Origin of the sequence: Bacteroides sp. 2_2_4 (assembly GCF_000157055.1) — a bacterium.
Taxonomy (GTDB): Bacteria; Bacteroidota; Bacteroidia; order Bacteroidales; family Bacteroidaceae; genus Bacteroides; species Bacteroides ovatus.
Window position 1 is genome coordinate 215,865 of sequence record NZ_EQ973357.1, and the last position, 57,671, is coordinate 273,535.

Below are 57,671 nucleotides of genomic sequence, written 5' to 3' on the forward strand. Positions count from 1 at the left end.
ACTTAGTGTCCTTGCTTTATAATATTCACTTCTGTTATTAGTGAATGTTTAGCTAATAATCAGCAAGTTAGATATTCCAGTTTAAAATTAATATTCACTTATATTAGTTTCACTATAAAACAGAACGTTATGTCACTTAAATATTCAAGTACAACAGCAGATTATCTGCAATGGAGCGAAGCGATGAACTTAATAAGAAAATTGGCAAGGGATAGTAATTATAAGATGTCACTTCTTATTGCTTTAGGTTGCTTCACAGGTCTAAGAATTTCTGATATTCTTGCTTTGAGGTGGAATCAGATACTAGATGCAGAAGAGTTTACCATTACAGAGATTAAGACAGGGAAGCAAAGGACAATTAGGATTAACATGCAGCTACAACAACATATCAGAGATTGTTATGAGCATATAAATCCAGTTGGCATAAATGCTCCTGTATTGATAAGTCAGAAGGGGACAGTGTATACAGTTCAGAGAATCAATGTCATGTTGAAGGAGATTAAGAAGAAGTACAGGTTACATATAGGCAATTTCAGTTGCCATTCTCTTAGGAAGACCTTTGGCAGACAGGTCTACAACATGAATAACGATAATTCGGAGCTTGCACTTGTCAAGCTCATGGAGCTATTCAATCATTCCAGTGTATCAATTACTAAGAGATACTTGGGATTAAGGCAAGAGGAACTACTTAATACCTATGATTGTCTTAGCTTCTGATAATTAGGTTGGTATGGAAGCTCAGAATTTCTACTTATATGGGGATTTGGCAAGTTTCATACCAACCTTGAATTATTGAGTAGAGACAGCTCTCAATGATTAATGAACAATAGTTCTTGCAAATATAAACATCTTTCGTAACTTTGTGGCAGTTTCAGCCTTTAGCGTTAAGGTTGACTTGTATTTATTACGAAAGGTGTTATTGATATTATCTTCTATTGACAAATTCTCGCAAGATTTGGAAGTAGTATGAAGATGATAGCAATAGCACCCATATCTGTTTGATTATGTTTCCCTTTATGGGATTTCATAGCTCTAAATAGGTGTGGGGTTGCTGTTGCTTTATCCATACTACAGGCAATGCGAGAAGCCAGTCAATAGGATGAAGTTAATAGTTCCCTGCACCTTCTTTATTTAATAATGCCTACCGTAGGGGAACAGGTTGGCAGAATTAAATTTATATCAATTATGAGAACATTGAGATTTATTGGAACGACCTTGTTAATGGTTGTGTTGTGTTTGAACTTTACCGCTTGTGGTGATGATGACGATGATGATACTCCTACTTCCGAGAAACTTGTAGGTCAGTGGATATTGGTTTATGAAGAAGGATATGAGAAGAATCCTGCATATCCCGAATATGATGAAGAGTGGTCGAGAGTCCCCGAAGGAGAATGTTATGATTATGGACATTTGACATTTAGAGCAGACGGAACATTCACTGAATATGAATTAGATAACTCTGTTATTGGTAATGGTAAATGGACATTAAGTAATGGTCTTCTATCTTTACGCTATGGTTCAGATACAGATGTGTATGATTTGAAAGTTACAGAGTTGACTTCTACCAAGTTGGTACTTGAATGTTATGAAGAGAAGTCAGATGGTGACAAGGAATATTCTAAAATGACATATCAGAGGAAATAACTACTATGAGAATCAGACTATTCACTATATTATTAACCTTCACTCTCTGTATTAGTAATGTGTACAGTGTTAATCCCGAAAGACAGAGAGGTATGAGGTACGCAGTAGAAGGACATTTCGCAGTCGGTGCATCAAGCGTAGAGAGTGCCATGAACTTTGGTTTCACAGCTTCCATAGGCTATCAACTTAATTCAAACATCTTCCTTGGTATAGGTGGAGGGTATATCAATTATCCGCAATACGCAGACGGCTATGTAGATAACGCCTTCCCTATTTATGCAGATGCCAAGTACAACTTCAATGACAAGAAGGTTTCACCGTTTGTACAGTTGAAAGCAGGATATGATGTTTCATGTAATAATGGCTTCTACACCAATCCAACCGTGGGAACAAGCTTTGCATTGGGACGTAATATGTTTCTTAATGTAGGACTTGGATATATCATAGACATAAACGAGGGGTATACAGGTTCAACCAAAGAGAACAAGACATGTGGTTCTGTCAATCTCAAGATTGGGTTTGAGTTTTAACAACAAAGAGAGGTCGTAGGTTTATTAACTTACTACCTCTCTTTACCTTCTAATTGCTGCCTTATTAATTACCTCCTTCTCTTCTTAACTAATTTATGCTTATCCTTCTTAGCTGAATTTGAGAATAGTTGTTCTAACATTTCCCTTGTAATAGGTAAATATGTAACCTCTGTTAATCTAGTCTCTCTAATCTCTTGTGGTAAATAATGAATTGTGTTAGTCTTCTTGGGTGTTACTTGCATATTTGTGTAGCAATAAATAGGTTGGTAATTGATTTATCTACAGTAAAGATACTAAGAAGCAGTGGAAGAATATAATACATGGAGCGAAGTTTTAAATATAGCATAGCAGGTACACATATATAAAAAATTCTGCATTTGGGTATAATAAGAAACAGTGATTTAATTCTTGATATGAGGAATTATTGCTAACTTTGCAGAGTAAGTTCAATGTTGACCTATTGTTGACCTCTGAACTTACATAGAGATAATTAATGTGTTGACAATCTGCCTTATACAAGGTTAGTATTAGAGTCTCATAATCTGGAGGTCCCTGGTTCAAGCCCAGGCTGGTCCACTGAAAAATTCCTGTAAGTGCTTCACTTGCAGGAATTTTTCCTTTTTATAGCCATCCTCCAACTAGAATAAAAGATAACTAATTGTTCCCAAACAGGTAAAAACAACAGCAACGGACAAAGCAGAAATGGCGAAGAATAAGCAATAGGGGAATAACACCTATAATATTAAGCTATAGAGTACCCAATATTAAATAATTCCAAAATGTTTCAGCGCTTTACAAAGCCCGTCATTCTCCACCGTATCAGTAACAAAATTGGCTGAAGCCTTGACTATCTCCGATGCATTTCCCATAGCCACTCCGATTCCGGCAACTTTCAACATAGGAATATCATTACCACCATCGCCGCAAGCCATTATTTCCGTCATTCCGATCCCATAATAATCAGCAAATACCGAAAGGCCGGTTGCTTTACTTATTCCTGCCACATTTACGTCAGCAAATAAAGGATGCCAGCGCGACAAGGAAAGATTAGGCAGAAACGACATCACTTTTTGTTCCATCTCATCATCGATATAAAAACAAAGCTGACAACACTCTTTCTTTTCAAACAGGTTTTCAATGTCTACAACGGTCGGGATAGGGTGTTCCACGATTTTAGCAATCTGTTCGACAGTCGGAGTCAGACGATTAACAAACACACCTTCATCCAATTCAATAGCGACTGCAAAATCAAAGGTCTTTGCTATTTCCATGGCTTTCTTAAAATCATCTTTCGGAATAAGGTGCTTTCTTATCACGGTGCCATCCCGCAAAACACAGTCGGCACCATTCAATGCAATAATTCCGTCATACGGAACATCAGCTATTTCATGAAGGTCGCCTGCCGCTCTACCGGTAGCAATGACTATTCGAATTCCACCGTCATGAATCTTCCTAAGGGCATCAACAGAGGATGGCAACACTTTATGAGTTTCAAAACTTACCAATGTTCCATCCACATCGAGCATGATCGCTTTTATCATAACATTTATATCTTTATTCATTCTTCGACAATTTAGAGAAGCAAATCGACTATCCTTGACTGATAAGTCAGAGCAGTCAATTAAACAGTGACAAAGTTACTGAAAAAATTCCCATAACAAATACAAACCTCCAACACATAAAATAAAAAAGGCAAAAGGAAACGAGATCCTTTTGCCCTATACCTATTGATACCAACTGAAAATTGATAGTAAACGTTTAGCGGAAGTCCTTTAATTCTTCCTGCAATTTCTGACGGGTAAAGAATATGCGGCTCTTTACAGTACCTAACGGAAGATTCAGCTTTTCTGCAATCTCACGGTACTTGAATCCTGAAACATGCATAGCAAACGGAACTCTGTATTCTTTCGGCAGAGCATTGACTACGCGATGCATTTCTTTTAAATCGTAAGCTCTTTCCGTACTTTCAAAACCTGAATCTTGTGGCAGGTTAAGGTGATAGAGGTTTTCAGTCTGATCGACAAATGTCTGATCGCGCACTATTTTGCGGTAATTATTAATAAAGATGTTCCGCATTATAGTATACATCCATCCTTTGAAATTTGTGTCGGGGGTATATTTATCTTCGTTATCCAATGCTTTTAATGAGGTTTCCTGTAACAAATCGTTTGCTTCTTCACGATCGGTTGTCAGTTTATATGCAAAACGGAGTAATTCATCCTGTACTCCTATCAGATCTTTCCTGAAGCTTAAACTTTTCATATACGTTATTTTTAAATTGTGAGTATTCGTTATCATCATTTCGATGTTGCAAGTTTACGCGTTTTCAACAAATGTGGCAGGTGAAGAACAAACATTGTTTAGGGGAAAATCTATCAGTTGATAGAATTTAGGTCATTTCTGATAGTATTCAGGTGGTTTTGAGACTGTCCTTATAGCGAAAATCCCATTTTGAAGTCACACCTGACTCAAAATGGGATAACACAAACAAAACAAACAATATTAGCGATTTTCACAAACAGCTGTCTTTTTCATCTTTAAAAATTCATAAGACTTAATTTAGAATCTGTTACTAAAACATTCTAATTATGGGAACAAAAGTATTATTTTCCGGCAAAAAGGAACGTAGAAATTAAGAATAGTTATAAATAATAGTTGTTTTATGTATAAAAAATTGTGCCTGACTATAAAGAATTGTATTTAATATTTGCTGCCAAAAGAGGCATAAATGCTTCATTTGACGATATTTTATAATATCAGTATTCCAAAGCGATGTAAATTCTCCTACTTCTTTTTTTCACTAAGAATTAATTTCTATATTTGGAGAATATACAACCAAATTCAGATTTACTATCTATGACTGATACCATCTCTTACCAATATGCAGCTCCTTCCGCACTGCAACGGTCAGCCGATCAGGACGAACTGTTTCTTGCCAAATACAGCGAAATAGAAAAGAAAGAAGCACCCTGTTTCTTTTGGGGAAAGTTGACACAACCCTACATGACAGCACGCTGCCTCATCGCATTATCCAATGTTGTGCAGTCCAGTTTTAATCTGACACCGTCACAGCTTTCCATGCTGAAAGATCCGATTGTAACCGCAGGAAATGACCGCCTGCGTTTTGAAGGATTCTCTAATTGTGCAGGTGTATATGCCAGAGTCGACGTGCTTCCTGACGGACACGACGGAGAATTTCTGGAAAACGGGACAACAAACGTAGATTTTAATCCCGGAATGATTTCTGCCTTAGGAGGAATAGGCAGACAGGAGAATATGGTAATGTCGGTCGGTTCCAAAGAGGTGGGACTTTATCATAAAGGTGAGAAAGTGATAGAACGAAAAGTACCTCTTCCCGTGAAATGGATAAAAGGGCTGACTACAGTACAGATTTATCAATCCGTTGCGGAACAGCTCTACTCCTTCAATCGCATACAAACCTTGCAACTCTTCCAGACTCTTCCGAAAAGTAGTGTGAAATGCGACTATTATTTAGTGATGCGCGGTCAAAAACCCGCCTTTTCACCGGTGAAAAGCATGAATGCCGTCTGCATTGGAGGACTTCATCGCTTACGTCTACTCGAGCCCTTGCTTCCATTTGCCGATGAGCTGAAAGTCTTTGCGCATCCCACCATGCAATCTACCATTTGGCAACTTTATTTCGGTCCGGTACGCTTCAGCCTTTCTCTTTCCCGCGAATGTTGGAGAGGATTTTCCGGAGAAGGCGCCGCACTGGAATCTCTGCTCGAAGATGTCCCCGAAAGATGGATAGAAGCAATGGATAAATACAGTTATGCCAACCAACAGTTCAACCCCACTCTTTTTGCCATAGAGGAACATATTGACCTGGAGAAGGTAGATTCCCTCGCGGCACGGCTGGCAGCCATGGGGTTATTAGGATTCGATTTGGATGAAAACAGCTTCTTCTACCGTCGCCTGCCTTTCAAAACCGAACGTATTTTAAGTCTCAATCCTCGAATGATAGCTGCAGAAAAACTACTGGAAGAAGAAAAAGTAGAAATCATATCGAATGACGAGAAACGGACAGAAGCACGCGTGGCAGGAAGCGGAGGTGTCAGACATACGGTCATTCTCGACAGAGAAAGTGAGAAGGAGCGTTGCACTTGCACCTGGTTCAGCAGCAATCAAGGAGAACGGGGAGCTTGCAAACATATTCTGGCAGTAAAGAAACTAGTACAATGGAAGAACTAAAAAAAGAACTCGAGAAATTATCCAAGGCTTATGTGGATACTCCGGAGAATGAAGAGAAGATATTAATCCCTTTTGTCAAGAGATTACTGGAGTTACCAATGAAAGAAAGGCGGAAGCTGCTGCCGGTTATCCGGGATTTACAATGGATAAAAAGTAAGTTTGCCGGTTTCAGTAGTGAGACAACCTGCAGTGCGGCACGGGCACATTTTCTATCCGCTGTTCAGTTTGTCTGCGCCAACAAACGAGAGATGGATATGGCATATCATGTAAAGTTTGATATGCTTTGCAAACTACTCCCACTTTACTGCCCCACCTGGCTGATGGATTTTATCAATGATGACAAAACTTGGTTTAATTTCAATCTCAATTACGAACAGCTGATGCAGCTCATGGATATGGGATACCTCAAAGAAATTGCTCCAAGCCGCATTGCACATGTACTCCCCTGGATTACCCGCATCAGAAATAAGGAACCTAAAGGAAACGATACTTTCAACAGTGAGTTATTACTCAAGCGTGACATCACCCTGAAAGAACATATCTGGACGATTTTCGAATACGAATCGTCCATCGGCTATCAAGATAATTGCGCCAAAGAGGCTTATAAAAAAGGAGTTACCGCACGGGATGAAAGTATCAGTGCCGCTCTCTACCGCTTTTCGCTGGACGGCCATCTGGATAGAGAACGCCTATTAAAAGCCACACTCGCCACCTTCCACCGGAGTTTCAAAAAAGATATGGCAGGATGGTTTGCCGGATTCTTCGAAACTCTGCAACCAACTACCGGAGAACTGTTATCCTTGCAAGAAGAGATGATGCAAATATTCACCTCTTCCTATACCAAACCGGTGAACGTGATGTTGCAACAGTTGAAAAATATTGCATCCGAAGAAGGATTCCGTTATCAGGAATTCATCGAACGTGCAACCACCCTTTTCTTCTCCAGCCCCAAAAACTCGCTGCTTACCATTTACGCCCTCTTTGAAAAGATCGTCGCACAACATCCCGAGATGAAAGAGCCCTGCTGCATCACTCTCTGCCAACTCTTCTTGAAGAAAGACGAAAGCCTTCAAAAGAAAGCCGCTAATTTTATATCAAAATATGGAGACGTCTCTTCATCCAATCTCCAGGAAACACTGCAATCTTATCAACCGGAGATGTTTCAAAGCGTGCATGCGATACTCTCTTCTTTCAAACCGCAGCCTACAGAAGAACCCCATGAGCCCGATGCAAGTGTGGGAGAAACGGTACACATCTGCAGGGAAGACAACCCTATTCCCTTCCCCGCCAACAAAGAAGATTTCCTGTTCCAGCTTAGTCGTTTGTTCGACATGGAGGAAAGTTGGGAGATAGAAACAACCATCGCCGCCATCATTGCTTTCCATCCCCAATTGGACAAAGAAGATCTCAACCGGATGGAACCTGTTTTCCAGCGGGCTGCCACTATCGTTGCCAATAGCTGGGAGCCATACGAAGATCTTCTCGCTACCTTCCTACTGGAATATCAACGCTTATGGGCACAGAAAGATACCTCCAACACAGGATTTTTGAGAAATATGTTCACCCGACTGGAAGAAAGGCTGAAAGGAATAGATGAAAACAGAGGAGCTTATGACGAGCGCTCTTTCAAACGACTTGCCGACTGGAAACCCGGCTACAGCAACGCAACCTGTTTCACGCCCATCAAACATTTATGGCTAAATGTGATCCGTAAAATAAAAGGAGGCAATGCCTTCCCCCTACTTTCTACTCCCACCCATACCCCGGCATACGTACAGGCTACCGAACTGGTACGCCGGCTTGCCGTATATCAGAAAGCAGAAACGAAACCCTGTCCATGGGATTTCCAGCTAGCTATTGCCCGATGTGCTATGGAAGACAAAGAAGAAGCCATCGCCACCGCCCGGCAACTGTTGCAAGATGAATACCTGCATCTCTTTCTGTTCCTGTTGGATGAAAACACGCTACCCGAACCGCCCTACAATCATCCAACCGCCTGGATGGCCGCCGGACTGGTAAAAGCACCGGAGACGGAATTCGAAGCATTCAAATCTTTCGCCTGTAACACATTACCACACAACTATCTGACAGGAGACTACGAGTGGAAAGAGGTGAAACCCAAAGAGAAATCATACGAAACTGACAGGCGTCTGCTCCAACTCGAGTTCTACAAATGGCATACATATACTGAATACAACAGCCACCAGTTATGGCAGGAACATCTGATTATCAACAGTAAATATAACATGGATGATTCCCGTTACATGGAACCTCTGCTATGCTGTTTCCCCAACCGCCCGGAACCATTGATAGCCCAAATTATCACTTGCTACATGACTTTCGGCACTCCGCAGGAAGACAGCAAACGCACCCTCGCCTGTGCCTTGCGCATGCTGTTGTCTTTCCACTGCCCGCTCAAAGAGATGAGTTTGTTCCTACTAAGTGGTTCGCTGCTTTTTGTAGACAAAACAGTCCGTTCCTATGCAGCCGAATTATGGGTAGAAGGAATATCCACAGGAAGAATAAACAATCACCGGGTAGGAGAAATCCTGGCCCGCCTCATCCAGATGGAACTTGCTCCGCTAAAACGCTTCACCACACAAGTGTACGAAAGCATGTACAAACGAAGTACTTTCCACAACCAGCAACTGGAAGCACTGCTCACAGAATTTATAGGCGGATTGCCAGACAAACCCGTTACCGGACTCAAACAACTGCTCGAACTTTATCTGGAGCTATTGACCATCAACCACAGCAAGGTTACAGACAAACAACTCCTGCAACGCCTGCAAGAATGGGGCACAAACAGCAACCTGAAAAAAGTGACGACTTCACTCAACAACCTATAACAAATTCATGATTATGACCATAGAAGAACGCCTCAACGAGATAGTAGAAAAAGGACAAGGCGACGCCATCATCCCTTTTCTGCAAGGACTAACGCAGGAAGAACGAAAAACGCTTGTTCCCTGCCTTAACAAATTGGAAGAACACTACAATAAATTCGTGCAACTTAACGAGAACACATACGGTACACGCGGAACTCCCGAACAGCATCGTATCATCAATCTTACCGCCCTCGTCATCTATTCGCTAAAAGAATTCCGCAAACACGAATGGGGAATCTATACGGAACAACTGAATGAATTGATCCCATGGTACATTCCTTCCTGGATCGACAGTTTCTTCAAAGAGGGTGAAAGCAAGGAATTCGGCGGTTTCTATGGAATGAATTACGAAACTCTGATGGATTGGATAGAACAGGGAGTACTCACCCTAACACCCTCTCCGCAAACCATCGCCGGTTATCTGGTGAACTACATGAACAATACCGATTTCCTGCAAAAGCGGGCAATCACACTCAAAGAACATATCTGGTATCTGTTCCAATACGATTGCGGACAAAACTGGACGGATAATCGTACAAGCGGACAGCCTTATTTCTCTTTCAGATACTTCGTAGAACACGGTCAACTAGATCGTATGCGTGTATTAAAAGAATCTCTGCTTGCCGTCAACCGGAATCTGAACAAAAACCTAAGTAGTTGGTTTGCAGGCATGTTTACCGCACTTAACCCCAGCACAGAAGAACAACTGACACTACAACCGGAAATATTTGCCGTTCTGTCCGCCCCTCACAGCCGTCCGGTAAATATCATACTCGGACTGCTGAAGAACTTATGCACTCACCCACAATTCCAGGTTGAAGAGTTTCTAAGTCAGACTTCCGTGCTTTTTGCTTCGGACGTGAAAGCGATTCACCAAAACACACTGGCAATACTCCATAAGCTGGCAAAAGAAAGAAAAGAACATCGCGACACTATCTGTTGTGCAGCCGCACAAGGACTGATGAGCCGGGAAGAATCCACCCAAAGTAAGATAGTCAAACTTATTCAGACGTATGGAGAGACGGCATCTACTACATTAAAAGAGGTACTTTCCATATATACGGAAACCATGTTGGCTAATACTAAAAAGGAGCTGAAAGCGTATTTGGAGAATAATGAGCCGGAAGATTCCGCCTCTTTCACGTATGAGCCAATACTCCCTATCATCCGTGAAGACAACCGGATACAGGAAATCACTTCCACTGAAGACCTGATATTTCTAGCCAGCCAAGTGCTCGACGTGAACGAGATCTATCACTTCGACCTGTTACTCGGAGCCTTAGTGAAATGGGACCGGCAACAGGAAGCAAAACAAATCTCTCAATGGACCCCTATTCTCCAACGTGCCTACAAATTGCTGATGAGCGGAGGAAGTTCCCGAAATGGTATATTAGACCAGTTAATGGCCACCTTCCTCCTTGACTATGCCAAACTGCTGATTAAACGTTTCCCTGAAGAAGCCCAAGAGTTAAACAACTTACATCTGAAAATGGTACAAAAAGACGAACTTCAAAAAGGCAAATGGGGGTATCGTAATCTACAAAAACTCACCATTCGTGAAAAGACGAACAAAAAAATAAAGTTCCCCGTTCATAAGCAACTGTTATGCCGGACATTAGACCTTCTGGAAAGCAAGGAGAAACCTTTGCCCCTATTGTCCACTCCCACTCATACACCGATGTTTATCGCTCCGGAAACCCTGATAGAAAGGTTAAAACAATATCAGCAGGCAAATGCCGAACCGGACGATATGGATATGCAAACAGCACTTTCACGAGTGGCACTGGAAAGTTCGTCGCAAGAGCTTCCTCTGCTCCTCCGAAGTTTGAAAGGAGAATACCGGCACCTGCTCACTTTTTTGCTGGGAGAAAAAGACGTACTTCCCCAAGCACCTTTCAATCATCCTTCCTGGTGGATGATGGCAGGATTAATGAAATCACCGGAAACAATCTATGCTGAATTTAAAGATTTCTCCTATAATAAAAGTCCACGTGAATTTCTGACCGGAAACTTTAAATGGAGAACCTATCAGTATACTGACTCGTACACGGATTATAACAAGAAAACGGTAGAATGGATTTGTTCAACTCTTACTTTCGATATTCCGGAAAGCGAGAACTCTCATGTCATCAATAAAGACAAATATAATGAAAGAGTCAGTTACTATTCATACGATCCGCATCCGTTACTGGTTGAAATGTACCCACAGATAGAACGTTTTGACGACATACAGAACGACTTGCCACGTTTGGCATGGTTAACTCCCAATATACCGGAGCCACTATTGGTATGGTGCATCCGCAGCGCCATATACGACCCGACGTTAAATGAGGTAAGGGAAGCAGGTATCACCCAAGCTGCCATTGAAGCGCTTCATCAGTTAAGGCATACATGGCACGAAGTGTCTTATCTGCTGGAAGCCACTTGCATGCTGGTAGCCGATAAAACTTCCCGTTCCTATGCTGCCGAAATCTGGATAGAGCGTGTAGGTCAAGGCTGCATAGACAGTGGACGCATAGGCAGCATCTTAAGTTCGCATCAACATACCGGCTGGGGACCGCTGAAAAGACTCACTGATCTGATACAGCAACAAATGATAAACGTCAGTCCGCTGCATAACCGGGAATTGGAGAAACTAATCGTGGCAATGTTGGCCGGACTTCCAGAAAAGCCTGTCAAAGACTTAAAGAAATTACTGGAAATATATGCGGAGCTGTTATCCATCAACCATAGCAAAGCCGAAGACGAACATGTTTTGCACCTGCTTGACGCATGGAAAGGAGTGGCCAATCTGAAGAAAGCAGCAGCTAATATCCAACGGTAAGAGAGGTAGCTTATTGGAGCTAAAGCCAAAAAGAAGTATCTTTGGCACACTAAATACAAAAGGTTGAATGATTATTCTAAAATATAGTTTAGCTATTTTCTGTTTACTGCTGACAGGATGCTCCTTCTTTTCCAGTCATAAGGAAAAGGAGAGCACTCCCCTCATGGAATACGAACAAACGACGGAGGATATACAACCACGCGAAGAATGTTCCACCGTTTCACCACCGGAGCGAAGCGAAATGGCTCTCTACATGGACTCATTAGGACTCGTCAATATAGCTGACCTGGATAGCAGTCTCGTTGTAAAACTGATGTATACACAGGCTGATAATTTCACAGGCGAAGTGCTTTACGACAACTTAACGGAAGCCTACCTGCATCCGGATGCGGCATACGCTCTGATAGAAGCACAAAAAGCCTTAAAGAGACTATACCCGTCTTATAGTCTTATCATTTACGATGCGGCACGTCCAATGTCGGTACAGAAAAAGATGTGGAACGTAGTGAAAGGAACGTCCAAATATAAATATGTCTCCAACCCCAACCGTGGAGGCGGGTTACACAACTACGGACTGGCAGTAGACGTCAGTATCCAAGACTCTCTGGGACAGCCCCTGCCGATGGGAACCAAAGTAGACCACTTAGGCATGGAAGCACACATCACAGACGAGATCGGATTGGTACATAATGGAAAAATGAGTGAAACAGAGCGTCAGAACCGGTTACTGCTACGAAAAGTGATGAAAGAGACCGGATTCCGTGCATTACCCAGCGAATGGTGGCATTTCAATTTTTGCAGCCGGGACGTAGCCAAACAGAAGTATAAGTTAATACCATAACCGACACTCAACAACCCCATAATCAGAGCTCGACGATTCATTGTAATATCCTATAACACAATAACACCATGATGCAAATCTCTCCTGAAACCCAACTTTTTATTCGCGAACATTCATCGGACGATGTACGTGTGCTGGCTTTACAAGCTAAAAAGTACCCGGATATAGATATGCCGACCGCCATCACCCAAATTGCAGGAAGGAAGGTAGCAGCCGAAAAGATTCCCTCATGGTGGGAGATCGAAAAGATATGGTATCCGAAACATCTGTCGCTGGAACAATGCTCTTCAGAAATCACCGCCCGCTACAAAGCACGTCTTTTGCAGGGAGATTCTCTGACCGACCTCACCGGCGGATTCGGCATTGACTGTTCTTTTCTTGCCACCGGATTCAAATCCGCCACTTACGTAGAACGTCAGGAGGAACTCTGCGAAATAGCAGCACATAACTTTCCCGTACTGAATCTAAACCATATAAACATAAAAAACGAAGATGGAGTAACCTACCTGCAAGTAATGTCCCCCGTAGACTGCCTTTTCCTCGATCCTGCGCGCCGCAATGAGCACGGCGGAAAAACGGTTGCCATCTCCGACTGCGAACCAAACGTAGCCGAACTGGAAGAGCTTTTACTTCAAAAGGCCAACCGGGTAATGATAAAACTCTCCCCCATGCTCGATCTTTCATTAGCACTGAAAGAACTGAAACAGACACAGGAAGTTCACATTCTGTCCGTCAACAACGAATGCAAGGAACTACTAATTCTACTCGGACAAACATCACCGGCAGAAATCTCCATTCATTGTGTGAACCTTTTCACAAAAGGAACTCAAAAAGAACAACACTTTGTATTCACCCGCGAACAGGAACAATGCAGCGAATGCACATATACGGATTCTTTAGAAACCTATCTTTACGAACCGAATGCCTCCCTTCTGAAAGCCGGTGCTTTCCGTAGCATTGCAGCAGCTTACCCTGTCCGCAAACTGCATCCCAATAGCCATCTTTATACTTCCGATACTTTCATTGAAAACTTCCCCGGAAGAATATTCCGTATTGTCAACCAGTGCAGTTTCAATAAAAAAGAAGTAAAGGAGAATCTGGCAGACCTGAAAAAAGCAAATGTAACTGTCCGTAACTTCCCCGCCACAGTAGCCGAACTCCGCAAACGAATCCATTTGGCTGAAGGAGGAGATACCTACTTATTTGCCAGTACATTAAATAATGGGCAAAAAGTTCTGATTCGCTGTGAGAAAGTCTGAACTATTTTCTATTTTTGCAAAAAAGAAACACAATCTAAACTAATCCAGATGAATCAAACACTCATAAAAGCCATTCTATTACTAATCGCATTCACCTTGTCCTGTCACACTCCACTTTTCTCACAGAGAGATTTTGAGCGACACGAGTTCTCTTTTCACGCGGGCTACGGTGTTATGTTCCATCACCCTCCTACACTCACGTTAAGTACCCATAGTTACCAACGTACACTCGCACAAGGCGTAAGCTGGGATGGACAATATAATTTCCGCCCTCTCAAACGTTTTGTCTTTGGAGGAATCTACTCCGGATTTTCTTCCAAAGGAAGTCATCCGGAAGGGAAGGACCATTTATGGGTTCATTTCATTGGTACTCAAATCGGAATGTGTAATGCCAACACCAAACATTGGCAAATCCGCGTAACAACTGGTCCCGGTGGAGTCATTCTACGGAACAACAGTGAGGTGTTCGGCAAAACACGGAAAGTGAAAGCCTTCACTATTGGTCTCCTGACCAATGCCAATCTTACCTATAAACTGAATCCCAATCTGGGAGTCAGTCTAGGAGTACAATATATGTATAGCGAACTGCTTAGAATGAGAACCCACTATCACGGAGAAAGGGTTATTGTAAAACTCGATGGCAATGATGATACCAACCTCACACGAATAAATTTCACTACGGGATTATCCTATTACTTCTAACATTCACTAAAAAAAGCACTATGAAGAAATATATACTCATTCTTTTTTCCATCATCAGCTTTTGGAGCTGTACGGAAGATGAATCGATTGACATCACAGTTTTACCTTCTGCCACCACTACAGGTGCCAACACCTTTGGCTGTCTGATGGACGGATGGATTTATGTGGGAGGACGATACCTGAATTGGGGGCACTCGTATGTCTGGACGTATGATTCATTCCACTACTATCCGGAGGAGGACAAACTATCCGTCAATGTTTCCGTCAAACCTGACATCAACATACACTTCATCATTTTATCTCCCCAGGAAGGCAAAGAAGCAACTCTCACCGATATACGGTTCAGAGGAGAAGAACTGGAAGACGGAACAGCTTTTATAAGCCATTTCGACCCAGAATTGAATATTATCAGTGCAACCTTCGGCAACGGCAAACGTCTGACTAACGGACGTTTTGATATCCATTATACAACACAACAGCAATAATAACGGCGGTGACAGTAATAACTATTCAGATTTACTTTCTTCTCCCGCCTTATTGGAAGGATTGTTACTTTTCTGATATTCTTTGGGAGTGGTTGTCTCATTTCCATCCCGTACAGCCATATAGTGCGGCGACATAATTTCAATGCCGGCTTCATTAAATTTATCCTGAATATTCTGATGCAAATCCGAATAAATCTGTGCCATTTTATCTGCCTGTTTGATATAAGCATTAATTTGATAGACCGGATACCAGTCGCTCAAAGAAGTCTCTAACACAAACGGACGCGGATCATCCACCACTCCGGGAGTATTCAACGCAGCATCAATCAGTATCTGATTAACTTGTCGCCAGGGAATATCATAACCGATAGATACTTCCGAGTGAATAATCAGTCCATATTCACGTGCCGAAGTACTGTAGTTTACCGTATGAGACGACATGATAAATGAATTGGGAACAGTCACAACCTCATTTTTAGGAGTCCGAATACGTGTCACTAGAGGAGTCTTTTCAATGATATCTCCGGTGGTATCATTCAATTTGATCCGGTCACCCATCTTAAACGGACGCATATAAGTGATAACCAATCCAGCGATGATATTACCAATAACCGTACTTGATCCGAGCGAAACAATCAATCCGACAAATACCGAAATACCTTGGAACACTCCGGAATCGGAACCTGGGAGATAAGGATAAATCATCGCAATCATAAATGCATAGAGCAGGAAACGAGCGATATGGAAAGTCGGCATCGCCCAGTCCGGGTAGAAGCCGTTGATTTTGAGCCGTCCTGCTTCCACCTCACGTGCCAGATACAAGACGAGACGTACCAAGTATTTCACGGCATACCAGATAACGATGATAGTAAACAATTTGGGCACATAGTCGATAATACCCACAAAGATACCGCGAATCGGATTCCATATATATCCTAACAGTTGGTATGCCAGTCCTTCCGTCTGGGGGAAGATGATGAAAATCAACGGTACGGTAAACAGTAGTTGCAATCCCATCAATATATACCGCCCGATACTGGACAGGAATACCAACAGGTTCGCCTGTTTCTGCGCATCCAGCAATTCATACCCCTGGATGGATACCGGTTTTATCTTTGTATCTTTCAGGCGCAGGATACGCGCTTTCAGTTTACGGAACAACCAGTTGGTCAAGCGGAACAGGAAATACTGTCCTACAATTACCAACACAAAATAGAGCACACGCTTTGCCATTCGCCAAAGTCCGTGCTCCGCTTTCATCTCATGCAGTTTGGCGACAACGTTCTGCTGTCTTTCTTTAGCCAGCGAATCACGAGAGACTCCTTCCCACAAGGCGTCCTGATCGGTAAGAGAAAGCAGTACTTTGCTGCCGTACATCAAATCGGAAACAATGTCCGAATGGTCAATAGCAACAGAATCGGGTTTCAGATTAAAACGTCTTCCTATTTCTTCGATCGCTGCACCGGTCATCTGTGCACGTTGCTGGGGAGTATATCCGCCACGTTTGGTGAAAAGGTAAAATAAGGTATCACCGTCCGCCACTACCGGCATGCCCTTAGTGAACTGCCGCAGGGAGTCGATACGCTGTCGCTGCTGTGCATATTTTACGGAGTCGGCGGTAGCCATCTGGAGCTTCATCTGCTCCATTTCCATCCGCATATTCGCCTCGTTGAGCCGGGCTTCTTCCAATGATTTCCGCATATTCACCAGATGGATAGAATCCGAATCCCGCTTCAAAGGAACATGTCCGCCCGTTATTGTATCTCCGGCAAATATCTTCTTAACCGCCTGTTCCAACTGTGCTTGCGCTCCGATTGCCAGGAAAGAAAAGAACAACACCAGTAACGACCGTTTTATTTTATTTATTTCCATACCTTATATTCCTTGATTATAATTAAGGTTAATCTAACATTTCATTAAAAACAGAGCAAACATACGGATTGTTTTTGACATTACCATTTCCAAATTGATTATCTTTGCCACTAAAAGAGAAAAAAGCATGAATATATTATTACTTATCGGGGGATTAATCCTCATTCTTCTAGGAGCTAACGGATTAACAGACGGTGCCGCCTCGGTAGCCAAGCGTTTTCGCATCCCTCCCATCGTGATCGGACTTACCATTGTTGCATTCGGCACTTCTGCCCCGGAACTGACGGTCAGTATATCTTCTGCCCTCAAAGGAAGCGCGGATATTGCCATAGGTAATGTGGTGGGAAGTAACATTTTCAATACGTTGATGATTGTGGGCTGCACGGCCTTATTCGCCCCGATTGTCATCACCCGCAATACACTTAGAAAAGAGATACCGCTCTGCATACTTTCTTCTATTGTCTTGCTGATTTGTGCCAATGATGTATTTCTGGATAAAGCTCCGGAGAATATCCTGAACAGAGTAGACGGCTTATTATTACTTTGTTTCTTTGTCATCTTCATGGGTTACACCTTTGCCATCGCCTCCAAGCCGGGCACAACGGAACAGGCGGGACAGATAGCACCTCCGACCATAGAAGAGGAGACAGAAATCAAATCACTCCCCTGGTGGAAATCCATTCTTTATATCATCGGAGGCTTGGCTGCCCTTATTTTTGGAGGTCAGTTGTTTGTTGACGGCGCTACGGGCATCGCCCGCAACCTGGGTGTCAGCGAATCGATTATCGGACTGACACTGGTTGCAGGAGGTACTTCTCTTCCTGAACTGGCTACGTCTATCGTTGCCGCATTAAAGAAGAATCCGGAAATTGCCATTGGAAATGTGATCGGTAGTAACCTCTTCAATATATTCTTTGTACTGGGATGTAGTGCCAGCATCACCCCTCTCCATCTTAGCGGAATTACCAACTTCGACCTGCTTACGCTAGTAGGTTCCGGTATCCTGCTCTGGTTATTCGGGCTGTTCTTTGCCAAAAGGACTATCACAAGAATCGAAGGAGGGATTATGATACTTTGTTATGTGGCGTACACGGTGGTATTGATTTATAACACTTGAGAATAGCAAAAGGCTTCTGACACTACTATCAGAAGCCTTTTTATTCATACAGGTAAATTAAAATTAATCGTTATTTCACCTCAACTGTTGTCAATACATTAACGCCATATTTTCCGTCTTCAGACACCCACCAGGTGGTATTACCATTCGCACAGCGCAGGGCGTAACGAGGATTATATTTCAACCGTTCCGAACCGTCGGGTATCCACAGACCCAGTCTGTATTCTCCGGCGGGCATTGAGCCTTGTAATTGAAGAGACTGATTTACAGAATGTACCAATGGCGTATATGCCGCGTCTCCCGGTTGGAACGGTTGCCAATCCAACGGGTTGGCTTTCGTCAGGAACTCGGTGACTTTCCCTTTGTCGTCAATCAACACAAAGTAGACAGGATGCTCCCCAAAGACAGTGGCAAAACCTCTGTTTACCAAGCCTAATTTCAGTCGGTTTTCCTTACCAGACTGTAACTTTTCCGGTAGTTGAAGCGACTGCAATTCAATCCGATAGCCAAGATGGTCGCGTATATAATCGAACATATTACGTTGTACCTTCGTTCCGTCCTGCTTCTGAAAATAGCTGTCGGATACAGGCATATGATGCTGACGAAGTGAATCTTCCGTTATCATTGTTTTCTTCCACACAATCATGGAGTATTCGGGAGGATTGTTCTCATCAAACCTGTTATTAGGATGCTGCTCTTTATAATTATGTATAATACTCAATGAAGTATAATGCTGGAGAAACAGGCGTCTCGCCGTTTGCATACCATCGATAATCCATCCTGCTGAAGGACTGTCCGGATCGGCACCTACACTCCAAAATCCCCAGGGAAGTTCACCGTCTACCACCAAATAAGGCGATTCTTTCACAATCTGGTCGAATTTGACAGTTCCTTCGTGCATATCAGCATCCCACCTGTCAGGCCGTATGACAATAAAGTCATCGTGGAACGAGAGTCTTTTATACAGTTCCGGTTTATCTTTCAACAGGTTCTTAAATTCCGGTAGTCTCACTTGTACATTTCTCTCTACGGGAACCACCGAAAGCAATTTTTCCAACACGGCTGCTTTTGTTTCTTCCGAGTTCTCCAAACCCTGAATAGAACTATGCCATTCTCCCCATGCACCGATCATGCCGGCTTGCACTACCAAAATCAGGTCTTTATTTTTCTCCAGGAAAGGTTTCAACTGGTCCAAATGTTCCAAAATCTGCTCTCCGGTAGGACCGACGGCGGCTCTCCCCATAAAGTCCCGCTCATAAGCAAAACGCAACACCGCTTTCTTACCCAACTTCTGTAGTTCATCAAAATAGGTTTGCATAGTTTGGAAGTTTTCCTCCGATAGTTTTTCACCTATTAAATAGGTAAGATAGAAATAGCTTTGAGCGAGTGACACACTGTCTGCTACATACTTTTCCGATAGTTCCAACAATTCCGTTGTCGGACGATCTTTCTCGTGCAACACATCCACCGCCGTCTCCAACCGGAATCCTCTTCCGGGATTATAGAGTCCATTTTCACCATGCAGATCATCCACACAAATTCCGCGAAACTCAAGAGTCCGTTGAGAATCACCACAGCCGCTTACCAGCAGGGCCAATAAAGCAGTCATCACACTGCCATACATCCAATTCTTCTTCATAGTAATATTTTGTTTGCAGGCAAATATATAACAAATCAAAACACGAACACAGATCACAACCCATTTCGCACAGGAAAGTATCAGTTTGGGATAAAAAAAGCAAAAGTATTAGTTAATGCTAAGATTGTATTTGTCTCGCAAGTTGAATAACCCTACCTTTGTCACAGCAGTCAGTAACAGTTAACTGACCATTAAAATAATCCTTAAACAGTAAATAATACATGAATAGATTAAATTGGTTCTTCTTACTAATAGTTACCGTTCTGTTGATTCCGGCAGAAAAGGCCACCGCAAAAAAGAAAACAGAAAAGTGTGACAGAGAAATATGGTGCGAAGTGATGTACCGGATGGCTGCTCCCGTATTAAGTAATATGAGCGAAGGAGCACTAAAACAAAATATGCTTGTCGAATTAAGCCCGACATGGGACGGCCGCAACAAAGATGTCACTTATATGGAATGTTTCGGACGACTGATGGCGGGACTGGCTCCCTGGTTGTCACTGCCGGATGATAACACCACAGAAGGCCCCCACCGTAAACAGCTCCGCGAATGGGCACTGAAAAGCTATGCCAATGCCGTAGACCCGAAAAGTCCGGACTATCTGTTATGGCGCCAGGAGGGTCAGACACTGGTAGACGCAGCCTATATCGCCGAAAGTTTTCTACGAGGCTATGATGCTTTATGGACACCGTTGGATAGCCTCACTAAACAACGTTACATCAATGAATTCACTCAACTCAGACGAGTTGATCCGTCATACAGCAACTGGTTATTGTTCAGTGCAACTGTTGAATCGTTTCTTCGAAAAGCAGGCGCACCCAGCGACACCTACCGTATAAGTTCTTCCTTACGGAAGATAGAAGAATGGTACGTAGGTGACGGCTGGTATTCGGACGGCCCCAACTTCGCATTCGATTATTACAATAGTTTCGTGATACATCCTATGTATATAGAATCACTGGAAATAATCACCGAAGCCGGCAAACACAAAAATATATGGAATATGCCCGGCTGCGATTATCAGAAAGCAATCACACGGGCACAACGATTCGGCATGATTCTCGAGCGGCTTATTTCTCCGGAAGGAACACTACCCGTTGTCGGACGTTCCATCACTTACCGCACCGGTTCCCTGCAAACTTTAGCCTTACTCGCCTGGCGAAAATGGCTTCCCAAAGAATTAACAAACGGACAAGTACGTGCCGGCATGACTGCTGTTATCGAGCGTATGTTTGGCAACGACCGCAACTTCAATGAAAAAGGTTTTCTAACACTGGGCTTCAACGGTTCACAACCCGGCATCTCCGATTATTACACCAATAACGGCAGCTTATATATGGCGTCACTTGCCTTCCTGCCGTTAGGTCTTCCCGCAGATGATCCGTTCTGGACAGATGCCGCACAGCCTTGGACTTCGAAAAAAGCATGGGATGGAGATGATTTTCCAAGAGATCATTCTTATCACGAGAAATAAGTGATAATCAGCATCATATAATAGTTTCCAGTTGTACTGGAAACTATTATCCATTCACACTGAAAAAACAAATAAAAAGCAATTTGTATAAAAGTATTGGTATATGCTAATATTATATTTGTCTCCTTTTCACAATAGCCCTACCTTTGCTTATCGTCAATGATGACGGCTCATTAAACAACGAATAAAACATTAACCATTTAAATAAAAGTATCATGAATAGACAAAACCTTTTAACATTGCTCGCTACATTCGCATTACTCTTCTGTTTCACATATTTTTGTAATGCCAAAGGAAAAGACAAGGCCAAACACGTTGTTTTCATCGGTTTAGATGGCTGGGGCGCATATAGCCTACCCAAAGCAGATATGCCTAATGTCAAAAAATTAATGGAAGACGGTTCTTATACATTAAAGAAACGTTCGGCACTTCCTTCTTCCAGCGCCATCAACTGGGCATCCATGTTTATGGGAGCCGGACCGGAACTTCACGGATATACCGAATGGGGATCCAAAACACCTGAACTTCCGTCGCGTGTATTGAACAAGAACGGAATCTTCCCGACTGTATTCCAATTGCTGCGCGACGCCCGTCCGGAAGCAGAAATCGGTTGCCTCTACGAATGGGAAGGTATCAAATATTTAGTGGACACCCTTTCTCTGAACTATCATTATCATGTTGCCGATTGCAACAAAACTCCCAAAGAATTAGGCAATATGGCATCAGCCTATATAAAAGAGAAACATCCGGCCCTTGTTGCCATCTGCTACGACGGCCCCGACCATACCGGACATACTGAAGGACATGATACTCCCGCCTATTATGAAAAACTCAAAGAGTTGGATATATATGTCGGTCAAATTGTCCAGGCTGTAAAAGACGCAGGAATCCTTGATGATACTATTTTTATATTAACTTCCGACCACGGCGGCATTGACAAAGGACACGGTGGCAAGACAATGCAAGAAATGGAAACAGCTTTCATCATTTCCGGCAAGAATATTAAAAAAGGACTTCGTTTTGATGACGTAAGCATGATGCAATATGATGTAGCTTCTACCATAGCATCTATTTTCAATCTCGAACAACCACAAGTCTGGATAGGCAGACCGATGAAGATTGTTTTCAAATAATCACTCTTTTCTCCATACTCATCTTATTTACTGAAACAAATACAGCAATAATCTTTCAATATACTGAAAGATTATTGCTGAAATATAGTCATTATACAAAAAGTCTACTCACTGAAAAAATGACTCTTCTTAAAAAAAGAATATCTAAACAGTCTGGAAAGGCATTAATTACATCCACCGTTTGAAAAGAATAGAAAAGCGCCGGCATTTACAAGTACAAAAATCTTTTTTATTATTATTTAAATGATTCCCCAATCAAATCGCAACATTTTTCCTTCTTTACCTACCATTTAAAAGGAATAAATTCGAATATTACACATTCCTGTCACTGTCTTGTTCTCAACATTTATAATAAACCAGAGGGAAAACAAGCACTCAATACCCCCTTCACATCTTCCTCACCGAGAAACAATAGCTTCTCCGGTGAGAAACAAACCGATGCACACCGAGGAACACCTCATTGGTTTTAAAGTAACAAGTGCTTTACGAACAGGAAAAGATGCATATTCCGTATAGTTTTATACAATATCAGCTTATATTTTCGTATATACATGCAGCTATTTATGCAATATCTTCTATAGTTCATCAATTTTAGCATAATCACTTTTCAACAAAATCTTAAAAATAGCACATTAATAGAGAAAAGATATGCAACTTTCAACTATGGTATCAGCCAAATTCCGGAATTATTAAAACGAGAAAAAGGCACAACCATTTGCTGCCTGCAAACAGCAAATGATTATATACCCAATTTTGAAGATGAAGTTTATCGCAGATCCAATGGAACCAAATAGTAAATCAAAGCCATTCATTCTTTATTTCATTTATCTTCTGCCGGAAATTTTTATATATCCCAGAGGGCATTATATAAATCAGGCTTTAATATTCATACCAATAAATTCGTCAATTAATGGTATTTAAGTATCACATTAAAGAAATTATATTGTCTTTTTTACTCATATTTATGCTTTTTGTTAATATTGTATTAGTATTTGATAAAATTATATTTGTCCCTCGTACTAAACCACCCTACCTTTGCTCCCAGATTCAAACAATATAAAATTATATATGCAATGAAAAACAAATTATTTTATCTTATTGGAGTAGCACATCTATTAAGTTACATCAGTAAATAGACTTCCAGTGTAAGCAATGTTGATGGAAAATATTCCCTATTGCCACTCACAATTAACAAAACGAATTATACGTCTAAGAGTTTATAAATCTAATGCAATAAATCATGAGTAAAAAAATTCATTTCTTACTTTTCTTCTTTCTCTGCCTAGCCAGTATTCCATTGGTAGCCCAGAATATTGAAGTTAAAGGAGTCGTAACAGAAGCTACGACTAACGAGCCCTTACCAGGAGTCACAGTAAAAGTTAAAGGAAAAGACACTGGTACAGTTACAAATATGGACGGTAAATATACCGTTAAAGCCAATAAAGGCGACATACTGGTATTCTCTACAATAGGTATGAAAAGTATAGAGCATACAATATCATCTAACGCTCCGATTAATGTCAGTATGGAAGAAGACAATGTGGCTCTCGAACAAGTAGTTGTCATCGGATATGGTACAGCAAAGAAAAGTCACCTTTCCGGAGCTGTAAGTTCAGTAGGCGCAAAAGAACTGAATGGTGCCGTTGCCACAAATGCAGGTACAGCACTCCAAGGTAAAATTGCAGGTGTATCCGTAACAAGTACTAGCGGTGACCCGAATGAAGGAATGACCATTAACGTACGTGGTATCAGTTCTCTCTCTAGCAATGATCCACTTTACGTCATTGACGGTTCTTTCGGAGACCTTAGCATGGTAGATCCATCAGATATTGCTTCCATTGAAGTGTTGAAGGATGCGGCTGCCGCCGCTATTTATGGTTCTCGTGCAGCCGGTGGCGTTGTATTAGTAACTACTAAAAGCGGTCGTAAAGACATGCCTACAAAGCTTGAGGTAAACTTTTTCACAGGTTTCAGCCAGACACCGAAAAAACTGAAAGTATTTAATGGTGAAGAATACAGCCGCTTCGCACGTTATTATAAACTGTCTGCTGATGGTTACGGTAACGAGGTCGGTGCTGTTCCCTTTGTAGGTGAAGGTACTGATTGGCAAGAGGTAATGCTTCGCACCGCAATGACATACAAAGCAAACGCAAACATCAGCGGAGGTTCCAAGACAAGTTCATATAGTGCGTCCGCAAGCTATTTAAATAAGGAAGGAATTCTCCGTAACACTAGCCACGAATCTTACAATATTCGTTTGAAAAGTGACTATTCTTTTCTGGATAATAGGTTGGTTATCGGTGAGTCGCTGATTGTTCGCTTATCTAAAGGAGAAGGAAACATCAATCAAGATACAATGGGAGAAATCTTGCGTTTTCCCTCAGTCGTACCGGTATTTGATCCGACAAACTCTACAGGATGGGGAACTTCGGCCGATATCAATCTCCCGAACCCGTATGCATATTACTCAACGGTGAACAAAAACAATGAGAAAACTCAAATTTTCCTCAACGCTTATTTACAAGCTGAAATAATTAAAGGTTTAAAGTATAAGTTGAATCTCGGACTTAGAAAGGATCATAACAGGAGCCGCACATATACAGGCATTTACGATTTGGGATCTGCTGGTAAAAACGATGCTCCAGACCTAAGTGAGGGATCATCCGATTACGAATCGTGGGTTTTGGAGAATACGTTGAACTATGACAAGGTATTCGGTAAGCATAATATTTCTGCATTGGTTGGTTATTCTGCACAAAAAGACAAGAGCTATGGATTGAACGGTAGCAACACGGATATTCCAGAGTTCATCTACACTATGACAGGTAACGTTAAGACAATGACAGCCTCTAGTTCATTGAAGGAATTAACTCTCGTGTCGCTCTTCGGACGTGTGATGTATACTTATGACGACCGCTACCTGTTTTCAGCTTCTATCCGTCGTGACGGTTCTTCACGCTTCCAAAAAAGACATCGATTCGGCAGCTTCCCTTCAGCATCCATCGGGTGGAATATCAATCGTGAAAAATTCTTCAAACCGCTGGAAAATATATTTGACCAATTCAAATTCCGTTTCAGCTATGGTAAACTAGGCAATCAGCAAATGGACAACTACTATCCCACTATTAGCATAGTATCCGATGGCATGAATTACCTTCAAGGAAATAATATATGGTTCGGTCAGTTACCCAACGTTACCGCAGTCTCACCTACCAACCTGACTTGGGAAAGTACGGAAACTTTTAACGTGGGACTTGATTTAAGCATGCTGAACGGTAAATTGACATTGACCGCCGATGCTTATGTAAAAAACACAAATGACGTATTACTACCCATTCCTGTTTCAGGTTCAGCTGGTATCAGCGGACTTCCTATCCTAAACGCTGGACAAGTACGCAATAAAGGATTTGAACTATCTGTAAACTGGCGCAGCAATATCGGCGATAATTTCAACTATTATATAGGTGCAAACGTCACTACAGAGAAAAATAAAGTAACGAAGATTACGGCTGGAGGCGACGATATGGGTATTTCAGGTTATTCCGCTCACGCCGCTGCCAAAAATGGTATCAACAGATTTGAAAAAGGGCATCCTATGTCTTACTTCTATCTAGTTGAAAGTGATGGAATTTTCCGCACTCAAGAAGAAATTGACAATTACAAGAATAAGGATGGCAGACAAATACAACCGGGTGCACAACCGGGAGACGTTCGTTACAAAGACTGGAATGGTGATGGTATGATTGATGAAAATGACCAACATGATGTAGGCAATCCGTTCCCGGATTTCTCATTCGGTCTGCGCATGGGAGGCGAATGGAAAGGATTTGACTTCAATCTTTTCTTTGATGGTATGACTGGTAACAAAATATATAATTATCAACGTTATTGCCTCGAATCTGGCAAGTTCAATGGCAACTACAGCACGAAGTTGGCTAACTCATGGAGACCGGACAATCAGAACACAGACATTCCTCGTTTCTCTAAAACAGATGGGATAGACAATGGTTTAGCCTTTACCGACAGATGGCTGGAAGATGGTTCTTACTTCCGGCTGAAAACACTAGATATCGGTTATTCCCTTCCTAAGAGCCTGTTAAAGAAGGTAAAACTGGAAAATGTAAGAATCTATACATCAATGGAAAACCTGTTCACATTAAGTAAATATTCCGGCTATTCCCCTGACCTCGGTCAAAGTGGCAGCGTAGATATCGGAGTGGGTTACAACGTATTCTCAAGAGGAGTAGACCAAGGACGCTATCCACTCCCGCGTACTATCTCATTTGGTATTCAGGTTAGTTTATGATACAATGATAAAATCCACTAATTGAATTAATAACATGAAAAAGAATTGGTTATCATATATATGCATGGCAACTCTCTTATCCGGAGCACTGACTTCATGCAACGAAAATAAATTTCTGGATCTGAAAGATCCTAATCATTTCACGGAAGAAAACTTCTGGAGAAATAAAGCGGATGTAGAAAGCGGTCTTGCCGCTGCTTATTCCCCCATAAAATATCAAATGTACGGTTATTACGGAGCATTTGACGGATGGTTAAATTTAAATAGTCGTGGTGATGATATTTTTACGGTTCTGAATGAAGAACCTTCTATGTGGACCATCGCAACATTTCAAAACTCAACTACTACCGGATATGATCCGTATGGAGCGCTTTATGCTGGTATCCAACGTGCCAATCTTGTAATAAAAAACATCGATAAAATTCCAGCGGCAGGAATTAGTGAGGAAGACCGATCCATGATTAAAGGAGAGGCACTCTTTTTAAGAGGATTCCAATATTTCCTATTAGTTCATAATTATAAAGAAGTTCCTCTACGTTTAATTCCGTCTAACGAAGACGAAAGCAATAAACCCGCGGCTAAAGAAGAACAAATTTGGAAGCAAGCAGAGGATGATTTAAAAAATGCTATAAATAGCAATATTCCCGTCACTCGTTCCGGTGACGAGAAAGGACGTATTGAGAAAGGAGCAGCCATCGCTATGCTTGGAAAAGTATATTTATACCAGCACAAGTATCCAGAAGCAAAAGCTCAACTGGAACTATTGACGAAAGCCCCTTATTATCCAGGACGTTACGACTTAATTGAAAACTTTGCCGAGAATTTTACTACAGCGAATGAGAACAATAAGGAATCTGTTTTCGAATTGCAATATAGTAGTGATGGTGAATTGACATGGGGTAACGAAAGCGGTATCAACCTAGGTAACTCACTTCCAACATTTGTAGGTCCGGTTGCCGCCGGTGGTTGGGCTAAGCTGATGCCTTCCAGCTTTGCCGTCGGCCAGTTTGTGCAAGAAGAACGTCCTGCCGGTTCGGATACGAAGTATGACAAACGCATGTATGCAAGCTTATTTTTCAATCCCGAAGCTATGGGAGATGTAGTGAAGAACGAGAAATGGTATGGAGGAAGCCGTTCTATGGAGCAACTTTGGGATGGCAATAGCGGTAAAATGAGTGGTGGTGCTCCATCTTACAGTCAAGGTGACGGTAAGTTTTTGCTAAAAAAATACACTGCATATTTTGTAAATGCTTCTGATGCTGATATTATGGGTCATAAGGAAGGGAAAGCAAACAATTTACGAGCTATGCGATTCTCAGAAGTGCTGTTAATGTACGCCGAAGCTTGTGCCAAAACAAACGATGTAAACGGGGCAAACACCGCATTGAAGCTCGTTCGCAAAAGAGCAGGATTAGCTGATAAGACATTTGCCCAATCGGACTTGATGTTAGAAATAGAGCACCAATGCTTGCTCGAGTTTTTTGGTGAAGGACATCGTTTTGACGACCTAAAACGCTGGTATACCACTGAAGAGATTAAAAATATTTTCACTGAAAATGAAAAACAGGGAGCAGAATACTTTCAAGAAAAACATAAATATTACCCTATTCCTTCTGGAGAGTTGAACAACAATGATGCCATGGTACAAACTGAACTATGGAGATAATATTTTTACAACCAATTTATACTTAGAATATATGAAGAAGATATACTCATTATTATTTGTAGCATTATTCCTATTCTTAGGATATTCATGTGACGATGGAAGTTTAGACCATAGTGATGTTTTTATCCCGGAACCAGTTGAAGAAAATTTTGACGATGACGGGATTGCACCGGAACCTACAACTACCGCTGTTGTAAGAATGAAAATCGGAGAAGAAAACAAACATCAAGTAATTGATGGCTTCGGCTGTGCCTTCTGCGGGTGGTCACATCGTATTTGGAATACGATGCAGCGTGACGCAGTGATAGAAGACCTGTTTAGTGAAAACGGTTTGGATTTAAATATTTTCCGAGGCGAGATATTCCCGTCTTACGGTAATCCAACTACAGGAGATATTGAATTCAAGATGGATCGTAATTTTATGCTGCAGCCCGATGATCCTTCTATGATTAATAACTACTGGCGAAACTACAATGGTGAAGAGTGCGGAGAACAATGCCAACTTGGCCAAATGTGGTTAGTTGACCTTATAAGTAGAAAATATAAAGATGTCAATTTCTTCTTTTCAGTTTGGTGTCCTCCAATCAAATGGAAAAGCAATAACAAACTTAATGGTGGAAGCCTCAAGTCGGAATATTACGATGAATATGCCCAATATCTATTGGATTTCGTCGATGCATATGAACAAAAATTCGGCATTGACATATATGCATTATCAGGATGGAATGAACCGGACAAACTTGCTAGTTTAGGTGGTTGGGCAACCTGTGCATGGTCTGAAGAAGAAATGGCTAAATTTGTCCTCGAAAAACTTCGTCCAGCGATGGAGAAAAGAGGCCACAGTGATATGAAACTTATTTATGCAGAAAATGCCCAGTGGAAATGGGCGGTCGATTTTATCAATAATAGTTTAAAAAAATATCCGGAACTGGTAGATCCAAATTTCATTGTAGCCGGTCATGGATATTCTACAAGAGATGAAAATGTCATTCCTTTTGAAGAGGCAGAGAAGCGCAATGTCCACATGTGGCAAACAGAACTTAGTGATGATAAAGGTCGCCAAGAGACATGGCCGGATGCAATGAAATGGGCTAAAACTTTTCATGCTTATATGGCAAACGCCAATATGAGCGCCTTTGTATGGTGGTCAGGTGCACGTCCTTGCAGCACTACGGGCGAAAACCTAATTCAATTAGAAGAGGCATTACCTAGTACATACTATTACAGAGTTCCACGCTACTATACTTTTGGACAGTTCAGCAAATTTATTGAGCAAAATGCCGTACGTGTAGACGTAGAAGCTATTTCTTCAGAAACAGATAAACTCCCCGAAGACTTGTTGGTTTCTGCTTATGTGAAAGATGACACCTACACTATTGTACTAATCAATTTATCTCAAAAAGAATCATTCTCTACATTGATTGAGATTGAAGGAGTGGAATTCCAAAATATGAGAACATATACTTCCAGTGAATATGTGAAGTGGAAACACAAAAAGATCAATCCGTCTCAAAGCGGTTTACGTTCTATTACCGTTCCCAAATATAGTGTTGTAACTGTGACTGGTAAAATGAAAAACCATGAAGTTGAATAACGAATTATAAATTAGAGAATATCATGAAAAGAAATATAATACACTTAACAGGAATCGCACTTTGTGCAATCGGATTATTTTCCGGTTGTAATGAAGACTTACCTAGTTACACAAGTCTGACTGTGGATGCAGAGACATTGACAATTAATTTAGATGAGACAACCGAAGGGAGTTTTAATATTACTGGGGGCAATAGCGGATACAAAGTGTCTAGTTCAAATGCTGCAGTAGCGACAGCAGTTATTTCGGGCAATGAAGTGATTGTAACAGGTTTGAAATATGGTACTGCAACGTTAACCGTTATCGACTGGACTAAGAATTCGGCAAATGTGAAAGTAGTGGTAGCTCAAGAACAGGAGCTGGCAGTAAAAACAAGTTCCACGACTATGTTCTTTGAAGAACACAAAACGCTCGAAATATATACTGGAAATGGAGGATATAGCATAACATCTTCCAATGAGTCAGTAGCAACAGCAAAAATCAGTGAAGATGGAAAAATAGAAATCACTTCTTCTATCGTTCCGGGTACTGCAATACTAACCGTGAAAGACAGTCACAACAAAACAGCCGAGATTGCTGTGAAAGTAATAAAGAGGCTGGTAGTAGATAATAGTGAAGATATTACTTATCTAATAACAAGCGAACCCGTTACGATTAAAATTTTGGATGGAAATGGTGATTATACCTGCAGTCTCCCAAAATACTCCGAATCTTATATCAAATGTACGGTAGCAGAAAATGGAACAGAAGTTATTATTGAAGGATTGAAAAGAAACTATTTCAATAAAGCAATCACCATCAAGGACAAAGAAGGACAATCCATTGACATTCATATCAAGACTATTGATGAACCTTATTGGGAAAATCCAAGTTATCGTTACTTAATAGCTGGTTCTTATGCTTATCAGTATCCTTCTACAGCAAAAGTTGGTGAAGCTATTTATTCTGAAGAACTTAATATTTCGCTATTAACAATAAAGAGTACAGGAAGTTATGCTTCCGGATTTGCAGTCCAATTTACCGGTAATCTTGAAGAAGGAGTAAAGACCAATGCTGTACTTTATAAAGTTGCTAAAAATGCAGTAGATAAAAATGTTGCCTATTCAATAGAAGACTGTAAAATAGATAAAGTAGAAGATGGCTGGTATTGGGTTAGCTTCTTGGAACCCGGTTACACCGTTCGTTCTTACTTTATCACTAAGCAATAATTTATAAACTTGACATATCCGTTTAAAAGCACCCCCATACTTTTAGAATGATAAAACATAAAAAGAAACTGTTCGTACAACACAGCATGCATTTCATGTCTATCTGCATTGTGAACAGTTTCTTTTTATCTTGTCAAGAAGATGCAAGGGAAATGGACTGCAAATCTTTATCTCTTAATATGTTGAATTGATATGAATAGATACAATAATAGACTTCATATTCTAAAAAAAGAACATGAGTCACTTATCTCACGTAAAAATAAGATGATATTTTCCGAAAATGGAATATTCGAGCGCTATAAATATCCTATCCTGACAGCTGCTCATACTCCCTTGGAATGGCGTTATGATTTGAATCCGGAAACAAATCCATACCTAATGGAACGAATCGGAGTAAATGCCACCATGAATTCGGGAGCTATCAAATGGAATGGAAAGTATCTAATAATAGTACGTGTAGAAGGAAACGACCGAAAATCATTCTTCGCCATTGCCGAAAGTCCGAATGGCATAGACAACTTCCGTTTTTGGGAATACCCGATACATTTGCCGGACACAGACCCAAGTGAAACAAACGTCTACGACATACGTCTGACAGCCCATGAAGATGGTTGGATATATGGCATTTTCTGTTCCGAAAGTCTTGACCCGAACGCTGCACCAGGCGACCTATCTTCCGCCATAGCCAAAGCAGGCATCGTGCGTACTAAAGACTTAAAAAGCTGGGAACGGCTGCCAAACCTGATTTCCAAAAGTCAGCAACGCAATGTTGTATTGCATCCGGAATTTGTTAACGGCAAATACGCCCTGTACACCCGTCCACAGGATAACTTTATCGACGCCGGCAACGGAGGAGGTATTGGCTGGGCGCTTATAGATGACATTACCCATGCAGAAGTGAAAGAAGAAATCATTATAAACCACCGTCATTACCATACAATAAAAGAGGTAAAGAATGGCGAAGGTCCCCATCCTATCAAAACCCCCAAAGGATGGTTGCACCTCGCCCATGGAGTTCGTGCATGTGCTGCCGGTCTGCGTTATGTACTCTATCTGTATATGACATCTTTGGAAGATCCGACAAAAGTCATTGCCGAACCGGGTGGTTTCTTATTGGCACCTATGGGAGAAGAGAGAATTGGAGATGTCTCCAATGTGCTCTTCTCAAATGGGTGGATTGCAGACGAGGACGGAACAGTGTATATCTATTACGCATCTTCCGATACCCGCATGCACGTAGCAACTTCCACCGTAGACAGGCTGATAGATTATTGTCTTCACACCCCGGCAGACGGTTTACGCTCTGCTGCTTCTGTAGAAAACATTTGCAAGCTCATAGAAGCTAACAAATATGTAATGGCAGAACAGGTTTATTTTTAAGGTAATGTGAGCTCAATACTTGAGCAGTATTAGTTGCCCTCCATTGACCAATTCCACGTCAATGGAGGGCTTTTCTATAAAGCAGGACAATAGCTGATACAAAAGTGCGTATTGCAGGTAAAATAGCACTTATCAAAAGTGCGCATTGCAGGGTATAAATAGGAAATTAAATTTGCGTATTGCAGAGGATATCATTAAATTTGCGTATTAATAAGATGATAAATAGAGAATTACATGATATTTAAACGCAAAATGTATAACAAGCTGCTTGCTTGGAAACAACAGGCGGCAGGAACCAAGGCACTTCTGATAGAAGGCGCCCGGCGAATAGGTAAATCCACTCTTGTGGAAGAGTTCGCAAAAAATGAATACCGAAGCTATCTTTTGATGGATTTCAACAAGGTAAGTGACTCGGTTACTTCAGCCTTTAACAATTATATGAATGATCTCGATACCTTTTTCCTGATTCTTTCTTCGGAATATGGTGTAAAACTTTACCCAAAGGAATCCATCATCATATTTGATGAGATACAACAGTTTCCGAAAGCCCGGCAAGCAATAAAGTATCTGGTTGCGGATGGGCGGTTCGACTATATTGAGACAGGCTCGCTCATTTCCATAAAAGAAAATGTACAAGATATAACCATTCCCTCAGAAGAGAGAACACAGCTTATGTACCCCATGGACTTCGAAGAGTTTGCTTGGGCAATGAATGAAGAGCCATTGATAACATATATCCGCCAATGCTTTGACAAAAAGGAACCTTTGGAGCAAGGACTTCACGCCAAAGCTATGTTATTGTTCCGTCAATACATGATTGTGGGCGGTATGCCGAAAAGCCTGTCAGCGTATTTGGAGAACAACCGGAGCTTCGAAATGGCCGATGTGGAAAAAAGGGATATACTGACACTGTATCGGAATGACATAATGAAGATAAGGTCAGGTTACAGGTCGAACGTATTGAGCATCTTTGACCAAATTCCCGCTTTTCTTTCACGTTCGGAAAGACGGGTAGTAATGAATCGTATTGAAAAGGGAGCAAGCTTCCCAAAGTATCATGATACTTTCTTTTGGCTCTCTGATTCAATGATTGCCAATGAATGCTTTAATTGTTCAGATCCTAATGTGGGCCTCTCGCTGAATGAAGACAGAACCTATGTGAAATGCTATATGGGTGATACCGGACTACTTATCAGCCATACATTCGATGAGAATGAAATCTCTGACGGAGAACTTTACCGGGAAATCCTGTTGGGAAAACTGTCGGTGAACGAGGGTATGTTCTACGAGAACGTAATCGCACAGATGCTTGTGGCTGCCGGACACAAGCTTTACTTTTACACCCGATACAATGAAGAAAAGCATCGCAACGACATGGAAATTGATTTTATCCTGTCGAACCAAAGCAAACTAAAATATAAGATTTTTCCGATAGAGGTAAAATCGAATGACAAGTATACTATTCGTTCACTCATCAAATTCAAAGAGAGTTTTCATCAGCGCATAGGAGAATGCTATGTGATTCATCCGAAGAACCTGTACGTAAAGGAAGGAGTAGTGTATCTGCCTGCCTATATGACCTTCTGCTTGTAAAGAGAGAGTATTCCTGCAGGAATTTTCTCTCTTTTTCCTTAAATCCGCAACAGTTATCATGAAGGACGCTTTCATGATAACTGTTGCGGATTTAAGGAAAAAGTATCAGAATGAGTTAAAATAATATTTGTTTCCCTACTACTTTCGCCCTACTTTTGCATCAAATAAAATAAACCTAATCGAAATAACGATATGAAACTACACGAAATCGATATTCTCATCATTTGTGCCTATCTCATTGCCATGATTGTCATCGGACTTATCCTGAAGAAACGGGCTGCCCAAAATATGGATTCTTATTTCCTGGGAGGGAAATCATTGCCATTTTATATGCTCGGACTCTCCAATGCTTCCGGAATGTTTGACATCACAGGAACCATGTTGATGGTATATTGGGCATTTGCCTACGGATTCAAAAGCCTTTGGATTCCCTGGTTGTGGCCAGTATTCAACCAAATCTTTCTAATGGTTTATCTGTCCGTGTGGTTACGTCGTTCCAATGTACTCACCGGAGCGGAATGGATTAAGACACGTTTCGGTAAAGGTAAAGGATCGACTCTTTCACATACGATTGTTATCATCTTTGCATTACTTAGCGTACTCGGTTTTTTAAGTTATGGATTCATAGGTATTGGTAAATTTATGGAGATATTCATCCCCTGGGAAGTAGTATCTCCATTCATTCCTTTCAATGTGCCTGCAGAATATGTTCCTCATGTATATGGTATTTTCTTTACCACAATCGCTACTTTCTATGTAATGCTCGGAGGAATGTTGAGTATTGTATGGACAGACGTTGTGCAGTTCCTGATTATGACAGTGGCAGGTATCGTAATTGTTGTTATCGGAATGCAAATGGTAGCGCCGGACATGATTCATTCTTTCGTTCCGGCCGGCTGGGACTCTCCTTTCTTCGGATGGACGCTGGATATCGACTGGAGCAGCCGGATGAGCCTCTTGACGGAACGGATGGCGAATGAACCATATAGCCTGATTAGCATCTTCGTCATGATGGCCTTGCTCAAAGGAATATTTATGAGTATGGCAGGACCGGCGCCCAACTATGATATGCAGAAAATTCTATCTTGCAAATCCCCCAAAGAAGCGGCTATGATGAGCGGTTCCGTATCAGTCGTACTATTAATCCCCCGCTACCTGATGATTATGGGATTTGCTCTGCTGGCTATCTACTTCTTTAAAGAAGATGGCGGTCTGACACAAATGGAAGTGACACGAACGGATTTTGAAACCATCCTCCCCCATCTAATCACACGTTACGTACCTGTAGGATTAGCCGGAATCCTACTAGCCGGACTACTGGCAGCTTTCATGTCGACTTTTGCGTCCACTGTTAATGCCGCACCGGCTTATATCGTGAATGATATTTATCTGAAATATATCAATCCGAAAGCGAGTGTGAAAACACAAATACGCAGTAGCTATATTATTTCTGTCGCAGTAGTAGTTATCAGCACTGTCATAGGGTTCTTCCTGAAAGACATCAATGAAATATTCCAATGGATTGTTGGAGCACTCTTCGGAGGATACATCGCGGCCAACGTACTGAAATGGCATTGGTGGCGCTTCAATGGTGAAGGCTATTTCTGGGGAATGACCGCCGGAGTAATAGCAGCCATCGTCATGAAGTTCACTGTTCCCGACGCATGGGTACTCTATTTCTTCCCCGTACTGTTCGGAGTTTCCCTGATAGGATGCATCGCAGGAACCTATAGCGCACCTCCAACAGACGAAGAGACGCTCATCAACTTCTACACCCGTGTACGCCCATGGGGATGGTGGAAGCCGATTGAAGAAAAAGCATTGGCCCGTTACCCTCATATCCAGCCAAACCGCAACTTCAAAAGAGACGCATTCAACGTGGCAATCGGCATTGTGTGGCAATGCAGCCTTACCATTATCCCAATGTATCTCGTGGTCCGCCAGCAACTGGGGCTCTGGAGCTCTATTGCATTGCTTCTGGTTACGACCTTGATACTAAGAAAGACTTGGTACAAGCCTCTGTGTAAAGAAGAAATCAGATACAATGAAGAAATAAAACAACTAAAACAAAATAAGGAATAATTAGCTTAACACACTAAAAATTGAGAACCGACCATGAAAAGACTATCTGTAATTCTGGTATCATTTTTACTATATCTGCCTCTATGCGCTCAATTTAAGGGAACAGTTTCTGTCGACACTAATCAATCGGGCATAGTTGATAAAGGCGATAAGCCGCTAGCGGGAGTTATGGTAACAGATGGATTGAACGTAGTAAAAACAGATAAGAAAGGTCGGTTCTCTTTGCCGGGATTCGAGAAAACAAGATTCATAAGTATTACAACTCCCACGGGATTTGAAACACAACAATTCTACCTTTCTACCAAAGAGAACAGAAAAAGCTACGATTTTATCTTAACTGAAAGCGAGCGGACAAAACCCAGAAAACATTCTTTCGTGCAAATCACCGACACCGAAGTGACGGGTGGAATGGGGCGTTGGGTAACCGATCTCCAGCAATACATTCACAATGAGAAGCCTGCCTTCCTCATTCACACCGGAGATATCTGCTACGAACCGGGACTCACCATCCACAATCAAGTGGTAAACGCACAAACAATGGATTGTCCTGTTTATTATTGCATCGGTAATCATGACTTAGTGAAAGGCAACTATGGCGAAGAGCTTTACGAATCTCTCTATGGTCCGACATGGTATTCATTTGATATAGGTAACGTTCATTATGTAGTCACCCCAATCGACCACGGAGATAACCCGACCAACTATACCCAAAAAGATGTATACAACTGGCTAAAAAACGATCTTGCTCTCATAAAAAAAGACCAGGCACTTATCCTTTTCAATCACGACTTATTTACTCCAAATGACTCTTTCGTCTTTAAAGCAGATGACGATCATCTGCTTGATTTTCGTTCTTTCAATACCAAAGCCCAAATCTACGGACACATGCATTACAACTATGTCCGCAACCAAAATGGGATTTATACAATCTGTACCGGCACATTGGATAAAGGAGGCATTGACCACTCCCCTTCTTCTTTTAGAGAAATAAAAGTAGACGCAAACGACAATATCACCACCCAACTGCGATATGCTTTCATCGAGCCACAAATCGCAATAGTCTCTCCGATGAATAATCAGACGGCCGCAGCCTGCACCATCACTGAAGATCAGCTTCCTGTTTCCGTCAATACATATTATTCGCAGGCAAAAACGTCTCACGTTTCTTATATCCTAAGCGATTCGGAAAATAATCAAGAAATAGCAAAAGGCGATCTAGCCTCCCGTACTGAATGGAATTGGAGTGGAAACATTCAAATGCCAGCCAATGAAATGGGGAAAAAACTAAATCTTACAGTGACTTCATTCTTCAGCAACGGAAAGAAAGTGACTGCTACCAGCCAGTTTATCTATCAAAAGGACTTCAAATTATCCACTATTGCAGGTGAAGACTGGAATACATTACTTCAAAACGCAGCACACTCCGGCGGAGTCAACAACTCTCAAATCAAGCTCCCCCTGCAATTACAATGGACAGCTAATACAGGCAGTAACATTTTTATGTGTTCTCCCATTATCGCCGGACAGAAAGTATTTATCGCTACCACCGACGATAATGTATCACTGAACACATTTATCTGCGCATTTGATTTTAATTCCGGCAAACTGTTGTGGAAATTCCGTACTGCAAATTCTGTTAAGAACACAATAGCCTGTGAAAATGGAATTGTAGTGGCTCAAGACGCCTCCTGCAACCTCTATGCCTTAGACAGTGAATCAGGGAAATTACTCTGGAAACAATCTATTAATTTGGACAGCTATCCCTATCTGACTGAAGGCTTGACAGTAGGCAAAGGAGTGGTCTATGCCGGAATCGGCGCCGGACTATCTGCCTACAACCTAAAAACAGGACAAACGATATGGATTAACAAGGACTGGAAACAGCGGGAAGGTTCTACTACAACACTCACTATTGCCGGAGATGTATTAGTCAGCGGAACCCAATGGGGAGGTTTATACGGCAATGATATCCACACAGGAAAGCAACTCTGGAAACTATCTGATAACGGACTTGGCAACCGGGGAGCCTCTCCTGTCTATAAAAACGGGAAATTATGGATTATCTCTTCCAAGAGCTTCTTCACAATAAAGCCACAAACCGGAAAAGTATTGCAACAAAAAGAGTTATCAGCCAATCTGGATGTTACATCCACCCCACTCATCACCGAACAGGAAATCATTTTCGGTACTGCCGACCGGGGAGTTTTCGCATTGGACAAATCTACACTTTTCAATAAATGGAAAGCAGAAACGTCACCTTCACTTGTATATACTGCTCCTTATTCCACCACTCCGCAAGCCGGAGTTGAAACAAGTCCTGTTGCATCACAAGGAATTGTCTACATCGGAGCTTCCGACGGTTATCTATATGCCATCGACCAAACTACAGGAATTATAAAAGATAAACGACACATTGGAGCGCCTATATTTTCAACCGTAGCCGTATCCGGGAATAAGATGATTGTTTGTGATTTTGCGGGTAATGTTTATTGCTTTTCATCGAAGTAAACTCCCTCTTCACTATCATAATGCATAAACTCAAATGGTACATAAGCACTAAAATTATATAGATACAGTTTTTGCCACCCCACACGTTGTAATTTAAAGATTATCACGTATCTTTGCCTGCTCAAATCATAAATACGAGATATGGCTATTACAATCAAGAAAGTCTCCACAAAGAGAGAACTTAAGAAATTTATCCGTTTCAATTACAGAATGTACAAGGGTAACCCTTACTCTGTGCCTGACCTCTATGACGACATGCTCAACACCTTCAACAAGAAGAAAAACGCAGCATTCGAATTCTGTGAAGCAGATTATTTCCTCGCATACCGGGACGATAAAATAGTAGGACGTGTAGCTGCAATCATCAACAATCAGGCGAACGAGAAGTGGGAATGTAAAAACGTTCGTTTCGGATGGATAGACTTCATCGACGATCCCGAAGTATCATCCGCACTCATCAAAACGGTGGAAGAATGGGGAAAAGAACGAGGCATGACTCACATTGCCGGTCCTCTCGGATTTACTGATTTCGATGCGGAAGGTATGTTAGTTGAAGGGTTCGACCAACTTAGTACCATGGCCACTATCTACAACTACCCATACTATCCTGTACACATGGAAAAGTTAGGCTTCGAGAAAGACGCCGACTGGGTGGAATACAAAATCTACATACCGGATGCCATTCCCGACAAGCATAAACGTATCTCCGAACTGATCCAACGAAAATATAACCTCAAGATAAAGAAATATACTTCCGGAAGAAAAATAGCCAAAGACTACGGACAGAAGATTTTCGAGCTGATGAATGAAGCATATAGTCCTCTTTATGGCTATTCTCCGTTGACACAGCGGCAAATCGACCAATACGTGAAAATGTATCTGCCGATCCTTGACTTACGGATGGTTACACTGATTACTGATGCCAATGACGAATTGGTCTGTGTAGGTATCTCCATGCCATCTCTTGCCGAGGCTTTACAGAAATCACACGGACGTCTGTTGCCACTCGGATGGTTCTATCTGTTAAAGGCACTATTTATGAAACGCCGTGCCAAAATGCTTGATCTGCTACTCGTTGCAGTGAAACCGGAATATCAAAACAAAGGTGTTAACGCTTTGTTATTTTCCGATTTAATTCCAGTTTATCAAAAATTAGGTTTTATCTTTGCGGAAAGCAACCCCGAACTGGAACTGAACGGAAAAGTTCAGGCACAATGGGATTACTTTGAGAATCAACAACATAAGCGCCGCCGTGCGTTCATCAAAGAGATAAAATAAAAAACAGCTATGGAAGAGAACGAATTGATACCTGTAGACAACAACAATGCAGTAGAGTACACTGACGACAACATCCGTCACCTAAGTGACATGGAACATGTACGCACACGCCCCGGTATGTATATCGGAAGGCTGGGCGACGGTGCACATGCCGAAGACGGAATCTATGTCCTCCTGAAAGAAGTAATTGACAACAGTATTGACGAGTTCAAAATGCAAGCCGGTAAGAAAATCGAGATTACCGTTGAAGAAAACCTCCGTGTCAGCGTACGTGACTACGGACGAGGCATCCCGCAGGGAAAACTCATCGAAGCCGTCAGCATGCTGAACACTGGTGGTAAGTACGACAGCAAAGCGTTTAAGAAAAGTGTCGGACTAAACGGTGTCGGTGTGAAAGCCGTCAATGCCTTGAGCTCCCGTTTTGAGGTACGCAGTTACCGCGATGGCAAAGTACGTATCGCCACTTTCTCAAAAGGAAACCTGCTAACCGACGAAACGCAGAATACCGAAGAGGAAAACGGAACTTACATCTTCTTCGAACCGGATAATACATTATTCCTGAATTACAGTTTCAAGCCTGAATTTATTGAGACAATGCTACGTAACTACACGTACCTCAATACCGGGCTTGCCATTATCTATAACGGACACCGTATCCTGTCGCGTAATGGTCTGGTAGACCTTTTGAACGACAATATGACGGCAACCGGACTTTACCCGATCATCCACCTGAAAGGGGAAGACATCGAAATCGCCTTCACGCATACCGGACAATACGGAGAAGAATATTACTCTTTCGTCAACGGTCAGCATACTACCCAAGGAGGTACGCATCAGAGTGCTTTCAAGGAACACATCGCCCGTACTATCAAGGAGTTCTTCAACAAGAATATGGACTATACCGACATTCGTAACGGACTGGTTGCTGCCATTGCCGTCAATGTGGAAGAGCCTATCTTTGAGAGTCAGACGAAAACCAAGCTGGGTTCTACCAATATGATTCCCGGCGGAGTGACAGTCAATAAATATGTAGGCGACTTTATCAAACAGGAAGTGGACAACTTCTTGCACAAGAATGCGGATGTAGCCGAAGCGATACAACAAAAGATCCAAGAATCCGAGAAAGAGCGTAAAGCCATTGCAGGTGTAACCAAACTTGCCCGTGAGCGTGCAAAGAAAGCGAACCTGCACAACCGCAAATTGCGCGACTGCCGTATTCACCTCAACGACCCGAAAGGAAAAGGACTGGAAGAAGACTCCTGCATCTTTATCACCGAGGGGGACTCTGCAAGTGGTTCCATCACCAAAAGCCGTGATGTGAACACGCAAGCAGTGTTCAGTCTACGTGGTAAACCGCTGAATTCTTTCGGGTTAACTAAGAAAGTGGTCTACGAGAACGAAGAATTTAATCTGCTTCAGGCAGCCCTGAATATAGAAGATGGCTTGGACGGACTACGCTACAACAAAGTCATCGTAGCAACCGATGCCGATGTGGACGGTATGCATATCCGCCTGCTGTTAATTACTTTCTTCCTGCAATTCTTCCCTGACCTTATAAAAAAAGGCCACGTATATATTCTGCAAACGCCTTTGTTCCGTGTACGCAATAAGAAAAAAACAATCTATTGTTATAGTGAAGAAGAGCGTGTCAATGCAATTAACGAACTAAGCCCGAATCCGGAGATCACGCGATTTAAAGGTTTAGGAGAGATTTCACCGGACGAGTTCAAGCATTTCATCGGTAAAGACATGCGTCTGGAGCAAGTTTCTTTGCGAAAGACAGACGCAGTGAAAGAACTACTTGAATTCTACATGGGTAAAAATACCATGGAACGACAGAACTTTATTATAGATAATCTGGTTATAGAAGAAGATTTGGCATCATGAGAAAAGCAATATTCCCGGGTACTTTTGACCCCTTCACCATCGGACATTATTCGGTAGTGGAACGTGCACTCACCTTTATGGACGAAATCGTGATAGGAATCGGTATCAATGAGAACAAGAATACATACTTTCCCATTGAGAAAAGAGAGGAAATGATTCGGGAGCTTTACAAGGATGAGCCTCGTATAAAAGTGATGTCCTACGACTGTCTGACCATTGATTTTGCGCAGGAAGTAGGGGCCAGGTTTATTGTCCGCGGTATCCGTACAGTGAAAGATTTCGAGTATGAAGAAACAATTGCGGACATCAACCGCAAACTGGCAGGCATTGAAACGATCCTGCTCTTCACAGAACCGGAACTGACTTGCGTCAGTTCGACGATTGTACGCGAATTATTGACTTATAATAAAGATATCAGCCAGTTTATTCCCAAAGGAATGAGGATAAGCTGAGAGTTGAGAATGGAGAGTTGAGAAGGATGCAGGCGTATCTGTGCCCGGTTGTTAATACTCGGCTATTAATATAAAGTAAGATTATGAATAAGATTAAAATATACGTCCTTTTGGCTTGCCTGTGGGCAGTATCAGCCTTACAGGCCCAAAATTTCGGTTCTGAAGCCATGCGCAAGCTACAAATGGCAGAGTTCGCAATCTCCCATTTCTATGTAGACAAAGTAGATGAAGACAAGTTGGTGGAAGAAGCCATCATCAAGATGCTGGCACAACTCGACCCACACTCTACCTACTCGGACGCAGAAGAAGTGAAGAAAATGAACGAACCTCTTCAAGGTAACTTCGAAGGTATTGGAGTTCAGTTTCAGATGATTGAAGATACCCTGTTAGTAGTGCAACCCGTCAGCAACGGACCTTCCGAAAAAGTCGGCATCCTTGCCGGTGACCGTATTGTTGCGGTCAATGACAGCGCCATTGCCGGAGTGAAAATGAGTACGGAAGATATTATGAAGCGTCTTCGTGGTCCGAAAGGTTCTAAAGTCAACCTGACTATCGTTCGTCGTGGCGTGCAAGATCCTTTATTGTTCACAGTGAAAAGAGATAAAATACCTATCCTTAGCCTCGATGCTTCTTACATGATTCAGCCTAAAACAGGTTATATCCGCATCAACCGCTTCGGAGCAACCACTGCCGAAGAATTCAAGAAAGCAATGACAAGCCTTCAGAAACAAGGTATGAAGGACCTGATTCTCGACCTGCAAGGAAACGGAGGAGGTTACCTGAATGCAGCCATCGACCTTGCCAACGAATTCCTAGGGCAAAAAGAATTGATTGTCTACACGGAAGGACGGACTGCCAAACGCAGTGATTTCTACGCCAAAGGAAACGGAGATTTCCGTAATGGACGTCTTATCATCCTAATAGATGAATATACGGCTTCCGCCAGCGAAATTGTCAGCGGTGCAGTGCAGGATTGGGATAGAGGAATTATCGTAGGACGCCGTTCTTTCGGCAAAGGATTGGTGCAACGTCCTATCGACCTGCCGGACGGCTCCATGATTCGTTTGACTATTGCGCGCTATTATACTCCATCGGGACGTTCCATCCAGAAACCGTACGACAGTACTGTCGATTACAACAAGGACCTGATAGAACGTTTCAACCACGGTGAACTGATGAATGCTGACAGTATTCACTTCCCGGATTCACTGAAAGTACAAACTAAGAAGCTAGGACGTACCGTTTATGGCGGAGGGGGTATCATGCCGGACTATTTCGTACCTATTGACACTACTCTTTATACGGATTATCACCGTAATCTGGTAGCTAAAGGAGCTGTGATTAAATTCACCATGCAGTTTATCGAAGGGCACCGGAAGGAGTTGAAAAACAAATACAAGAAATTCGAATCGTTTGATGAGAAGTTCGTCGTTGATGATGATATGCTCGCCACTTTAAAAGAAATAGGAGAGAAAGAAGGAGTGAAATTCAATGAAGAGCAATATCAGAAGTCGCTCCCTCTTATCAAGACGCAGCTTAAAGCACTAATAGCCCGTGATCTTTGGGATATGAACGAATATTTCCGGGTAATGAATACCACCAATGAGAGTATACAAAAGGCGCTGGAGATACTGAATTCGGATGAGTATCAGAAGAAGCTGAAACAGGGTATTCAGTAAACAATCATAAGACACCATTTTTCAGTTTGGTGGACATATATACTCACCCCTAGTGAAAAAATATCTATCATAAGTATCATTCATTTTGATACTCTTCTCATTATCAAAGAAATAAGTATGATAGATAGCTTTTAAAAAGGTATCTATCATACTTTTACCAGCAAAAACAGGTTATCTATCATCTACAAAATAGCCGAATAAAGGCCCTATATGCATAAGATAGCTTGTTTTTGTTGAATAGTTTAATTCTCCCCTGCCCTATATCTATCAGATAGAACAAGGCGTATAAATACCTCAAACAAGCAGAGATAGTTTGCTTTTCTCCCTGATATAGTTTATCTTTGCTACCGATATAGTTCATTCTTCATGGCCGTGGCGAATTCCTACCACGGCCGTGGAAAGATACTACCACAGCCATGAAGAGATCTCTCCACGGCCGTGGGAAACTAATGATAAAGGCACCGGAAGACAACTATCCCTATGCCTTAATCCAAGAATAAAGGCAGGATAACTTATAAAAGCCGCTTGATAACAAACAAACAACAGCTATATAACACCCTCCCCCTAAGTCCGAAGATGATCGATTAGCTTTGCAACAACAGAAAACAATGTCCTTATAGGCTTGCAATGGTAAATTAAAGGTACGTAGTAATGTATAAGGCGAAAACAAATTAATAATGGCAATACAATTTGAATTGTACAAGACTCCCCGTCCCAAGGATGAGGAAGACAAAGAAGTGTATCACGCACGTGTAGTCAACTTCCAACACATTGACACAGACTATTTGGCAAAAGAAATCCAGATAGCAACTTCTCTAACTGAAGGGGATGTAAAGTCAGTTCTCGAATCCCTAAGTCATTTTATGGGAGATCGTCTTCGGGAAGGACAAAGCGTCCATCTGGATGGCATCGGTTATTTCCAGATAAAGCTGAATAGTCAAGAACCTATCACTTCGCCCAAACTAAAAGCGAATCAGATAAAACTCAAAGCCAATATCAGCTTTAAAGCGGATGCCAAACTAAAAAGGTCAGTCAGTGTTGTTCATGTGGAGCGAAGTAAACTGAAACCCCATTCGGCTGTCCTTTCAAATGACGAGATAGACAAATTGCTGACAAACTACTTCAAGAGCAGCCCTGTATTAACCCGTCGCGACTTTCAAAGATTGTGTGGCTTTGCCCCTACCACTGCCGCACGGCAAATCAAACGGCTGAAAGAGGAGGAGAAGAAGTTGAAGAATATCAATACTTATTATAATCCGATTTACATGCCGATGCCGGGATATTATGGCAAGGCGGAGATAAAGACAGATGAATAAAAGGAAATCAAAAGAAATAAAAAAGGGAAATTCAGTTGTCGCAAATTTTGCAACAACTGAATTTCCCTCTATTTTCGTCTAACTTGTGCAAAAATTACACAAGTTAATTACTATCTTAATTAGCAATGGGCAGGCGTACAAATATACCACTCAAAAATATGAGACAGTTTTTTATTTGCCCTGAAGCGTTATAATAGAACGCGCCGGAATCTGAACTGTTTTTCCACTTTTCACTGTCCCCACCGGAAGCAAATTTTCCCCTTCTTTATTCGAAGTACGATAAATCTGCCATTGCGTATTTCCTACTTTTCCTTTATGAATAGAAAACTCTTTTTCTTCATTGGCATAATTAATAACTACCATCACATACGTTCCGTCTACATTCTTATAAGCAGAACACATCAATCCTTGCTGGTCGGTGTCGCCATCAGGAATCAAAGCGCCCGTTTGATCGAAAGCCGAAACGGACAACCGGACTGCCCCCGGACGAATAAAACGACTATAATTACCTAAAGCCCACATCAGTTTGGAGTCTTCCACTCTGCCATTCAGGAAGTTATCGTCCGTAGTATATTCGCGAATCAATCCATCTTTGTAATCACCGCCAATGGCACGCCACCATTGCCAACTTTTTGCTCCCGCATATACAATATCGTGATGAATAATACGTGCTACATAAAGTGCCGTTTTCATGGTACGGTCGAAACCACCTCCGCCACCGATCTCTTCATCATTGCCCATAATACAAGTTTCCGTCTGCCAGAAGTCAACATTGTATTTATCTAGTGTATCCCGTAGTTGAAGACGGATATTGCGCAGATCGCTTAAAGGTGTATTTGTCCAATAGCTATGCCCGAGCATCAGACGAGGAACATTCGGAGTATCTCCCAAATACGTATCCACACTATCCGGGCAGAAGAAAGCCTGAATCTGATACCCCCGTTGCCAATCCGTTTCGTGAGTGCGGAACATACAACGATAATCGGAAGACTCATTGACCAGAATCTGTGTATCCATGTCCCGGTCTACAAACTCTTTGCTCAACACACGAACCGTGCGGGCTACTTCCCTATTCGTTGCCGGACAGCCTTCCTGCTTCGGACCGACCCAGTTCCAGTGTCCGTCCGGTTCATTGAAAGGACAAATATAGTTGAACTTGACGCCATCGTGTTGTTCTACTCCCTGCACTACATCTGCCAGAAAACGAGCGTACTTTTCATAACAATCCAGTTTCAGGTTCGCCGTACCTCCACGTCCGGTGTTGGTAGCCAATCCGTTCTGTGTGTAATATACGGGAGGCGAATTCAAGAAAGCCAGAAATTTGTTGACTCCCCGTTCTTTTGCCAGTTTCAGGAAATTGCGTTGCCCTTGTTGTTTGTTCCAGTCGTATGTTCCGTCGGGATTCAGGAAACATTCGGCACGCATCCAGGGAGAGGCAATCTGACTGTTCTCTCCTTGCTCCGTGCTACCTGCTCCGACATTGAAACGCCAGAGTGACAGGCCGATACCTTTCGGCTGTCCGTTGGCGTCGTTCTCCGTGCTGAACAGCCAGTCGGCTATTTGGTTTTGTTTCTCCTGCGGCCAAAGCCCGATGAATTGCATACTCCAGGCATCGGAAGCACCGAAGTATGCCATCGTCTGACAGGGTTGGTTTGTTTCTATCTGATAACGTATTTCGGGGGCAGGTTGGGAACATCCACCTGCCACACCGGCTATTGAGAAGAAGCCTAAAGCAGCTAAAATCTTTTTACCTTTCATCCTATTCATCTAAAATCTTTAATTATTCAAATCACACAATACAGTTCTAAAAACATACAAACAATCTATTGAAATCCGAAAAGATATAACTAACGGGTGGGTATTACTTGTTTAATGCTCCCATCTTCATTAAATTCCATACGATCTATGCATACTTCACGATGAACACCGGGATCACTCTTCAGATAATTCTTATTAATGCGATGATAAACAATATACCACTTATCAGTACCGGGAACCTGCAATATGGAATTATGAGCAGGGCCATATATTTCCTTCTCCGGGTTTTGAATCAATACGACAGGGCTCTTAGCTACTTTAATCGGCCCCAAAGGTGATGTCGAAGTGCCATAAGCTACATGATAATTAGGAGAGCCGGTATCGTCTACCGACCACATGAAATAGTAAAGCCCGTTACGATAAAACACATAAGCAGCCTCACGATACGCATAATCCTGTAGCGTTCCTCCTTCGGGAGTCATCACTGTGATAGTCTCTTTCTTAATTGAAATCATATCATCATTAAGCTCTGCACCTGCCATATAACCGTTTCCCCAATACAAATATGACTTCCCCGAAGCTGGATCGGTGAATACATCCACATCAATCTGTTGCCCGTGTCCTGTAGGCGAATCCGTTATAATAGGATGTCCCAAGTCAACAAACGGTCCGGCAGGCGAATCACTTGTAGCCACTCCGATCTGCTTTCCTCCTCCTGTCTTAGGATTTCCACTGTAATAAAAGAAATATTTATATTGATCTCCTACTAACTTTTCCTCTATACATGGTGCCCACGCATTACCATCCGCCCAAGGCACTTGGTCTGACTTTAAATCCAGCATGACTCCTTCATCCTTCCAATTCTTCAAGTCGACGGACGAAAAAACAGTAAAATACCAACCACCCCATCCAGGCTGACCGTCTGTAGTAGAATAAATGTAGTATTTCTTTGTCTTATTAGAATACAAGATTTCAGGATCGGCATGAAAACCCGGCAAGACAGGATTCCCTGATTGTGCGAAAGCAGGAAATGTCACCGCTAACAGCAGGCCGAACGCAATTAGAGTTTGTTTAATCGTTACTATCATTATTTTCATTCATTAGATAAAGGGGGAAATATCAGGTTGCGATACTTCCCCCTCAAGTATTATATTCTTGATACTATTTATTTCAATGCTACCTTAATAGACTGACTATAGCAATATTCTGATGATTTGTCCGATTTGACTCCCACACGGGCGTAAAGATACGATTCGTTTACCAAACCACTCGGGATTTCAATTTCAGCTGTGTTTTCCTGATCGAGTGAAACAGCATTACCCAACTTCAACTCTGCTTCTTTCTGCTTCTCATCCGTCAGGATGCCTGTCCCTAGATAGATACCTACATTTTCCATATTGGCATTGGCAACCACCTTGTTAATGGTGAAACGTGCTGTAATCTTGTTACCGTTTTTGGCAAAAGACACGTTTCTGACAAAGAAATACGGCGTCACAGGAATATCCTGCACAGTGTTTCCTTTTACGCTAATATAGATCGTATCATTAGAAGGTCTTTCCCAAGGTGCATTACCCATACGCACCAATTTGTAATCACCATTGAAAAGCGATACGGAATAACTTCCATCTTGGGCAATATACACCGGAATAGAACCTTTCAGAGCATAACCATCCTGAAACAAAGCAAATTCGGAACTTCCGCTTCTAACCCCTACTGCCTCACCGTCATAAATAGCTTTTCCGGTTAATGTGGCTTTAGGTTCCTCAAAGTTGTCGTAGCTGCAACTGCTTACTGCCAACAAACAACATATCATAATAAAGAAAGGTATAATCTTTTTCATAATCTCTTATTTTTTATTGGAATGGATTCTTAACAATCGTCGGATTGTTATTAATTACATCATCAGCAATGAATGAATAATAGTTGGACTGCTGGAAGGTTCTTGCCACCTTGAAACGTTCGGATCTGGTCTTTACGAAAATGTACTTGTCCTGATCCTGTGTTCCCGGTTTTGCCACTGCAATACGATAAGGATATAAACCATATACGATAGCTTTATCATTATCAGTATTTCCGTTCCAGGTAATATCAGCTATTCTCCATCGTTTCATATCAAAATAACGGTGATCTTCGAAAGCCAGTTCCACACGACGTTCGTTCTGAATCTTTTCTATTGTCAGGCTTGTCAAGCTGTTGGCCGGGAAACCGGCACGCTGACGCAAACGGTTGATGTAGGGTAAAGCAGTCGGTTCGTCATTCAATTCGAAAGCAGCTTCGGCGGCATTCAAATAGATTTCACCCAAACGGAACCAAGGCCACCAGTTTTCAGCGTAGTTACGGAGAGTGTAACCGGAAGCCTCACTGATAAACTTACGGATATAGAATCCGGTGTTGCTCACATTAGGACTGTTGGTTTGAGGTCCGTCCTGGCCGACAAAAGTTTTATTATCTTCATAAAAACTTCCCAATTTCGGGTCTGTCAGCAAGTCATAAGAACCGGTCTTATCGTTCCAAACTGCTACTCCTGCCTGAATATCCACATCTTGATTTCTGAACTTGGAACCCGGATAGATAATCGTACCATACAAACGTGCATCCTTATTGGCAAAAATATCGCTTGGAGTGTCATATACTACATAATCATCACCATTCTTATAATGTAACGTTCCCGGAGTTCCATCCAGATAATCGAAAGCCTCTACCAATCCTAGTGACGGGCCGATGCAAGAAGAGTTGTCGTTATCCTCTCTTAAATGATGAACTACATTATCATAACCGAAGCTATGCACCTTCAGAGGATTCTTATAATCTTTCACCCAAATTGCTTCCTTATTCAGGGTCTTGTCCATAAGCATCTTGTAGAAGTTCACCCCTTTATCTGACTCCTTCTCATAAAGTTCATATCCACCTTTTGTGATAATCTCTTGCGAAGCTGTCAATGATTTGCGATAGTAATCATCTGCCATATCGGACGGAATACCCACTTCTCCACCGGAAGTCACAATATTAGGAGTTTTCAGCGCGTTGTACTTAGCGATAGAACCGGCATACAACATAGCGCGACTTTCTAACGCTAACGCTGTGTAATAGTTGGCACGAGTCTGACTGCCTTTATTACCCAATTGCGACTTAATCGCTTCACATTCACTATATACAAAATCATATATTTCGTGTTCCTTTGCACGTGGATTGCGTAAATAAGAAGGATCTCCGCTAAAGTCATACTCCAAAGTCGTTGTAATCAATGGTACACCACCCATACGTCTTACAAGCTCAAAATAAACGTAGGCGCGGATAAAACGGAACTCTGCCTTGAACTGAAGTTTCTCATCTGCCGAAATATCGGTTCCATACTTATCAATATTCTCAATAGACATATTGATGTCACGTATCAGTCCGTAATCCCACCAGCGTCCGTAATCGTTTCCATAACGCAGCTCGTTACGATAATTCTGGTCCAATGTACCACAATACATCGCATCGTCTGTTTCACACATACCACCGGTATTGAAATCACCGTGCAACTGCGGAATACGATTATAAAGATTGGCCAACTGCGATTTAATCATGTTCGGATCATTCCATACCAACTCATTAGTAAGAATGTTTTTGGGTTCTCTTTCGAACCAACTGTCACCACAACTCGACAACATGGAAGTGATGGCAGCTCCCATCAGAAATATTTTTATAGATTTGCTTTTCATGATCACTTTCGTTTTTAGTATGTAATATTAAATCCAAGGAGGAATGTACGTTGTTGCGGATATACCACTGCAGCTGCGGCGGTAATTTCAGGATCGACTCCAAACTTACCCACATTGTCGAACGAACACAAGTTAGAAACATTCGCATAAACACGTACCTTCTGTGCACGGATCGGTCTCAACAGTTGAGCCGGCAGGCTGTAACCCACTTCCAGGTTCTTGATACGCAAATAGCGTACGTTGTGCAACCAAAAGTCACTATTCTTATTGTTATAGCTGAATTCACCTTTACGAATGGCCGGATAACGTCCCGGTATCCATTCACTATCCGGATCATACAAGTCGGCACGATGCCAACGGTCTTCCAACAAATAAACCGGAGAGTTTCCGTTGCCATGATATGCATTGGCCAACTCATAGTTCTGTCTCCATCCTTGCATAGCACCACCGGAAAGGTCGATATTCAAGTCAATGCCCTTCCACTGCAAACCAATATTACCACCAAATGACATGATAGGTGCCCAGCCTTCAGGATAACCGATAGGACGCTCATCCATACCATTGATGATGCCATCACCATTCACATCTTTATAGATAAAGTCACCGGGAAGCAGGGTGCGGTTATTATTTCCATCCAGGTTTACCGGATAATTACGAATTTCTTCTTCCGACTGGAATTGTCCGATAACCTGATACCCCCAATAAATACCTCCCCAACGGCCTTCTGCAGAATTGCGATATTCATCCCAGGAGTTATTAAAACGCGGTTTGTAAGTCTCAATACTTTTGTAACGTGAGAAAGTAAAGTTACCGCTTACAGTATAGTTCAAATCACCGATATGGTCGGTCCATGTAACCATACCCTCCGCACCGATATAAGCTTGTTTGTTCAAATTTTCGTTAGGTAACGAATAGCCTACTTCGCTCGGAAGCAATACATCATAGCGAGCAGCCGGCACACCGGTAATATCCTTACGGAAAGCATCGGCTGTGATCTTCAAACGATTATTGAACATAGTCAAATCAAAACCGATATTCGATGTCGTATTCTTAGTCCAGGACAAATTTGTAATAGGCAATCCTCTTTGATTCAGTCCGGTAACCAGTTCACCATCCAATACAGCGTTACCATTATTCCAGGTATAACCACTCAAGTAATCGAACAACTTTACATCTTTTTCTGTACCTGTCTGACCAATAGAAGCACGAATCTTCAAATCATCTACAACTGGTCTCAACTTTTCAAAGAATTTCTCTTCCGAGATTCTCCAACCGATAGATACACCCGGGAAGAATCCCCAACGATTATTCGCTGCATAAAGATAAGAACCATCATAACGAGCCAGTAATTCGACCAGATATTTATGAGCAAAATCGTAATTGATACGACCAATCCATCCGGCACGTGCCTCGTAGCTCCATTCATCACCAAAACTGTTAAGTTCATCGAACTGCAATAGCGGCAAATAGTCGGTAGAAGGTTCTGTTCCATAAGTCTTCTTAGTCCAATCGTAATCGGAGGCTTCATAACCCAAAACAGCCGAAATATTATGGTTCTTAATCTGTTTGGCATAATTCAATTGTAACTGCATATAACGCGCAGGAACGCTACGGTCAATTTGACTTCTCCAACGTCCTACGGCAGGAGTTCCATTATAAGTATCTTTCTCCTTATCGTAGGTATAAATCTGATAAGCATATTGATAACCGTCAAAACGACTGTTAGTGTAATTGTACGAGAAAGTAGCCTTTGCAGTCAAACCAAATGAGAAATCATACTGCGCATAAGCATTGATATTGGCGTTACGAGTCAGATTATCTTTATAGCCGGCAATATCACGGCTAAAAGCTGCCGGATTGTAACCATTCTCATGTACATTATTGATATACTCCGGATTATCATTAGCATAAGGACTTTCAATCGGTTGCATTTTGAACATAGACAAAATAGCCGAATAATATCCATCACCGCCAGGCAAACCTACATCTTCGGTCTTTTCGTATTTACCGCTGATCTGTGCACCGATCGTAAAACGGTCTGTAATCTTTGTATCAATATTCAACTGAAGGTTAGTACGTTCATATTTGAAGTCACGCATCATGGCATCCTGTCCGGTATGAGCAACAGAAAGGTAGTAGTTAGTCTTTTCAGAGCCACCCGTCACATTAGCATTGATGTGATACTGCGGCACATTTTTTCTCATCACCATATCATAATAGTCATAACTCTTATATCCCGGTTCCGTACCAGCTTCCCATTTCGCCAGTTCTTCGGGGCTATATAGCTTGCTTGGATCTTCGCCTCTGTTCTGCGCTGCTTCAGCCAGCCCTCTTACATATTGTCCCGCATTTGCCAATTTCGGGAAACGGGTCAGGTTTTGCCAGCCATAATATCCATTTACATTGATACTTACCTTATCATTCTTTTTACCTTTCTTGGTAGTTACCAAAACCACACCATTTGATGCACGCAAACCGTAAATAGCAGCAGAAGCATCCTTCAAGACTGTGATACTTTCAATATCTTCAATGTTTAGAGCATTAAAGACATCACTACCGGAAACATCCGATGCCTGCAACCAGTCACGACTATTCATACCTCCATAAGGAATACCATCAATTACAAACAGCGGACTACCCATATTACGAATTTCGAGATTAATTCCCCTACCCGGACGCGCATCCACAGCACGTGTAGACACACCTGCTATTTTACCGGACAACGCTCCGGCAGTAGTAGTAGAAACAGAACGTGTCAACGCATCAGACTTGACATCACTGATTGCTCCGGTCAAACTTTTCTTGGTTTGTGTACCATAACCTACCACTACAACTTCATCCAAAGTTTCGGTATCTTCTTCAAGAACAATCTGAAGACGTGCCTTTTCGCCAATCTTCACTTCTTTTGTCTTATAACCAATAAACGAGACTGCCAATGTTCCATTCTTATCATCTACATTGATTGTAAAATTACCATCGATGTCTGTAATTGTCCCATTAGAAGTTCCCTTTACAGTTACATTGGCACCAATGATATCCTCTCCCCTTACATCAGCTACATGTCCTGTAACTTGTGTTTGTGCAAATGCAACAGCAGACAGAAACAGCTGTATGACACATATGCATAAGATTCTTAAATACCTCATAAATTAGAATTTAAAGATTAAACATTTTTTGTTGTTTTTTCGAACACAAATATACGTCATTGATATAGACTGAATAAACAAAAATCATGCAGAAGAGCTACACAAATCATGCAATGAACGATTTACATACTCTAAATAAAATATTTATTCCTATTTTTGGATTTGTAATTGAAACAAATAAGCACGAGTTATGAAAAAACACATTGCTTCTATTCTATTTTTATTCTTGTTATCAACTTTTCAGTTGATAGCCCAGTCTCATTCCGTAAAAAGATTGGGGATAGAGCAAGGATTATCAAATAATTATGTAGTCAGCATTACACAAGATAAACAAGGGTTCTTATGGTTTGCCACAGAAGAAGGACTTAATAAGTTTGACGGTACCCGCTTTACTACTTACTATAAAAATGATTTGACACAGGACAATCAGGGAATCACCGGCAACGAGCTTAACCGGGTGTATGCTGACACGAAACGTCCCATTATTTGGATAGCCACTCAACGAGACGGACTAAATGCATATAATTATAATGAGCAAACATTTACCGCTTATCAGCATAACCCGAAGAATCCACATAGTTTGATTACGAATGACGTAACAGACATTTCTCCTTCCACTCAACATGATGATGGTTTATGGATTAGTACCTATTATAGAGGTATAGAATATCTTGATATCACCAGCGGACAATTCACTCATTATAATAAAAATACAGTTCCCGGTCTACCCTGTGAGCAAACATGGACAGTATTGGACGGAGGTGATGGGAATTTGTATATCGGACATGTCGGAAGCGGGTTCAGTATTCTTTCTCTTAAAGATAAAAGTGTAAAAAACTTCCGGAACGAAGCCGGAAACCCAATGAGTTTACCCGGTAATGATGTGTTTTGTATTATAAAAGATACGAACGGAAATATCTGGTTAGGTACAAATAAAGGATTGGCCCTATATAATGCTGCTAATGAAAACTTCATTACGTTCAAAAAAAACAAGAATGACAAGTATGACACTTTATGCAGTCGTATATTATCTATCCGCCAACTAAAAGATAATAAGCTTTGGATTGCCTCCGAGCTGAATGGCATTGCTATATTGAACCTAAAACAAAGTATGTTTCTCTCACCAGAGGAGATTTCTCTTGAATACATACAGGAAGGTGACGATAGCCGAAGCCTCTCTAACGCAAGTGCCCGATGCATATTTCAGGATTCTTTTGATAACATTTGGATAGGAACATGGGGAGGAGGAATCAATTTTATCAGTAGTAAATCACCTTTGTTCACCACATTGAGCTATTCTCCTATTCCAAACAATGAGAACAGTCTGAACAACAAAGTAGCCAGCAGCCTCTGTATGGACAGACAAGGGCGGGTTTGGATCGGAACAGACGGCGGAGGAATCAATGTATTTGAAGGAGAGAAACGTACCGCCATCTATAAAAAAGAGAGTGGAGATATTCCTTCTAATTTTATATTAGCCTCTTTGCAGGATTCAAAAGGCAATTTATGGTTTGGATCCTATGAAGGGGGAATCAGCCATTATGATAGCCGGAATAAAAAATTCCGTTCCATCTCTCTTATGGGACAATCTAATCTGGATGTCCGTACGATCTATGAAGATGCCCAACACAACATTTGGGTAGGATACAGTGGAGGAATTGTTGTATTGAACCCTCTTACAATGGAGATTATCCGACATTACAATACAGAAAACAGCGAACTGCAAAGTGACTTTATACGCTCCATAGCTCAAGATGAGAAAGGGCGTTTCTGGATTGGGACTTTCGGAGACGGACTTGGGATATACACCCCGGACTTACAGAAAATCAAAACGTTCACTCAAAGGGATGGTTTCTGTTCCAATACTATCAACCAGATCATACAAGATAAACAAAAAAGAATGTGGATAGGAACAGGAGAGGGATTGGTTTGTTTCCTGTCTACCGATGAACTGAATTATAAGACTTATCAACGGAAAGACGGCTTGATCAATACGAATATCTGCGCTATAGCAGAAGACAAAAAAGGAAATATCTGGTTTAGTAACAACAAAGGGATCAGCTGTTATGTTACAAGCAAAGACTGTTTTTACAACTATGGTCACTCTGATGATGTACCGGCGGGAAGTTTCTCAAGCAGTTGTGTAACACAAAACAAGAACGGATGGATTTATTTCGGTTCTATCAATGGAGTATGCTGCTTCAATCCCGATATCACCATGAACGAACAACCAGCTCCGGCAGCAGTTATCACAGAAATGAAAATACTCGGACGATTGAGCAACCTGGAAAATAATGACATGATTATCAATTTATCCAAAGGACAGAATGTAGAACTAAGTCATGCGCAAAATAGCTTTGGACTTACATTTAACGTACAAAACTACTCACTAGTCAACCAAGTGGAATATGTTTATATGCTGAAAGGGCTTGAAAACTCATGGTACACCGTCAATGAGAACAACAGCGTCACTTTCCGAAACATTCCTCCGGGAAAATATGAATTCCTCATCAAAGCAAGGGTACATAATCAGGAATGGCCGGAAGAAGCTACTTCACTTACCATCCGTGTCAATCCCCCTCTTTGGCTGACATGGTGGGCAAAGCTTATCTATATTTTGGCATCTATCAGCATCATTTATCTTATCCTGCATGCATATAAAAAGAAGCTGGATTTGGAAAGCCTCTATACGCTGGAAAAGAAAAACCATGAGCAAGAACAGGAATTAAACCAGGAACGTTTGCGGTTCTATACTAATATTACCCATGAGCTGCGTACGCCGTTGACCTTAATCCTCGGTCCTTTGGAAGATATGCAAAAAGAGACCTCACTTCCGGCAAAACAAGCCCAGAAGTTATCTGTCATTCATCAGAGTGCACTACGGCTGCTCAACTTGATTAATCAAATACTGGAATTCCGGAAGACAGAGACACAAAACAAGAAATTGTGTGTCAGCAAAGGCAATATCGCTCCTCTGATCTATGAGATAGGGCTTAAATACAAAGAACTAAATCAAAAGACCAAGATTGATTTCCAAATTCAGATAGAGAAAGAAGAAATGCTCCTTTTCTTTGATAAGGAAATCATTACCATCGTTTTGGACAACCTGATTTCCAACGCGATCAAATATACGGAACAGGGACGCGTCACTCTAAGTTTGTATCAGACAATGCGCAATGAGGTTGCTTATACAGAGATAAAAGTCAGTGACACGGGATATGGAATTTCTGCTGAAGCCCTGCCACATATTTTTGACCGTTATTATCAGGAAAGCGGCAAGCATCAGGCATCCGGAACAGGCATTGGCTTGGCCCTAGTGAAGAATCTGGTCACCCTGCATGAAGGAGAAATCCGGGCAGAAAGCATACAAAACGAAGGAAGTACTTTCTATATCAGCCTATTGACGGATAATATCTATCCCAATGCTTTACACGCAGATTCTACAGAACCGATTCAAGAAGATACGAATCAGGAAACAAGCCTTGAATATCCA

Annotated in this window: 36 protein-coding genes (1 of these 36 only partly in view); 27 read left to right on the plus strand and 9 right to left on the minus strand. The window is 41.8% G+C overall.

Features of this window, described 5'->3' with window-relative positions; genetic code table 11:
• The first annotated feature begins 129 nt into the window (after nucleotides 1-129).
• From BSCG_RS20550 to BSCG_RS20540, 3 genes are all read left to right on the plus strand, one after another.
• Nucleotides 130-717 (plus strand): tyrosine-type recombinase/integrase, encoded by a 588-nt coding sequence (locus BSCG_RS20550; RefSeq protein WP_008646584.1) that lies wholly within the window; start codon nucleotides 130-132, stop codon nucleotides 715-717.
• Nucleotides 718-1,185: 468 nt separating this feature from the next.
• The gene (locus tag BSCG_RS20545; RefSeq protein WP_008646585.1) at nucleotides 1,186-1,644 is read left to right on the plus strand and encodes a lipocalin family protein; all 459 of its coding nucleotides are present in this window, start codon (nucleotides 1,186-1,188) and stop codon (nucleotides 1,642-1,644) included.
• A gap of 92 nt (nucleotides 1,645-1,736) precedes the next feature.
• Entirely contained in the window at nucleotides 1,737-2,174 is a 438-nt protein-coding gene (locus BSCG_RS20540) for a hypothetical protein (protein WP_229093013.1), read from the plus strand.
• A gap of 764 nt (nucleotides 2,175-2,938) precedes the next feature.
• Here the strand turns inward: BSCG_RS20540 and BSCG_RS20535 are convergent.
• Nucleotides 2,939-3,715 (minus strand): Cof-type HAD-IIB family hydrolase, encoded by a 777-nt coding sequence (locus BSCG_RS20535; RefSeq protein WP_004311110.1) that lies wholly within the window; start codon nucleotides 3,713-3,715, stop codon nucleotides 2,939-2,941.
• A 217-nt stretch (nucleotides 3,716-3,932) separates the two neighbouring features.
• Nucleotides 3,933-4,436, minus strand: a complete 504-nt coding sequence (locus tag BSCG_RS20530) for an RNA polymerase sigma factor (RefSeq protein ID WP_004302598.1) — start codon at nucleotides 4,434-4,436, stop codon at nucleotides 3,933-3,935.
• Nucleotides 4,437-5,030: 594 nt separating this feature from the next.
• Between BSCG_RS20530 and BSCG_RS20525 the strand changes: the two genes are divergently transcribed.
• The 7 genes from BSCG_RS20525 to BSCG_RS20495 all read left to right on the plus strand — a co-directional run bounded on the left by BSCG_RS20525 (nucleotide 5,031) and on the right by BSCG_RS20495 (nucleotide 15,385).
• The gene (locus tag BSCG_RS20525; RefSeq protein ID WP_008775245.1) at nucleotides 5,031-6,386 is read left to right on the plus strand and encodes an SWIM zinc finger family protein; all 1,356 of its coding nucleotides are present in this window, start codon (nucleotides 5,031-5,033) and stop codon (nucleotides 6,384-6,386) included.
• On the plus strand, nucleotides 6,374-9,235 hold the full coding sequence (locus tag BSCG_RS20520; RefSeq protein ID WP_004311108.1) for a DUF6493 family protein: 2,862 nt from the start codon (nucleotides 6,374-6,376) through the stop codon (nucleotides 9,233-9,235). The genes BSCG_RS20525 and BSCG_RS20520 overlap by 13 nt, the downstream gene beginning before the upstream one ends.
• Before the next feature lie 13 nt (nucleotides 9,236-9,248).
• The gene (locus BSCG_RS20515; RefSeq protein WP_004311107.1) at nucleotides 9,249-12,098 is read left to right on the plus strand and encodes a DUF6493 family protein; all 2,850 of its coding nucleotides are present in this window, start codon (nucleotides 9,249-9,251) and stop codon (nucleotides 12,096-12,098) included.
• A 67-nt stretch (nucleotides 12,099-12,165) separates the two neighbouring features.
• The gene (locus BSCG_RS20510) at nucleotides 12,166-12,939 is read left to right on the plus strand and encodes a M15 family metallopeptidase (protein WP_004311106.1); all 774 of its coding nucleotides are present in this window, start codon (nucleotides 12,166-12,168) and stop codon (nucleotides 12,937-12,939) included.
• Between the two features lie 68 nt (nucleotides 12,940-13,007).
• Nucleotides 13,008-14,198: a THUMP-like domain-containing protein gene (locus tag BSCG_RS20505; RefSeq protein ID WP_032844336.1), complete on the plus strand. Its 1,191-nt coding sequence runs from the start codon at nucleotides 13,008-13,010 to the stop codon at nucleotides 14,196-14,198.
• A 48-nt stretch (nucleotides 14,199-14,246) separates the two neighbouring features.
• Nucleotides 14,247-14,900 (plus strand): hypothetical protein, encoded by a 654-nt coding sequence (locus BSCG_RS20500; protein WP_008775247.1) that lies wholly within the window; start codon nucleotides 14,247-14,249, stop codon nucleotides 14,898-14,900.
• Between the two features lie 20 nt (nucleotides 14,901-14,920).
• Nucleotides 14,921-15,385: a hypothetical protein gene (locus tag BSCG_RS20495; RefSeq protein WP_008775248.1), complete on the plus strand. Its 465-nt coding sequence runs from the start codon at nucleotides 14,921-14,923 to the stop codon at nucleotides 15,383-15,385.
• A 21-nt stretch (nucleotides 15,386-15,406) separates the two neighbouring features.
• Here the strand turns inward: BSCG_RS20495 and BSCG_RS20490 are convergent, their stop codons facing one another.
• Nucleotides 15,407-17,257 (minus strand): mechanosensitive ion channel family protein, encoded by a 1,851-nt coding sequence (locus BSCG_RS20490; RefSeq protein ID WP_004311103.1) that lies wholly within the window; start codon nucleotides 17,255-17,257, stop codon nucleotides 15,407-15,409.
• Between the two features lie 127 nt (nucleotides 17,258-17,384).
• On the opposite strand from BSCG_RS20490, the gene BSCG_RS20485 reads away from it, so the two are divergent.
• Entirely contained in the window at nucleotides 17,385-18,374 is a 990-nt protein-coding gene (locus BSCG_RS20485; RefSeq protein ID WP_004311102.1) for a calcium/sodium antiporter, read from the plus strand.
• A gap of 70 nt (nucleotides 18,375-18,444) precedes the next feature.
• Here the strand turns inward: BSCG_RS20485 and BSCG_RS20480 are convergent, their stop codons facing one another.
• The gene (locus BSCG_RS20480) at nucleotides 18,445-20,013 is read right to left on the minus strand and encodes a DUF4832 domain-containing protein (protein ID WP_004311101.1); all 1,569 of its coding nucleotides are present in this window, start codon (nucleotides 20,011-20,013) and stop codon (nucleotides 18,445-18,447) included.
• Between the two features lie 221 nt (nucleotides 20,014-20,234).
• Between BSCG_RS20480 and BSCG_RS20475 the strand changes: the two genes are divergently transcribed.
• The 15 genes from BSCG_RS20475 to BSCG_RS20405 all read left to right on the plus strand — a co-directional run bounded on the left by BSCG_RS20475 (nucleotide 20,235) and on the right by BSCG_RS20405 (nucleotide 45,570).
• Nucleotides 20,235-21,488: a DUF2264 domain-containing protein gene (locus BSCG_RS20475; protein ID WP_008775250.1), complete on the plus strand. Its 1,254-nt coding sequence runs from the start codon at nucleotides 20,235-20,237 to the stop codon at nucleotides 21,486-21,488.
• A gap of 215 nt (nucleotides 21,489-21,703) precedes the next feature.
• Nucleotides 21,704-22,621: an alkaline phosphatase gene (locus tag BSCG_RS20470; protein WP_004311099.1), complete on the plus strand. Its 918-nt coding sequence runs from the start codon at nucleotides 21,704-21,706 to the stop codon at nucleotides 22,619-22,621.
• A 1,240-nt stretch (nucleotides 22,622-23,861) separates the two neighbouring features.
• Nucleotides 23,862-26,927 (plus strand): SusC/RagA family TonB-linked outer membrane protein, encoded by a 3,066-nt coding sequence (locus tag BSCG_RS20465; RefSeq protein WP_008775253.1) that lies wholly within the window; start codon nucleotides 23,862-23,864, stop codon nucleotides 26,925-26,927.
• A gap of 34 nt (nucleotides 26,928-26,961) precedes the next feature.
• Nucleotides 26,962-28,593: a RagB/SusD family nutrient uptake outer membrane protein gene (locus BSCG_RS20460; protein ID WP_008775254.1), complete on the plus strand. Its 1,632-nt coding sequence runs from the start codon at nucleotides 26,962-26,964 to the stop codon at nucleotides 28,591-28,593.
• A 31-nt stretch (nucleotides 28,594-28,624) separates the two neighbouring features.
• Nucleotides 28,625-30,187, plus strand: coding sequence for a glycoside hydrolase (locus tag BSCG_RS20455; protein ID WP_008775255.1), 1,563 nt, complete (start codon nucleotides 28,625-28,627; stop codon nucleotides 30,185-30,187).
• A 23-nt stretch (nucleotides 30,188-30,210) separates the two neighbouring features.
• Nucleotides 30,211-31,395, plus strand: a complete 1,185-nt coding sequence (locus BSCG_RS20450; RefSeq protein ID WP_008023371.1) for a hypothetical protein — start codon at nucleotides 30,211-30,213, stop codon at nucleotides 31,393-31,395.
• A 192-nt stretch (nucleotides 31,396-31,587) separates the two neighbouring features.
• The gene (locus BSCG_RS20445) at nucleotides 31,588-32,775 is read left to right on the plus strand and encodes a glycosidase (protein WP_008775256.1); all 1,188 of its coding nucleotides are present in this window, start codon (nucleotides 31,588-31,590) and stop codon (nucleotides 32,773-32,775) included.
• Between the two features lie 234 nt (nucleotides 32,776-33,009).
• Entirely contained in the window at nucleotides 33,010-34,368 is a 1,359-nt protein-coding gene (locus tag BSCG_RS20440) for an ATP-binding protein (protein WP_008023375.1), read from the plus strand.
• A gap of 192 nt (nucleotides 34,369-34,560) precedes the next feature.
• Nucleotides 34,561-36,450, plus strand: a complete 1,890-nt coding sequence (locus BSCG_RS20435; protein WP_004311088.1) for a sodium:solute symporter family protein — start codon at nucleotides 34,561-34,563, stop codon at nucleotides 36,448-36,450.
• 33 nt (nucleotides 36,451-36,483) lie between these two features.
• The gene (locus BSCG_RS20430) at nucleotides 36,484-38,958 is read left to right on the plus strand and encodes a PQQ-binding-like beta-propeller repeat protein (protein ID WP_008775257.1); all 2,475 of its coding nucleotides are present in this window, start codon (nucleotides 36,484-36,486) and stop codon (nucleotides 38,956-38,958) included.
• A 141-nt stretch (nucleotides 38,959-39,099) separates the two neighbouring features.
• Nucleotides 39,100-40,236 (plus strand): GNAT family N-acetyltransferase, encoded by a 1,137-nt coding sequence (locus BSCG_RS20425; RefSeq protein WP_008775258.1) that lies wholly within the window; start codon nucleotides 39,100-39,102, stop codon nucleotides 40,234-40,236.
• Nucleotides 40,237-40,245: 9 nt separating this feature from the next.
• Nucleotides 40,246-42,123, plus strand: coding sequence for a DNA topoisomerase IV subunit B (locus BSCG_RS20420; protein ID WP_008775259.1), 1,878 nt, complete (start codon nucleotides 40,246-40,248; stop codon nucleotides 42,121-42,123).
• Nucleotides 42,120-42,575, plus strand: a complete 456-nt coding sequence (gene coaD / locus BSCG_RS20415; RefSeq protein ID WP_004311084.1) for a pantetheine-phosphate adenylyltransferase — start codon at nucleotides 42,120-42,122, stop codon at nucleotides 42,573-42,575. The genes BSCG_RS20420 and coaD overlap by 4 nt, the downstream gene beginning before the upstream one ends.
• Nucleotides 42,576-42,658: 83 nt before the next feature.
• Nucleotides 42,659-44,254 carry a S41 family peptidase gene (locus tag BSCG_RS20410; RefSeq protein WP_008775260.1) on the plus strand — a complete coding sequence of 532 codons (1,596 nt, stop codon included), beginning with the start codon at nucleotides 42,659-42,661 and terminating at the stop codon, nucleotides 44,252-44,254.
• Between the two features lie 677 nt (nucleotides 44,255-44,931).
• Nucleotides 44,932-45,570 carry an HU family DNA-binding protein gene (locus tag BSCG_RS20405; RefSeq protein ID WP_008775261.1) on the plus strand — a complete coding sequence of 213 codons (639 nt, stop codon included), beginning with the start codon at nucleotides 44,932-44,934 and terminating at the stop codon, nucleotides 45,568-45,570.
• 171 nt (nucleotides 45,571-45,741) lie between these two features.
• Here BSCG_RS20405 and BSCG_RS20400 read toward each other — a convergent pair whose 3' ends face one another.
• From BSCG_RS20400 to BSCG_RS20380, 5 genes are all read right to left on the minus strand, one after another.
• Entirely contained in the window at nucleotides 45,742-47,337 is a 1,596-nt protein-coding gene (locus BSCG_RS20400) for a glycoside hydrolase family 30 protein (protein ID WP_167509071.1), read from the minus strand.
• A gap of 80 nt (nucleotides 47,338-47,417) precedes the next feature.
• Complete coding sequence (locus tag BSCG_RS20395) at nucleotides 47,418-48,425, minus strand: family 43 glycosylhydrolase (protein WP_008646688.1); 1,008 nt, start codon at nucleotides 48,423-48,425, stop codon at nucleotides 47,418-47,420.
• Nucleotides 48,426-48,493: 68 nt separating this feature from the next.
• Entirely contained in the window at nucleotides 48,494-49,168 is a 675-nt protein-coding gene (locus BSCG_RS20390; RefSeq protein ID WP_008642297.1) for a DUF3823 domain-containing protein, read from the minus strand.
• Nucleotides 49,169-49,181: 13 nt separating this feature from the next.
• On the minus strand, nucleotides 49,182-51,032 hold the full coding sequence (locus BSCG_RS20385; protein ID WP_032849374.1) for a RagB/SusD family nutrient uptake outer membrane protein: 1,851 nt from the start codon (nucleotides 51,030-51,032) through the stop codon (nucleotides 49,182-49,184).
• 14 nt (nucleotides 51,033-51,046) lie between these two features.
• Nucleotides 51,047-54,178: a SusC/RagA family TonB-linked outer membrane protein gene (locus BSCG_RS20380; protein WP_008775264.1), complete on the minus strand. Its 3,132-nt coding sequence runs from the start codon at nucleotides 54,176-54,178 to the stop codon at nucleotides 51,047-51,049.
• A gap of 190 nt (nucleotides 54,179-54,368) precedes the next feature.
• On the opposite strand from BSCG_RS20380, the gene BSCG_RS20375 reads away from it, so the two are divergent.
• A protein-coding gene (locus tag BSCG_RS20375) for a hybrid sensor histidine kinase/response regulator transcription factor (RefSeq protein ID WP_008775265.1) crosses the window boundary here: on the plus strand, nucleotides 54,369-57,671 show its 5' portion. 816 nt of this gene lie beyond the right edge of the window; only the first 3,303 of its 4,119 coding nucleotides appear in the window; the start codon lies at nucleotides 54,369-54,371; its stop codon lies off the right edge, out of view.

Excerpts from the sequence above, each read along its gene's own strand:
- BSCG_RS20550 (WP_008646584.1), top strand. The coding sequence starts at position 130 with ATGTCACTTAAATATTCAAGTACAACAGCAGATTATCTGCAATGGAGC.
- BSCG_RS20545 (WP_008646585.1), top strand. The coding sequence starts at position 1,186 with ATGAGAACATTGAGATTTATTGGAACGACCTTGTTAATGGTTGTGTTG.
- BSCG_RS20540 (WP_229093013.1), top strand. The coding sequence starts at position 1,737 with ATGAGGTACGCAGTAGAAGGACATTTCGCAGTCGGTGCATCAAGCGTA.
- BSCG_RS20535 (WP_004311110.1), bottom strand. The coding sequence starts at position 3,715 with ATGATAAAAGCGATCATGCTCGATGTGGATGGAACATTGGTAAGTTTT.
- BSCG_RS20530 (WP_004302598.1), bottom strand. The coding sequence starts at position 4,436 with ATGAAAAGTTTAAGCTTCAGGAAAGATCTGATAGGAGTACAGGATGAA.
- BSCG_RS20525 (WP_008775245.1), top strand. The coding sequence starts at position 5,031 with ATGACTGATACCATCTCTTACCAATATGCAGCTCCTTCCGCACTGCAA.
- BSCG_RS20520 (WP_004311108.1), top strand. The coding sequence starts at position 6,374 with ATGGAAGAACTAAAAAAAGAACTCGAGAAATTATCCAAGGCTTATGTG.
- BSCG_RS20515 (WP_004311107.1), top strand. The coding sequence starts at position 9,249 with ATGACCATAGAAGAACGCCTCAACGAGATAGTAGAAAAAGGACAAGGC.
- BSCG_RS20510 (WP_004311106.1), top strand. The coding sequence starts at position 12,166 with ATGATTATTCTAAAATATAGTTTAGCTATTTTCTGTTTACTGCTGACA.
- BSCG_RS20505 (WP_032844336.1), top strand. The coding sequence starts at position 13,008 with ATGATGCAAATCTCTCCTGAAACCCAACTTTTTATTCGCGAACATTCA.
- BSCG_RS20500 (WP_008775247.1), top strand. The coding sequence starts at position 14,247 with ATGAATCAAACACTCATAAAAGCCATTCTATTACTAATCGCATTCACC.
- BSCG_RS20495 (WP_008775248.1), top strand. The coding sequence starts at position 14,921 with ATGAAGAAATATATACTCATTCTTTTTTCCATCATCAGCTTTTGGAGC.
- BSCG_RS20490 (WP_004311103.1), bottom strand. The coding sequence starts at position 17,257 with ATGGAAATAAATAAAATAAAACGGTCGTTACTGGTGTTGTTCTTTTCT.
- BSCG_RS20485 (WP_004311102.1), top strand. The coding sequence starts at position 17,385 with ATGAATATATTATTACTTATCGGGGGATTAATCCTCATTCTTCTAGGA.
- BSCG_RS20480 (WP_004311101.1), bottom strand. The coding sequence starts at position 20,013 with ATGAAGAAGAATTGGATGTATGGCAGTGTGATGACTGCTTTATTGGCC.
- BSCG_RS20475 (WP_008775250.1), top strand. The coding sequence starts at position 20,235 with ATGAATAGATTAAATTGGTTCTTCTTACTAATAGTTACCGTTCTGTTG.
- BSCG_RS20470 (WP_004311099.1), top strand. The coding sequence starts at position 21,704 with ATGAATAGACAAAACCTTTTAACATTGCTCGCTACATTCGCATTACTC.
- BSCG_RS20465 (WP_008775253.1), top strand. The coding sequence starts at position 23,862 with ATGAGTAAAAAAATTCATTTCTTACTTTTCTTCTTTCTCTGCCTAGCC.
- BSCG_RS20460 (WP_008775254.1), top strand. The coding sequence starts at position 26,962 with ATGAAAAAGAATTGGTTATCATATATATGCATGGCAACTCTCTTATCC.
- BSCG_RS20455 (WP_008775255.1), top strand. The coding sequence starts at position 28,625 with ATGAAGAAGATATACTCATTATTATTTGTAGCATTATTCCTATTCTTA.
- BSCG_RS20450 (WP_008023371.1), top strand. The coding sequence starts at position 30,211 with ATGAAAAGAAATATAATACACTTAACAGGAATCGCACTTTGTGCAATC.
- BSCG_RS20445 (WP_008775256.1), top strand. The coding sequence starts at position 31,588 with ATGAATAGATACAATAATAGACTTCATATTCTAAAAAAAGAACATGAG.
- BSCG_RS20440 (WP_008023375.1), top strand. The coding sequence starts at position 33,010 with ATGATATTTAAACGCAAAATGTATAACAAGCTGCTTGCTTGGAAACAA.
- BSCG_RS20435 (WP_004311088.1), top strand. The coding sequence starts at position 34,561 with ATGAAACTACACGAAATCGATATTCTCATCATTTGTGCCTATCTCATT.
- BSCG_RS20430 (WP_008775257.1), top strand. The coding sequence starts at position 36,484 with ATGAAAAGACTATCTGTAATTCTGGTATCATTTTTACTATATCTGCCT.
- BSCG_RS20425 (WP_008775258.1), top strand. The coding sequence starts at position 39,100 with ATGGCTATTACAATCAAGAAAGTCTCCACAAAGAGAGAACTTAAGAAA.
- BSCG_RS20420 (WP_008775259.1), top strand. The coding sequence starts at position 40,246 with ATGGAAGAGAACGAATTGATACCTGTAGACAACAACAATGCAGTAGAG.
- coaD (WP_004311084.1), top strand. The coding sequence starts at position 42,120 with ATGAGAAAAGCAATATTCCCGGGTACTTTTGACCCCTTCACCATCGGA.
- BSCG_RS20410 (WP_008775260.1), top strand. The coding sequence starts at position 42,659 with ATGAATAAGATTAAAATATACGTCCTTTTGGCTTGCCTGTGGGCAGTA.
- BSCG_RS20405 (WP_008775261.1), top strand. The coding sequence starts at position 44,932 with ATGGCAATACAATTTGAATTGTACAAGACTCCCCGTCCCAAGGATGAG.
- BSCG_RS20400 (WP_167509071.1), bottom strand. The coding sequence starts at position 47,337 with ATGAATAGGATGAAAGGTAAAAAGATTTTAGCTGCTTTAGGCTTCTTC.
- BSCG_RS20395 (WP_008646688.1), bottom strand. The coding sequence starts at position 48,425 with ATGAAAATAATGATAGTAACGATTAAACAAACTCTAATTGCGTTCGGC.
- BSCG_RS20390 (WP_008642297.1), bottom strand. The coding sequence starts at position 49,168 with ATGAAAAAGATTATACCTTTCTTTATTATGATATGTTGTTTGTTGGCA.
- BSCG_RS20385 (WP_032849374.1), bottom strand. The coding sequence starts at position 51,032 with ATGAAAAGCAAATCTATAAAAATATTTCTGATGGGAGCTGCCATCACT.
- BSCG_RS20380 (WP_008775264.1), bottom strand. The coding sequence starts at position 54,178 with ATGAGGTATTTAAGAATCTTATGCATATGTGTCATACAGCTGTTTCTG.